The organism is Prochlorococcus sp. G5PB11 (assembly GCF_059772425.1).
The window spans coordinates 399,237-445,784 of record NZ_CM186287.1; the positions used below are offsets into that span (position 1 = coordinate 399,237).

General features: G+C 34.4%; 91 protein-coding genes. 51 read left to right on the forward strand and 40 right to left on the reverse strand.

The genetic code is table 11. The annotated features are described in order from the left end of the window. Nucleotides 1-25: 25 nt before the first annotated feature. The gene (locus AC6EI0_RS02135; RefSeq protein WP_498522861.1) at nt 26-265 is read right to left on the reverse strand and encodes a hypothetical protein; all 240 of its coding nucleotides are present in this window, start codon (nt 263-265) and stop codon (nt 26-28) included. 230 nt (nt 266-495) lie between these two features. Between AC6EI0_RS02135 and AC6EI0_RS02140 the strand changes: the two genes are divergently transcribed. Together AC6EI0_RS02140 and AC6EI0_RS02145 are read left to right on the forward strand one after the other, a co-directional pair. Beyond that, nucleotides 496-663, forward strand: a complete 168-nt coding sequence (locus AC6EI0_RS02140; RefSeq protein WP_498522862.1) for a hypothetical protein — start codon at nt 496-498, stop codon at nt 661-663. 299 nt (nt 664-962) lie between these two features. Continuing rightward, on the forward strand, nt 963-1,364 hold the full coding sequence (locus AC6EI0_RS02145; protein ID WP_498522863.1) for a DCC1-like thiol-disulfide oxidoreductase family protein: 402 nt from the start codon (nt 963-965) through the stop codon (nt 1,362-1,364). 519 nt (nt 1,365-1,883) lie between these two features. Here AC6EI0_RS02145 and AC6EI0_RS02150 read toward each other — a convergent pair. Both AC6EI0_RS02150 and AC6EI0_RS02155 read right to left on the reverse strand, forming a co-directional pair. Next, entirely contained in the window at nt 1,884-2,099 is a 216-nt protein-coding gene (locus tag AC6EI0_RS02150) for a hypothetical protein (RefSeq protein WP_498522864.1), read from the reverse strand. A gap of 538 nt (nt 2,100-2,637) precedes the next feature. Beyond that, nucleotides 2,638-2,994: an AbrB family transcriptional regulator gene (locus tag AC6EI0_RS02155; RefSeq protein WP_011293945.1), complete on the reverse strand. Its 357-nt coding sequence runs from the start codon at nt 2,992-2,994 to the stop codon at nt 2,638-2,640. Between the two features lie 101 nt (nt 2,995-3,095). On the opposite strand from AC6EI0_RS02155, the gene AC6EI0_RS02160 reads away from it, so the two are divergent. Then, nucleotides 3,096-3,269 (forward strand): hypothetical protein, encoded by a 174-nt coding sequence (locus AC6EI0_RS02160; protein ID WP_498522865.1) that lies wholly within the window; start codon nt 3,096-3,098, stop codon nt 3,267-3,269. Nucleotides 3,270-3,634: 365 nt separating this feature from the next. Here the strand turns inward: AC6EI0_RS02160 and AC6EI0_RS02165 are convergent, their stop codons facing one another. From AC6EI0_RS02165 to AC6EI0_RS02175, 3 genes are all read right to left on the reverse strand, one after another. Beyond that, nucleotides 3,635-3,835, reverse strand: coding sequence for a hypothetical protein (locus AC6EI0_RS02165; RefSeq protein WP_498522866.1), 201 nt, complete (start codon nt 3,833-3,835; stop codon nt 3,635-3,637). 219 nt (nt 3,836-4,054) lie between these two features. After that, nucleotides 4,055-4,288 carry a hypothetical protein gene (locus AC6EI0_RS02170; protein WP_498522867.1) on the reverse strand — a complete coding sequence of 78 codons (234 nt, stop codon included), beginning with the start codon at nt 4,286-4,288 and terminating at the stop codon, nt 4,055-4,057. An 83-nt stretch (nt 4,289-4,371) separates the two neighbouring features. Next, nucleotides 4,372-4,974, reverse strand: coding sequence for an NAD-dependent DNA ligase (locus AC6EI0_RS02175; RefSeq protein WP_498522868.1), 603 nt, complete (start codon nt 4,972-4,974; stop codon nt 4,372-4,374). Between the two features lie 716 nt (nt 4,975-5,690). On the opposite strand from AC6EI0_RS02175, the gene AC6EI0_RS02180 reads away from it, so the two are divergent. Both AC6EI0_RS02180 and AC6EI0_RS02185 read left to right on the forward strand, forming a co-directional pair. Beyond that, the gene (locus AC6EI0_RS02180) at nt 5,691-5,945 is read left to right on the forward strand and encodes a hypothetical protein (RefSeq protein WP_498462793.1); all 255 of its coding nucleotides are present in this window, start codon (nt 5,691-5,693) and stop codon (nt 5,943-5,945) included. Nucleotides 5,946-5,983: 38 nt separating this feature from the next. Next, entirely contained in the window at nt 5,984-6,184 is a 201-nt protein-coding gene (locus AC6EI0_RS02185) for a hypothetical protein (RefSeq protein ID WP_498522869.1), read from the forward strand. 408 nt (nt 6,185-6,592) lie between these two features. Here the strand turns inward: AC6EI0_RS02185 and AC6EI0_RS02190 are convergent, their stop codons facing one another. The 8 genes from AC6EI0_RS02190 to AC6EI0_RS02225 form a co-directional block, all read right to left on the reverse strand. Beyond that, nucleotides 6,593-6,718, reverse strand: a complete 126-nt coding sequence (locus tag AC6EI0_RS02190; RefSeq protein WP_498522870.1) for a high light inducible protein — start codon at nt 6,716-6,718, stop codon at nt 6,593-6,595. Then, the gene (locus AC6EI0_RS02195; RefSeq protein ID WP_498522871.1) at nt 6,718-6,867 is read right to left on the reverse strand and encodes a high light inducible protein; all 150 of its coding nucleotides are present in this window, start codon (nt 6,865-6,867) and stop codon (nt 6,718-6,720) included. The genes AC6EI0_RS02190 and AC6EI0_RS02195 overlap by 1 nt, the downstream gene beginning before the upstream one ends. Continuing rightward, the gene (locus AC6EI0_RS02200; RefSeq protein WP_269615540.1) at nt 6,867-7,013 is read right to left on the reverse strand and encodes a high light inducible protein; all 147 of its coding nucleotides are present in this window, start codon (nt 7,011-7,013) and stop codon (nt 6,867-6,869) included. The genes AC6EI0_RS02195 and AC6EI0_RS02200 overlap by 1 nt, the downstream gene beginning before the upstream one ends. Further along, complete coding sequence (locus AC6EI0_RS02205; RefSeq protein WP_269611256.1) at nt 7,013-7,132, reverse strand: high light inducible protein; 120 nt, start codon at nt 7,130-7,132, stop codon at nt 7,013-7,015. Before AC6EI0_RS02205 ends, AC6EI0_RS02200 begins: the two co-directional genes overlap by 1 nt. Nucleotides 7,133-7,152: 20 nt before the next feature. Next, the gene (locus tag AC6EI0_RS02210; RefSeq protein WP_011125327.1) at nt 7,153-7,260 is read right to left on the reverse strand and encodes a high light inducible protein; all 108 of its coding nucleotides are present in this window, start codon (nt 7,258-7,260) and stop codon (nt 7,153-7,155) included. Between the two features lie 252 nt (nt 7,261-7,512). Beyond that, complete coding sequence (locus AC6EI0_RS02215; RefSeq protein ID WP_498462797.1) at nt 7,513-7,785, reverse strand: small RNA NsiR4-regulated ssr1528 family protein; 273 nt, start codon at nt 7,783-7,785, stop codon at nt 7,513-7,515. Nucleotides 7,786-7,872: 87 nt separating this feature from the next. Beyond that, nucleotides 7,873-8,505, reverse strand: a complete 633-nt coding sequence (locus AC6EI0_RS02220; protein WP_498522872.1) for a DUF938 domain-containing protein — start codon at nt 8,503-8,505, stop codon at nt 7,873-7,875. Then, entirely contained in the window at nt 8,493-8,768 is a 276-nt protein-coding gene (locus tag AC6EI0_RS02225) for a hypothetical protein (RefSeq protein WP_498522873.1), read from the reverse strand. Before AC6EI0_RS02225 ends, AC6EI0_RS02220 begins: the two co-directional genes overlap by 13 nt. A gap of 90 nt (nt 8,769-8,858) precedes the next feature. On the opposite strand from AC6EI0_RS02225, the gene AC6EI0_RS02230 reads away from it, so the two are divergent. The 3 genes from AC6EI0_RS02230 to AC6EI0_RS02240 all read left to right on the forward strand — a co-directional run bounded on the left by AC6EI0_RS02230 (nt 8,859) and on the right by AC6EI0_RS02240 (nt 10,241). Beyond that, nucleotides 8,859-9,545: a hypothetical protein gene (locus AC6EI0_RS02230; protein WP_498522874.1), complete on the forward strand. Its 687-nt coding sequence runs from the start codon at nt 8,859-8,861 to the stop codon at nt 9,543-9,545. Next, on the forward strand, nt 9,545-9,691 hold the full coding sequence (locus AC6EI0_RS02235; RefSeq protein ID WP_498522875.1) for a hypothetical protein: 147 nt from the start codon (nt 9,545-9,547) through the stop codon (nt 9,689-9,691). Before AC6EI0_RS02230 ends, AC6EI0_RS02235 begins: the two co-directional genes overlap by 1 nt. Nucleotides 9,692-9,908: 217 nt before the next feature. After that, nucleotides 9,909-10,241 (forward strand): hypothetical protein, encoded by a 333-nt coding sequence (locus AC6EI0_RS02240; RefSeq protein ID WP_498522876.1) that lies wholly within the window; start codon nt 9,909-9,911, stop codon nt 10,239-10,241. Nucleotides 10,242-10,291: 50 nt separating this feature from the next. On the opposite strand, the gene AC6EI0_RS02245 is transcribed toward AC6EI0_RS02240, so the two are convergent. Further along, entirely contained in the window at nt 10,292-10,432 is a 141-nt protein-coding gene (locus AC6EI0_RS02245; protein WP_498522877.1) for a hypothetical protein, read from the reverse strand. A 323-nt stretch (nt 10,433-10,755) separates the two neighbouring features. Here AC6EI0_RS02245 and AC6EI0_RS02250 point away from each other — a divergent pair, with 323 nt between their 5' ends. Together AC6EI0_RS02250 and AC6EI0_RS02255 are read left to right on the forward strand one after the other, a co-directional pair. Beyond that, the gene (locus AC6EI0_RS02250; RefSeq protein WP_498522878.1) at nt 10,756-11,049 is read left to right on the forward strand and encodes an MTH1187 family thiamine-binding protein; all 294 of its coding nucleotides are present in this window, start codon (nt 10,756-10,758) and stop codon (nt 11,047-11,049) included. Nucleotides 11,050-11,274: 225 nt separating this feature from the next. Next, the gene (locus AC6EI0_RS02255) at nt 11,275-11,421 is read left to right on the forward strand and encodes a hypothetical protein (protein WP_498522879.1); all 147 of its coding nucleotides are present in this window, start codon (nt 11,275-11,277) and stop codon (nt 11,419-11,421) included. 29 nt (nt 11,422-11,450) lie between these two features. On the opposite strand, the gene AC6EI0_RS02260 is transcribed toward AC6EI0_RS02255, so the two are convergent. The 3 genes from AC6EI0_RS02260 to AC6EI0_RS02270 all read right to left on the reverse strand — a co-directional run bounded on the left by AC6EI0_RS02260 (nt 11,451) and on the right by AC6EI0_RS02270 (nt 12,026). Then, a complete protein-coding gene (locus tag AC6EI0_RS02260; protein ID WP_011294973.1) occupies nt 11,451-11,621 on the reverse strand; it encodes a hypothetical protein in 171 nt (56 codons plus the stop codon). Between the two features lie 33 nt (nt 11,622-11,654). Then, nucleotides 11,655-11,807, reverse strand: coding sequence for a hypothetical protein (locus AC6EI0_RS02265; RefSeq protein ID WP_498522880.1), 153 nt, complete (start codon nt 11,805-11,807; stop codon nt 11,655-11,657). A gap of 78 nt (nt 11,808-11,885) precedes the next feature. Beyond that, a complete protein-coding gene (locus tag AC6EI0_RS02270; protein ID WP_181414027.1) occupies nt 11,886-12,026 on the reverse strand; it encodes a hypothetical protein in 141 nt (46 codons plus the stop codon). Between the two features lie 876 nt (nt 12,027-12,902). Between AC6EI0_RS02270 and AC6EI0_RS02275 the strand changes: the two genes are divergently transcribed. The 3 genes from AC6EI0_RS02275 to AC6EI0_RS02285 all read left to right on the forward strand — a co-directional run bounded on the left by AC6EI0_RS02275 (nt 12,903) and on the right by AC6EI0_RS02285 (nt 14,047). After that, nucleotides 12,903-13,106, forward strand: coding sequence for a hypothetical protein (locus AC6EI0_RS02275; RefSeq protein ID WP_498522881.1), 204 nt, complete (start codon nt 12,903-12,905; stop codon nt 13,104-13,106). Nucleotides 13,107-13,444: 338 nt separating this feature from the next. Further along, complete coding sequence (locus tag AC6EI0_RS02280) at nt 13,445-13,681, forward strand: DUF3764 family protein (RefSeq protein WP_498522882.1); 237 nt, start codon at nt 13,445-13,447, stop codon at nt 13,679-13,681. A gap of 96 nt (nt 13,682-13,777) precedes the next feature. After that, nucleotides 13,778-14,047: a hypothetical protein gene (locus tag AC6EI0_RS02285; protein WP_498522883.1), complete on the forward strand. Its 270-nt coding sequence runs from the start codon at nt 13,778-13,780 to the stop codon at nt 14,045-14,047. Nucleotides 14,048-14,101: 54 nt separating this feature from the next. Here the strand turns inward: AC6EI0_RS02285 and AC6EI0_RS02290 are convergent, their stop codons facing one another. Continuing rightward, on the reverse strand, nt 14,102-14,605 hold the full coding sequence (locus AC6EI0_RS02290; RefSeq protein WP_498522884.1) for an alternative oxidase: 504 nt from the start codon (nt 14,603-14,605) through the stop codon (nt 14,102-14,104). A gap of 117 nt (nt 14,606-14,722) precedes the next feature. Continuing rightward, nucleotides 14,723-14,899, reverse strand: coding sequence for a hypothetical protein (locus AC6EI0_RS02295; RefSeq protein ID WP_269605792.1), 177 nt, complete (start codon nt 14,897-14,899; stop codon nt 14,723-14,725). Nucleotides 14,900-15,412: 513 nt separating this feature from the next. Here AC6EI0_RS02295 and AC6EI0_RS02300 point away from each other — a divergent pair. Then, nucleotides 15,413-15,625: a hypothetical protein gene (locus tag AC6EI0_RS02300; protein WP_498522885.1), complete on the forward strand. Its 213-nt coding sequence runs from the start codon at nt 15,413-15,415 to the stop codon at nt 15,623-15,625. 290 nt (nt 15,626-15,915) lie between these two features. After that, complete coding sequence (locus AC6EI0_RS02305) at nt 15,916-16,176, forward strand: hypothetical protein (protein ID WP_498522886.1); 261 nt, start codon at nt 15,916-15,918, stop codon at nt 16,174-16,176. Between the two features lie 399 nt (nt 16,177-16,575). On the opposite strand, the gene AC6EI0_RS02310 is transcribed toward AC6EI0_RS02305, so the two are convergent. After that, a complete protein-coding gene (locus tag AC6EI0_RS02310) occupies nt 16,576-16,731 on the reverse strand; it encodes a high light inducible protein (protein WP_187146463.1) in 156 nt (51 codons plus the stop codon). A gap of 149 nt (nt 16,732-16,880) precedes the next feature. Beyond that, nucleotides 16,881-16,988 carry a high light inducible protein gene (locus AC6EI0_RS02315; RefSeq protein ID WP_011294533.1) on the reverse strand — a complete coding sequence of 36 codons (108 nt, stop codon included), beginning with the start codon at nt 16,986-16,988 and terminating at the stop codon, nt 16,881-16,883. A 165-nt stretch (nt 16,989-17,153) separates the two neighbouring features. On the opposite strand from AC6EI0_RS02315, the gene AC6EI0_RS02320 reads away from it, so the two are divergent. From AC6EI0_RS02320 to AC6EI0_RS02330, 3 genes are all read left to right on the forward strand, one after another. Then, nucleotides 17,154-17,330 carry a hypothetical protein gene (locus AC6EI0_RS02320; protein ID WP_011295188.1) on the forward strand — a complete coding sequence of 59 codons (177 nt, stop codon included), beginning with the start codon at nt 17,154-17,156 and terminating at the stop codon, nt 17,328-17,330. 2 nt (nt 17,331-17,332) lie between these two features. Further along, the gene (locus AC6EI0_RS02325) at nt 17,333-17,509 is read left to right on the forward strand and encodes a hypothetical protein (protein WP_011294980.1); all 177 of its coding nucleotides are present in this window, start codon (nt 17,333-17,335) and stop codon (nt 17,507-17,509) included. Between the two features lie 107 nt (nt 17,510-17,616). Next, the gene (locus AC6EI0_RS02330) at nt 17,617-17,754 is read left to right on the forward strand and encodes a hypothetical protein (protein ID WP_498522887.1); all 138 of its coding nucleotides are present in this window, start codon (nt 17,617-17,619) and stop codon (nt 17,752-17,754) included. 225 nt (nt 17,755-17,979) lie between these two features. Here the strand turns inward: AC6EI0_RS02330 and AC6EI0_RS02335 are convergent, their stop codons facing one another. Then, a complete protein-coding gene (locus AC6EI0_RS02335; protein WP_498522888.1) occupies nt 17,980-18,138 on the reverse strand; it encodes a hypothetical protein in 159 nt (52 codons plus the stop codon). Between the two features lie 150 nt (nt 18,139-18,288). Beyond that, the gene (locus AC6EI0_RS02340) at nt 18,289-18,618 is read right to left on the reverse strand and encodes an ArsR/SmtB family transcription factor (protein WP_498522889.1); all 330 of its coding nucleotides are present in this window, start codon (nt 18,616-18,618) and stop codon (nt 18,289-18,291) included. A gap of 138 nt (nt 18,619-18,756) precedes the next feature. On the opposite strand from AC6EI0_RS02340, the gene AC6EI0_RS02345 reads away from it, so the two are divergent. Together AC6EI0_RS02345 and arsJ are read left to right on the forward strand one after the other, a co-directional pair. Then, on the forward strand, nt 18,757-19,788 hold the full coding sequence (locus AC6EI0_RS02345) for an ArsJ-associated glyceraldehyde-3-phosphate dehydrogenase (protein ID WP_498522890.1): 1,032 nt from the start codon (nt 18,757-18,759) through the stop codon (nt 19,786-19,788). A 4-nt stretch (nt 19,789-19,792) separates the two neighbouring features. After that, nucleotides 19,793-21,055, forward strand: coding sequence for an organoarsenical effux MFS transporter ArsJ (arsJ, locus tag AC6EI0_RS02350; protein ID WP_498522891.1), 1,263 nt, complete (start codon nt 19,793-19,795; stop codon nt 21,053-21,055). Between the two features lie 47 nt (nt 21,056-21,102). On the opposite strand, the gene AC6EI0_RS02355 is transcribed toward arsJ, so the two are convergent. Both AC6EI0_RS02355 and pstS read right to left on the reverse strand, forming a co-directional pair. Further along, nucleotides 21,103-21,282: a hypothetical protein gene (locus AC6EI0_RS02355; RefSeq protein WP_498522892.1), complete on the reverse strand. Its 180-nt coding sequence runs from the start codon at nt 21,280-21,282 to the stop codon at nt 21,103-21,105. A 120-nt stretch (nt 21,283-21,402) separates the two neighbouring features. Continuing rightward, a complete protein-coding gene (gene pstS / locus AC6EI0_RS02360) occupies nt 21,403-22,374 on the reverse strand; it encodes a phosphate ABC transporter substrate-binding protein PstS (protein ID WP_498523487.1) in 972 nt (323 codons plus the stop codon). 469 nt (nt 22,375-22,843) lie between these two features. On the opposite strand from pstS, the gene AC6EI0_RS02365 reads away from it, so the two are divergent. The 9 genes from AC6EI0_RS02365 (at nt 22,844) to AC6EI0_RS02405 (ending at nt 26,846) form a co-directional block, all read left to right on the forward strand. Further along, nucleotides 22,844-23,074 carry a TIGR02450 family Trp-rich protein gene (locus AC6EI0_RS02365; RefSeq protein WP_011823827.1) on the forward strand — a complete coding sequence of 77 codons (231 nt, stop codon included), beginning with the start codon at nt 22,844-22,846 and terminating at the stop codon, nt 23,072-23,074. Nucleotides 23,075-23,786: 712 nt separating this feature from the next. Further along, nucleotides 23,787-23,981: a Signal peptidase I gene (locus AC6EI0_RS02370; RefSeq protein ID WP_498522893.1), complete on the forward strand. Its 195-nt coding sequence runs from the start codon at nt 23,787-23,789 to the stop codon at nt 23,979-23,981. Then, complete coding sequence (locus AC6EI0_RS02375; protein ID WP_498522894.1) at nt 23,982-24,158, forward strand: hypothetical protein; 177 nt, start codon at nt 23,982-23,984, stop codon at nt 24,156-24,158. 33 nt (nt 24,159-24,191) lie between these two features. Continuing rightward, a complete protein-coding gene (locus tag AC6EI0_RS02380; protein ID WP_011294994.1) occupies nt 24,192-24,326 on the forward strand; it encodes a hypothetical protein in 135 nt (44 codons plus the stop codon). Between the two features lie 127 nt (nt 24,327-24,453). Further along, on the forward strand, nt 24,454-24,699 hold the full coding sequence (locus tag AC6EI0_RS02385; RefSeq protein ID WP_498522895.1) for a hypothetical protein: 246 nt from the start codon (nt 24,454-24,456) through the stop codon (nt 24,697-24,699). Nucleotides 24,700-24,769: 70 nt separating this feature from the next. Beyond that, nucleotides 24,770-25,180, forward strand: a complete 411-nt coding sequence (locus AC6EI0_RS02390; protein WP_498522896.1) for a DUP family protein — start codon at nt 24,770-24,772, stop codon at nt 25,178-25,180. An 87-nt stretch (nt 25,181-25,267) separates the two neighbouring features. Next, nucleotides 25,268-25,609 (forward strand): DUF1330 domain-containing protein, encoded by a 342-nt coding sequence (locus AC6EI0_RS02395; RefSeq protein ID WP_498522897.1) that lies wholly within the window; start codon nt 25,268-25,270, stop codon nt 25,607-25,609. Nucleotides 25,610-25,700: 91 nt separating this feature from the next. After that, nucleotides 25,701-26,549 carry an LOG family protein gene (locus AC6EI0_RS02400; RefSeq protein ID WP_498522898.1) on the forward strand — a complete coding sequence of 283 codons (849 nt, stop codon included), beginning with the start codon at nt 25,701-25,703 and terminating at the stop codon, nt 26,547-26,549. 15 nt (nt 26,550-26,564) lie between these two features. Continuing rightward, nucleotides 26,565-26,846, forward strand: a complete 282-nt coding sequence (locus AC6EI0_RS02405) for a hypothetical protein (protein WP_498522899.1) — start codon at nt 26,565-26,567, stop codon at nt 26,844-26,846. On the opposite strand, the gene AC6EI0_RS02410 is transcribed toward AC6EI0_RS02405, so the two are convergent. After that, the gene (locus AC6EI0_RS02410; RefSeq protein WP_498522900.1) at nt 26,823-27,233 is read right to left on the reverse strand and encodes an MAPEG family protein; all 411 of its coding nucleotides are present in this window, start codon (nt 27,231-27,233) and stop codon (nt 26,823-26,825) included. The two genes, AC6EI0_RS02405 and AC6EI0_RS02410, sit on opposite strands and share 24 nt — an antisense overlap. A gap of 208 nt (nt 27,234-27,441) precedes the next feature. Here AC6EI0_RS02410 and AC6EI0_RS02415 point away from each other — a divergent pair, with 208 nt between their 5' ends. After that, nucleotides 27,442-27,606 (forward strand): hypothetical protein, encoded by a 165-nt coding sequence (locus AC6EI0_RS02415; RefSeq protein ID WP_269605828.1) that lies wholly within the window; start codon nt 27,442-27,444, stop codon nt 27,604-27,606. An 8-nt stretch (nt 27,607-27,614) separates the two neighbouring features. Beyond that, nucleotides 27,615-27,812, forward strand: a complete 198-nt coding sequence (locus AC6EI0_RS02420; RefSeq protein WP_498522901.1) for a hypothetical protein — start codon at nt 27,615-27,617, stop codon at nt 27,810-27,812. Nucleotides 27,813-27,824: 12 nt separating this feature from the next. Here AC6EI0_RS02420 and AC6EI0_RS02425 read toward each other — a convergent pair whose 3' ends face one another. Together AC6EI0_RS02425 and AC6EI0_RS02430 are read right to left on the reverse strand one after the other, a co-directional pair. Further along, nucleotides 27,825-27,989, reverse strand: a complete 165-nt coding sequence (locus AC6EI0_RS02425; RefSeq protein ID WP_498492141.1) for a hypothetical protein — start codon at nt 27,987-27,989, stop codon at nt 27,825-27,827. 158 nt (nt 27,990-28,147) lie between these two features. Continuing rightward, the gene (locus tag AC6EI0_RS02430) at nt 28,148-28,309 is read right to left on the reverse strand and encodes a hypothetical protein (protein ID WP_498522902.1); all 162 of its coding nucleotides are present in this window, start codon (nt 28,307-28,309) and stop codon (nt 28,148-28,150) included. A 193-nt stretch (nt 28,310-28,502) separates the two neighbouring features. Here AC6EI0_RS02430 and AC6EI0_RS02435 point away from each other — a divergent pair, with 193 nt between their 5' ends. Further along, nucleotides 28,503-28,637, forward strand: a complete 135-nt coding sequence (locus AC6EI0_RS02435; RefSeq protein ID WP_498522903.1) for a hypothetical protein — start codon at nt 28,503-28,505, stop codon at nt 28,635-28,637. 123 nt (nt 28,638-28,760) lie between these two features. Here AC6EI0_RS02435 and AC6EI0_RS02440 read toward each other — a convergent pair whose 3' ends face one another. Next, complete coding sequence (locus tag AC6EI0_RS02440) at nt 28,761-29,027, reverse strand: hypothetical protein (RefSeq protein WP_498522904.1); 267 nt, start codon at nt 29,025-29,027, stop codon at nt 28,761-28,763. 357 nt (nt 29,028-29,384) lie between these two features. Then, nucleotides 29,385-29,540, reverse strand: coding sequence for a hypothetical protein (locus AC6EI0_RS02445; protein ID WP_269605837.1), 156 nt, complete (start codon nt 29,538-29,540; stop codon nt 29,385-29,387). Nucleotides 29,541-29,667: 127 nt separating this feature from the next. Here AC6EI0_RS02445 and AC6EI0_RS02450 point away from each other — a divergent pair, with 127 nt between their 5' ends. Together AC6EI0_RS02450 and AC6EI0_RS02455 are read left to right on the forward strand one after the other, a co-directional pair. Continuing rightward, on the forward strand, nt 29,668-29,835 hold the full coding sequence (locus AC6EI0_RS02450) for a hypothetical protein (RefSeq protein WP_257473357.1): 168 nt from the start codon (nt 29,668-29,670) through the stop codon (nt 29,833-29,835). Nucleotides 29,836-29,905: 70 nt separating this feature from the next. Continuing rightward, nucleotides 29,906-30,202 (forward strand): hypothetical protein, encoded by a 297-nt coding sequence (locus tag AC6EI0_RS02455; RefSeq protein WP_498522905.1) that lies wholly within the window; start codon nt 29,906-29,908, stop codon nt 30,200-30,202. Nucleotides 30,203-30,315: 113 nt separating this feature from the next. Here AC6EI0_RS02455 and AC6EI0_RS02460 read toward each other — a convergent pair whose 3' ends face one another. Further along, nucleotides 30,316-30,834 carry a hypothetical protein gene (locus AC6EI0_RS02460; RefSeq protein WP_498462833.1) on the reverse strand — a complete coding sequence of 173 codons (519 nt, stop codon included), beginning with the start codon at nt 30,832-30,834 and terminating at the stop codon, nt 30,316-30,318. 440 nt (nt 30,835-31,274) lie between these two features. After that, nucleotides 31,275-31,475, reverse strand: coding sequence for a hypothetical protein (locus AC6EI0_RS02465; protein WP_498522906.1), 201 nt, complete (start codon nt 31,473-31,475; stop codon nt 31,275-31,277). A 711-nt stretch (nt 31,476-32,186) separates the two neighbouring features. Between AC6EI0_RS02465 and AC6EI0_RS02470 the strand changes: the two genes are divergently transcribed. Together AC6EI0_RS02470 and AC6EI0_RS02475 are read left to right on the forward strand one after the other, a co-directional pair. Next, a complete protein-coding gene (locus AC6EI0_RS02470) occupies nt 32,187-33,047 on the forward strand; it encodes a PD-(D/E)XK nuclease family protein (RefSeq protein WP_498522907.1) in 861 nt (286 codons plus the stop codon). A 57-nt stretch (nt 33,048-33,104) separates the two neighbouring features. Further along, on the forward strand, nt 33,105-33,743 hold the full coding sequence (locus AC6EI0_RS02475; RefSeq protein WP_498522908.1) for an SOS response-associated peptidase: 639 nt from the start codon (nt 33,105-33,107) through the stop codon (nt 33,741-33,743). A gap of 58 nt (nt 33,744-33,801) precedes the next feature. On the opposite strand, the gene AC6EI0_RS02480 is transcribed toward AC6EI0_RS02475, so the two are convergent. Then, on the reverse strand, nt 33,802-33,975 hold the full coding sequence (locus AC6EI0_RS02480) for a hypothetical protein (RefSeq protein ID WP_498522909.1): 174 nt from the start codon (nt 33,973-33,975) through the stop codon (nt 33,802-33,804). Nucleotides 33,976-34,357: 382 nt separating this feature from the next. On the opposite strand from AC6EI0_RS02480, the gene AC6EI0_RS02485 reads away from it, so the two are divergent. Then, a complete protein-coding gene (locus tag AC6EI0_RS02485; RefSeq protein ID WP_498522910.1) occupies nt 34,358-34,861 on the forward strand; it encodes a hypothetical protein in 504 nt (167 codons plus the stop codon). 121 nt (nt 34,862-34,982) lie between these two features. Here AC6EI0_RS02485 and AC6EI0_RS02490 read toward each other — a convergent pair whose 3' ends face one another. Further along, nucleotides 34,983-35,180 carry a DUF8647 family protein gene (locus AC6EI0_RS02490; RefSeq protein ID WP_498522911.1) on the reverse strand — a complete coding sequence of 66 codons (198 nt, stop codon included), beginning with the start codon at nt 35,178-35,180 and terminating at the stop codon, nt 34,983-34,985. A 744-nt stretch (nt 35,181-35,924) separates the two neighbouring features. Next, nucleotides 35,925-36,236: a DUF3764 family protein gene (locus AC6EI0_RS02495; protein WP_498522912.1), complete on the reverse strand. Its 312-nt coding sequence runs from the start codon at nt 36,234-36,236 to the stop codon at nt 35,925-35,927. 104 nt (nt 36,237-36,340) lie between these two features. Here AC6EI0_RS02495 and AC6EI0_RS02500 point away from each other — a divergent pair, with 104 nt between their 5' ends. From AC6EI0_RS02500 to AC6EI0_RS02540, 9 genes are all read left to right on the forward strand, one after another. Continuing rightward, nucleotides 36,341-36,562: a hypothetical protein gene (locus AC6EI0_RS02500; protein ID WP_269605856.1), complete on the forward strand. Its 222-nt coding sequence runs from the start codon at nt 36,341-36,343 to the stop codon at nt 36,560-36,562. 156 nt (nt 36,563-36,718) lie between these two features. Then, on the forward strand, nt 36,719-37,636 hold the full coding sequence (locus tag AC6EI0_RS02505) for an AEC family transporter (protein ID WP_498522913.1): 918 nt from the start codon (nt 36,719-36,721) through the stop codon (nt 37,634-37,636). A 63-nt stretch (nt 37,637-37,699) separates the two neighbouring features. Next, the gene (locus AC6EI0_RS02510; RefSeq protein ID WP_413677957.1) at nt 37,700-37,900 is read left to right on the forward strand and encodes a hypothetical protein; all 201 of its coding nucleotides are present in this window, start codon (nt 37,700-37,702) and stop codon (nt 37,898-37,900) included. A 266-nt stretch (nt 37,901-38,166) separates the two neighbouring features. Further along, entirely contained in the window at nt 38,167-38,358 is a 192-nt protein-coding gene (locus AC6EI0_RS02515) for a hypothetical protein (protein ID WP_498522914.1), read from the forward strand. Between the two features lie 181 nt (nt 38,359-38,539). Then, on the forward strand, nt 38,540-38,731 hold the full coding sequence (locus tag AC6EI0_RS02520) for a DUF8681 family protein (protein WP_498522915.1): 192 nt from the start codon (nt 38,540-38,542) through the stop codon (nt 38,729-38,731). A gap of 29 nt (nt 38,732-38,760) precedes the next feature. Further along, nucleotides 38,761-39,063 carry a hypothetical protein gene (locus tag AC6EI0_RS02525; RefSeq protein ID WP_498522916.1) on the forward strand — a complete coding sequence of 101 codons (303 nt, stop codon included), beginning with the start codon at nt 38,761-38,763 and terminating at the stop codon, nt 39,061-39,063. Between the two features lie 59 nt (nt 39,064-39,122). After that, nucleotides 39,123-39,335: a hypothetical protein gene (locus tag AC6EI0_RS02530; RefSeq protein ID WP_413390691.1), complete on the forward strand. Its 213-nt coding sequence runs from the start codon at nt 39,123-39,125 to the stop codon at nt 39,333-39,335. Nucleotides 39,336-39,386: 51 nt separating this feature from the next. Then, entirely contained in the window at nt 39,387-39,590 is a 204-nt protein-coding gene (locus AC6EI0_RS02535) for a hypothetical protein (protein WP_269605866.1), read from the forward strand. 137 nt (nt 39,591-39,727) lie between these two features. Next, on the forward strand, nt 39,728-39,988 hold the full coding sequence (locus tag AC6EI0_RS02540) for a hypothetical protein (protein WP_269613056.1): 261 nt from the start codon (nt 39,728-39,730) through the stop codon (nt 39,986-39,988). 90 nt (nt 39,989-40,078) lie between these two features. On the opposite strand, the gene AC6EI0_RS02545 is transcribed toward AC6EI0_RS02540, so the two are convergent. After that, nucleotides 40,079-40,666, reverse strand: coding sequence for a rhomboid family intramembrane serine protease (locus AC6EI0_RS02545; protein WP_498522917.1), 588 nt, complete (start codon nt 40,664-40,666; stop codon nt 40,079-40,081). 173 nt (nt 40,667-40,839) lie between these two features. Here AC6EI0_RS02545 and AC6EI0_RS02550 point away from each other — a divergent pair, with 173 nt between their 5' ends. Next, the gene (locus AC6EI0_RS02550; protein WP_498522918.1) at nt 40,840-41,166 is read left to right on the forward strand and encodes a hypothetical protein; all 327 of its coding nucleotides are present in this window, start codon (nt 40,840-40,842) and stop codon (nt 41,164-41,166) included. Nucleotides 41,167-41,239: 73 nt separating this feature from the next. Here the strand turns inward: AC6EI0_RS02550 and AC6EI0_RS02555 are convergent, their stop codons facing one another. Beyond that, nucleotides 41,240-41,857, reverse strand: coding sequence for a hypothetical protein (locus AC6EI0_RS02555; RefSeq protein WP_498522919.1), 618 nt, complete (start codon nt 41,855-41,857; stop codon nt 41,240-41,242). A gap of 582 nt (nt 41,858-42,439) precedes the next feature. Here AC6EI0_RS02555 and AC6EI0_RS02560 point away from each other — a divergent pair. Continuing rightward, nucleotides 42,440-43,201 (forward strand): PAP/fibrillin family protein, encoded by a 762-nt coding sequence (locus AC6EI0_RS02560; protein WP_498522920.1) that lies wholly within the window; start codon nt 42,440-42,442, stop codon nt 43,199-43,201. 97 nt (nt 43,202-43,298) lie between these two features. Continuing rightward, nucleotides 43,299-44,828, forward strand: coding sequence for a phytoene desaturase family protein (locus AC6EI0_RS02565; RefSeq protein WP_498522921.1), 1,530 nt, complete (start codon nt 43,299-43,301; stop codon nt 44,826-44,828). 22 nt (nt 44,829-44,850) lie between these two features. On the opposite strand, the gene AC6EI0_RS02570 is transcribed toward AC6EI0_RS02565, so the two are convergent. Both AC6EI0_RS02570 and AC6EI0_RS02575 read right to left on the reverse strand, forming a co-directional pair. Beyond that, on the reverse strand, nt 44,851-45,081 hold the full coding sequence (locus AC6EI0_RS02570) for a hypothetical protein (protein ID WP_498522922.1): 231 nt from the start codon (nt 45,079-45,081) through the stop codon (nt 44,851-44,853). Then, nucleotides 45,065-45,289, reverse strand: a complete 225-nt coding sequence (locus tag AC6EI0_RS02575) for a hypothetical protein (protein ID WP_498522923.1) — start codon at nt 45,287-45,289, stop codon at nt 45,065-45,067. Before AC6EI0_RS02575 ends, AC6EI0_RS02570 begins: the two co-directional genes overlap by 17 nt. 217 nt (nt 45,290-45,506) lie before the next feature. On the opposite strand from AC6EI0_RS02575, the gene AC6EI0_RS02580 reads away from it, so the two are divergent. Further along, entirely contained in the window at nt 45,507-45,824 is a 318-nt protein-coding gene (locus AC6EI0_RS02580) for a hypothetical protein (RefSeq protein ID WP_498522924.1), read from the forward strand. A 373-nt stretch (nt 45,825-46,197) separates the two neighbouring features. Next, nucleotides 46,198-46,461, forward strand: coding sequence for a hypothetical protein (locus tag AC6EI0_RS02585; protein ID WP_498522925.1), 264 nt, complete (start codon nt 46,198-46,200; stop codon nt 46,459-46,461). Nucleotides 46,462-46,548: the final 87 nt, after the last annotated feature.

Here is a 46,548-nt window from a genome sequence, read left to right on the forward strand (position 1 = left end):
ATATTAAGTATACAAAAGAAGTCTTTCATTTTTCTTCTTTTGATATTGGGTAAATTCTTGATAAATCACCTTTGTTTGAATTTATAGCAGAATTTTTCCATTTGTACCATTTCTTGTTTCTAGAGTAGTCTTCCTCCTCCCAAATCTGATTTTGAAATATCAATATCCCACAAATTATAAAGAATATAAGAGCACCTAGAAAGATATTCCAATCAAGCATTATTGAAGCATTGGAATAACGCACATAGGCAACTATTTTCAACATTTTCTACGTGTGAACAATTGAGTTCCTATGAATAACATTTAGATATTAATGAATTTTTTATACAAGTGAGGTTTTGAGAAAAGCTTATTCAAAAGGATAATTTCGCATGAATGAATATATACTCATGTATTATGAGAAATAAATTATTGTGTTACAGCAATAATTTTTACTACATAATATTTATACCTATACAAACTAAAATAAAATTAACTATGTATTGTATTAAAAAAATGTCATTACTAAACTTTGCACTTGCCCATTCTGAGTTAGGTATAAGCCACTTCACAACAGATTTGATTCTTGTTCTATCTTTTGCAATAGTAACAGCACTTCCTATGTCTTTATTAAGACCTCAGATCCAAGAAAAGAATGTAAAAAGCAGTGTTTTCAAAAACTGATACTTTAGAATCCTACCAATAATAAACTAGAAAATTTATCAATTAAAATTATATCTTAGTAGATTTCAATATATTTTAAGATTGATCTTATACCAATCTTAGAATTTATTTACATAATCGATTATAGTTTGAACTCTTTTAAATCTAATAAGCATATAAATAAAATTATTATTAGCACAAGAAAAGTCGTGTAACAAGATCAGATTTTTGTAAATTTTTAAATTTTACTACCTTTTTTTGATAAATTTAACACGTTTTCAAACTAAGTGTATGTACAATGTATTTAATAATTGATAGTTATGTCAGAAAAAACCATATTTATATATGATGGTGAATGTCCATTCTGTAATCACTTTGCACAATTACTTGAATTAAAGAGCAATCTTCAAGAAGTCGAAATATTAGATGGAAGAAAAAATCTCCCGCTCCTATCTCAACTCTATAATCAAGGCTACGATTTAAATAATGGAGCAATTCTTATAAATAATGAAAATATCATGCATGGTGCTGAAGCGATAAATTGGATTTGCTCTCAAATTAAAGAGCCAAGCGATTCTCTTCTAGAAATACTTCGGATTATTTTCACATCAAACAAGAGGACAAATTTTTTATTCCCATTTCTTTTATGGGGTAGAAGATTGTCACTGACAGTAAAAGGGAAGGTTTGGAAGCCAGTAAATGAAAATGTCCAATTTTATTGAATCTTTTCATTAGACCAGGGCTAATGTTTTTTACTGTATATAAAAATTATAAATTTTATATTTACGCAAAATCAATTAAGCTAATTAATTACTGTAGAATAACTTAAAGACATACATTAATTAATATGGGGATATTAAGTCTCAAATATTCATCACCTGCATTAACTATATGTAATTCACTAATGATTTGGCATGACATATTGTTAAAGGTTGAGAGTATATTTTTTACAAGAATATCATCTTGATATTCCTGTTTGTAACATCATTAGATAAGAGGACATAGCCTATACCTTCGATGAGTTTAAATATGTAAAAATAAGACTTTATACATCTAAGGTTAATATGCTTATAGAAATCCTTGGGAATAGCAATTCATTACTAGTTGTTCTTTTAATTGGTTTGTCAATATATTTCGGAATTCAAGCAAAAGCTAAAAATATAAAATGACTTTTAGCTATTTACATAATAACGCTGATGCCTAATGAACAAGTAAGGTTAAAAAAAAAAAAAAAAGTGATCTTATTCAAGGATATCTTTTTTAACTTGCTCAAGACTAGGACCCCTTTCACGCTCAATACTTGAAATAGGTATCCAACTCCAATCCACAAACAGAGTAAGCATTACTCCAACAAAAATAGACAAAGGTAGAACAAGCTCAAAAAAAACGTGCTTAACCATATAAAAAATTAATTCTGCTGTATTAGTAACAATTTCTTCATAGAGCGGATCAAACAAGAATCTACATTCGGTACAACCTATTAAGGATAACGAACTAAGATATAAATATGTGAATATAAATAATTACAGAGAAGAGAAAAAAAGAGTATACACCTTATCAAATAAAAGCGTAATGACTATAAAAAAGAATGCTAGACAAGCATCTATCTCAAATATAGAGGATGATCAAGAATTAAAAACATAGATTTTAACAAGACGAAAATCAACAAAATGTAAATCGATTATACTTAAAAAAGAAATGCGGGAAAATCAACAAAAACTTAGAATTCGAAAAATAGATAAGGTATAGGTAATAGTTTTTTCAGGAAAAAATACGAATTTGAACAAAAAAAAAAAACGGTCTTGAAAAAACGAAGAATTCAGTTGAGGAAAAACAGAAAACGGTATGAATAAGAGACTAAAGATCTTGGTAGGTAAATTAAATATAGATTAATAATCAGACAAATTTATCAACGATAATTTAGCAATTAAAAAAGCCGAGTTGCAGATATGCATCTCGGCTAAATCTAAATGAATTAATTCAGTTTTTCAGGAATTAACCTTCTCCTTCTGGCACCAAACGGAAACCTTTTCGTCCCATCTTAATCTCAAAATTATCACCTGGCTTGAGATCTAAAAGAGCTGTATAGGCCTTTCCTATCAATAGGTTTCCATTTCCTTGGACGGTAGCCACATAACTAAGCTTTCTTCCACCTTTACCAATACCACCAGCACTTTCAGCTGCTAGGTTTACACCTTTAGCTTCTAGAAGTGCTTCATAAAAGGCAGTGTAGTTAAGACGCTCTCCGCCTCCTTTCTTGGTGGAAACATATCCACAAGCTTTAACAAGATCAGATTTTGAGACATCTCCCAAGTCTTTGACCTTGGCTAATAAATCCTTACCAGTGAGCATGATAAATAAATGGTTGTACTTATAATACTAACTTATAATTAACAAACTTACAATATTTACATTAGTCCTAGACATTAAAGCTAAAAGTTATGGGAAGAGAAGTGTCTAGATTAAACTCAGGAATCCAAGGTTATATTGAAAATTGTTCATGCTTAATGGGATTGATTTATAGGAAACGACCAGTTTGGAAAGCTGAAAAATACATGATTCGAAGGATCATTTATCTATTAGAAAACCCTCAATCACTAGCAATAGCAAGATTATTTTATAAATAACGGAAAATCTATAATTTCATAAAGACAGGTACGAGCAAATTAAAATTTTCCAAAAATTAGTTCGTTTGGTATATAAAGCTTTATATTTGAATATTTGCGAAGAGATGAATCAGAATATAATTACTTATTACAACAAAAAATGAATCTCTCTAAAATCCTTGCGATTTGTATCGTATCTGTATTCATCCTTTCAGCATTTGCGGGATTAATTGGAACTCTATTAAATTCCTAGTATGACAAGAAATTATTATATCTAGCTTTCCATGAGAACAATTATTCTTTCCGTTTAATCAAAATAAGACATGTAGAAGCTGATATTTTAAACCTCTATGAAAATTAAATGTATTGGGAATAATTCCAACGCTTTATTTGATTATCGTCTTAACTTTTGGTTCAAAAACAGCACCATTACATATCATCACTGATAAAACTTCCTTGTTTTCATCATTCATCTTCTGTACAGCTTTTTTCTGTCCCAATGTCGCAGATGTTTTCTTGATGCACCTATTCCAGCTTGAAGCTTGCCTGGATAGAGGAATTAACAGAATAGCAATTGTAGAAAACAAAAAGGTAAAAGTCCTAGATATATTATCTGGATAAAATATTTCCTTAGAAATTCAAGAGAAGTAATCAATAAGATCCATTCAAGCAGTTAAAGGTAAAAAGACATCAAGTCACATTTACAAAGACAAAACATGAATCATCTCATGCTGCAAAGAATAATAGATGAACATTAAAAATGTAGAACACGTCAAATAATGCCAAAACATATAAATTTAGAAGTTTCAATCTGAATTGTCCCACTTACCAATTGCAAACTCAAGAAAACGATCAATGTCATCATCTGGGCAGCCAGTCTTCATTTGTAATTCCTTACATGCGTCAGAAATCTTATTAAAACAATTTTTCACATCGATATTTCCCTTTATTGCATCAAGCAGTTGCTTATCGGTAAAGGTCATAATTGGTATTGCAGGGTGTAAAAAACAAGGATATTTTTCATTCAGCTTATCTAGCAATCATGATAAGAACAAATGGATATAAGCTATAAATCAAACTCAATAACATCCTCAATTAAATTCTCAGATAAACAATCAAAGAATTATCGTGTTAAGGCTAAAGCCCAATTAGGCGAGTATTTGCCAACTCCTAAAATATTTTTGGTTAAAGAAGAATTGCATTTGGCGACTATTCCATTAGTGGGAAAATTAGAAAACAATTCATTTCTTAACCATTGAGAATGCCATGTTTTGACTTGCCTTGGATCATGCGTTCTTAAAGTTATGGGTACTTCAAAACCCCAATTTTGTAGTTGTGTCAAATCTGACAATTCATCCCTGTTAGATCTAAAGATTTGAAATGCCAAAAAAGACAATGAGGAATTACTAGCATTTTCAAGAGTTGAGGTCGACAACAGTTTCTCAAATGAAAATTTAGAATTAGAAAAATGAGAATATAAAACTCCCTCCAGCTCAACTTCAACCTTTAAAGAGTCATCAATATTCAAAGGAATAGCATTGATAGTTCTGATATTCTCAATAATTTCACCATCCTCTCGAGAAAAAGCATCTACTAATTGACCGTATTTGTATCTAAGACCTATTGCGAAACCATCAATTTTAGGTTGGACCACCATAGTTGAACCCTCTGGTAATTTTGCCCACCAGCTTGAGAAACAATTTTTATCCAGTCCAAGTAACCTCATACACATATCAATAGGAGAATGTCATGTCAAGTCGCTTCTTTAACCTCTTTTCTTAAGGAATCAAAAAAATGTACTAGTTTTAAAATATTTAAATATGGAGAATAAAAAATAAAAAAAATGAATAAAATAAAATTCAAAATATCTAGCTTTTATATATTCTTATATAGAAATCAATTATTAAACATAAAACAAATACGCTATGGATGGATTTTATTCATTGGCTATTACAGATGGAATTACTTGAGTATTAAACACATTTGGTGAAATCAAGATTCTATAAATATGTTTTTACAAATATATAAAAAATATAAGAGAAGGATATTTGAAGCAAAGTCCGTATTTATTCTCATGTTGCCATAGCTTTTATCACATATTTTTATAGAGAATATTCTATGGATATGACAATATTGGAAAAATACCCTGAAGATATCCCCTGGGATTTAAATATCGAGCAAAGCAACTTCAGATCAATCGAATGGATACTATCTAAAGCGGAAATAGTTTATACGTTTACGAGGAGTCGTATAAACGATAAATATATCTACATCCAGAAGAATGACGGTATCAGAAAGGCAGTCAATAAATATGAAGCCAAGTTTACATACCAAAGGTTATTTGACGAGGGATATTCATTGACTGCCTTTTCATGATTAATAAATAATTCTTGACGTTGAAGATCATAAGTGTAGGCTTAAAGAAATAGAAACTTTTAGTCAATGCCAAGGGTAAAAAGAGAGAAGTATCCAGAAAAGGCTCCTTGGGATTTAGGACCATTATCTGAACATAAGGCTCTAGAAAATTGGAGATTAGTAAGAGGATCAGAAATAGTGATTTTTGCAAGAAAAGGTGATGACAATCACTATTTCATTATGCAAAGAGACGATAAGGAACCTATTGAAATTCTCGCGTTCCAAGCGAGGCTCACATATCAACAACTTTTAGATAAAGGTTTCAAACTTGAAGTCTCATAAATTTATGGAGAAGAGGACTCATTATTTAAAAAAATATTATGACTGAATTAGAAGAACTTGAAGACATTTTTGGAAGCTTAGAAAATATAGAACCTTTCGGAATTGAACCTGATTTTAGCTCGCTTGGACTCGAACCAGCTGAAGTGTTAGGTTTCCAGACAGAAGAAGATCTAGAAAAGGCAGTTCACCTTCTCACAATGGAGGTTGACCAGAAACAGATTATTTTAATTGACGTTTGATTAATAAATTAGATTCACATAAAAAGGGAAAGAAGCAATACTTTGTATTTTTAAGTATTTTTTGATAAATACTAGCTTAATATTTATTTTTTAGTTAATTAAGGCAATTAATTTGTCAGGGTAATGAGTAAAAAATCAAGTTTAATTTCCTTGATTTAATTTTTTAAAACATTGTTTACAAAGGATTAAACCTTTTCTTCTATAAACAGAATCGGACAAAACGACATCACAAAGTTGGCAATGAATTAATGTACTTTGCATTGTCAAAACAAGTTGTTATCTAGGCCCAATCAGTATCTTCCAAAAGGCTGGAATAATCTGAACTATCGAAGAAAGTATCTTCGTTTAAGAGATCGTCGACTTCAGCGCGAAGCCAATAACTTAGAGACATTGTAATAAGAGGTGGAACTAAATAATGCCTGGAACTATCCAGCCAGTGAAACCGTAATTAATAACAGCTGCAAGAAGACCCATCATTGCAAGTCGACCATTCATTATTTCAGCTGTTTTCCAGTAGTTAGTTGTTTTATCCATCACACAAAACCTGGAATAATTTGTCCAGTTGTTGCATAGGCACCTACAAGAGCAATGCATCCAAATAATGCTGCATAGCCGTTAAGTCTTTCAGCAGTTACCTTTTCAGGATCAATCTTCCTACTGTTGTTGTCGTTTTGAGTAATCATTACACGACACCTGGGATGATTTGGCCAGTTGTAAGATATGCACCGATGAGTGCCCAGCATCCAACAAATGCTGCGTAGCCGTTGAGTCTTTCGGCAATTACTTTGCCTTCTTCGACTCTTGGGGTTTCAACAGTTGAATTTTTCACTAAACGACACCTGGGATAAGTTGGCCTGTTGTTAGGTAGATACCTGTTAGAAAAACGAATGCCATCATGGCTGGTCTGCCGATGCTTCTTTCTAGGATTGTTTTGTTAGATGGTTGCATTGTTGTGAATAGTTATTGGGTTAGAAAATACCAGGAATAATTTGACCTGTTGTTGCATATGCACCGAATGCTGCTACGAAGCCAAGCATTGCTGCCCAACCGTTGAACTTTTCTGCTTCTGGAGTCATGATGAATACCGAGATGTGTATGTGAATAAATGTAAACTAATTGTAAACATACGTAAAGCTTTCAAAGTACGGCTTGCCTCCTAAGAATGAGATTCAGTCAAAAAGGCTACAAAAAAGGAGTAACTACAGCAGCTTTGAATACACTAATTTTGAAATTTCAAAGAAATATTATTTTTTAAATAAACCAAAAAGCTCCGAAAATAGTGTGACACCTGTGTGTATAAATTAAATTTAAATTATTTTTTTTGGATCTCAGTTATAAAAAAAGTCAATTTCTTTAGCTTTTAATCCATCCCAACCAGCATTGATTAATCGTGTATTTAGAGTGTCTTGGTCAAAATGTTTGGATCCAGTTTTGACAATACGGTTTCGCATTGATTTCTTAACTCCACTTCTTTTACGTGCATTTTCTTTATCCATGACATCCCTGTAGAGGGTCAGCATTTCTGATGGAATAGGACTGCCATCTAGATCTAAGCCAGCTTGGATAGCGTTATCAATTGCATCTGGGCCAGAGAACTCCACAAGAAAAAAGCGTAATGGATTTATTCTCCTATCGCATCTGCCGAATTTCTGGAATTCTTAGTAGAAAGAAAAAAAATTGTGTAAATTTTACTTTATGCGATAAATAACTGAAAGATTATTGGCTGGCATATCGATGATGTTATCAAGATTAAATCCATTGTCAGAAGCAATATTGTTAACGTCTTCTAAGTTGCGAAGGCCCCAGAGCGGGTTTTGTATTTTTAAGGATTGATCAAAATTCAAATTACTTTCTGAAGTTTGAATCTCTTTTCTTAAGAAAGGTCCATAGAGCATCAAAAAATTACTTTGATCTAGATATTTCTTTGATTCTTCAAACAAAGATCTTGTACAACTCCATGGTGAGATATGAATCATATTTATACACACAATTCCCTTAATTAAAGCCCAAAGTCGATTGGTAATTGACCAAGGACGAATATCTACATCAAGATTAAGAGGTTCCGGCATTTTTGAATAAAGCCCCTCATGCCTAATCCATGAATTAATACTTTGTCTATGTTGAAATTCGGGATCACTAGTTTGCCAAGTAATTGATGGGAATTTTTTTTGAAAGAAGACTCCGTGTTGTCCACTACCACTAGCTATTTCTAAAAGCCAGCAATTAGGAGAAATATAATTGCTTAAAACTGCGGCGATGGAATCACGATTCCTTGTCGTAGCCGGAAAATCTAGGCGATAGTCGGGATTTATATTAACCATGATTTATCAATAGTTAATAGGACTAAAGAATCAGAATTGTTTGGAAGTTTTTCCTTAGAAAAATCTTTAATAATAAAAATAATCATTATTAGTAAAGGAGCTAGAAATGCGGATGCGGCAACTGCTCCAATAATCCGTCTTGAATTTAATAAGGGCTTTTTAACTAATGGGTCACCGCAGAGACCACAAATCAAAACACCCTCACTACTAGTTTTATGAAATTGATAACGAGAAGAGCAGAAAGGGCAATAATATCGGCTCATTCCTGATCTTACAAAAACAAAATTTATCTATATTAAATATGCCTAGCATTATAAAAAGCAAACTAATTTGATTAAATGTAGGACTTAAAAATGAGAGAAGAGATTGAGGTATCAAATCACCTTGTAAGGAATCTTGAGAGAATATCTCCTGAAAATTCTATCTTTAATTACAAATCTGGAAGAAATGCCTTCTTATCATTAGGACAAGGAAATATTCGTGAATGGTTGGAGATATTTCTTCCGAATACAAGAATAATTTTAGAACCAAAAATCATTGGATCAATCATTGGCATTCAATATATCAATGGGGAATTAAACAAGGTCATAAATAAAAATAGTCAAGACATTACAGAAAGTGTAAGGTCTCTTAAAACTATTCCTAAAAGCCTAGCAATTAAAAACAGACTAGAAATACAAGGAGTTCTTTACGACAATAAAATTTTATCAACTAGAAAAGATGAAACTGAATTTATAGATATTCAAAATTTTATATCACAGTCTAAAAGACTTAAATTCTGCGCTTTTCAAATATGTCAATGTAATATTAATCATTTTCAATCACTTCAGGAATTAAAACATCTAAATTTTGAAATTCCTCAAACTCAATTTACAAACTTCATTTCTGATGTCGAAATCTATCTTCAATGTTGGAGAGAGGGTAAGTTATTTACAAGCTATCCAACAGATGGACTAGTATTGAAAATCAATTCAAGAAAATTGCAAAAGTATCTTGGAGAAAATAACCTATCAATACCTTGGGCATACGCCATAAATTAATGATTATTGCTACAACTCAAAAAGCATCACAAGTAATTGGAGGAGTAGAGATCTTTTCCCCAATGGGATTATCCATCCTAACCATAGGAATACTTTTTACAATAGGTATACCACTAACAATGATTTTAAGAGGAAAGAAAGATTAAGTTATTTTCACTGACGATTTTATGGAGAATAAAATTGTGAGTAACTAAACAAACAACTACAAAAAAGGATTTAGATTAAACTCGTAAAGAGTAAATTCAAGACAAGAAAGATATGAGTAAAGATATTAAAATTCTAAATCATATTATCAACTACTTATTTAAGTATATACATCCTAAGAAATTTCATTTCAATTTGTTTTTGCTATCTGGATTACTCTTGGTACCATTCCAACAAAATAGATCTGAAGAACTTTTTCTAAAATGTGTAGGCAAATATGAAATAAATAGAGGTGCTCTAATCAAACCAGATTGGGAAACAAGCTATCTAACAATTAATCTAGATGGATTAATATCTACAATTGTCGATAAAGGAATAAAAAAAGAAGGAAGGACTTTGATTAGACGTAATTCATACACAATAACGCAAAGAGATAATAGAAACAGCGTTAAGAATATCTACAAAATCGATGGAAAGTATGGTATCTACTCAGTTGAATCCCCACAGAGGTATAGAACTTTGATAGGTACTTGTCAAAAAGGAAGAGGTTAAGAAGATTCATTTACCAAATAAAATATTACTTAAATTATTTTCTAAATCAATTAATTGCCACTTCCTTTACTTTGATCAAGACCTTGAGCTCTGCGGTTTTTGGCGATACCTCCAACCCCAAGCACCAAGAAAATCATATAGAAAAATAAAGTAGAAACAATCGTAATAATTGCAATCGTGGCAAAATTCATTAAAAAATATTGATTTAATTTGTTCTCTAAATCTAACAGGAAGTATCAATAAAACCATTTAAGTAAAGATAACAGTAACGCCACTGATAAGTATCGCAAATGTAATAATGAAAAAAGGCAGAACCTGAATTTTGTAGTTATTCATAATACTCTTTTTCCAAACTATAATAAAATCACAATGAGGACGAGACGAAAAAATACGCAAAAATATTAGTAATAACCGGCCTACAATAATTTTTTTTTGTAAAAAGCTATTATTTAAGAAGACATTAAGTATAAACTTTCTAGCTAGAATTTAATAATGCTTTCAATCTTAAGTTGATATGTGGGTAAGCATAGATCTTTGCTTAGTACCAATAGGGGTAGGTGTCTCATTATCTCCATACATAAAGGCGTGCTTATCAATTATTGATGAACATAAGCTTGAGTATGAACTGGGTCCAAATGGAACTGCAATTGAAGGAGAGTGGGATCAAGTTTTTGAATGCGTAAAGAAATGCCATGAGGCAGTTCATAGCAAAGGTGCTCCACGTGTTTACACAACATTAAAAGTAAATACACGTACAGATAAGAAGCAATTATTTAAAGAAAAAGTAGAAAGTGTAAGAGGCTCATAGCAAAAGAATTTAAAAGCATTAAAAAAAAGTTTAAAACCCTAAAACAAAAGAAAGATCCCAACATTTACCCATGCATACTCATAGAAGTACTGATATAAAAGAAATAGCAGCACGGTAATTAATGACTATCTTTGCTCGTCTAAGCAGATCAGAAGTTATTCACGGAAGAGTGGCTATGTTTATCGTTGCTATCTGGTTATTCACAAACTATCTAATTCGTTAAGAATGGCTAACCCTATAAAAACTTGGTTTTTTGAATTAATCGAAGATGCGATAGGCAGTAAAGCCATGAAGCAATTTAAGGAAGAAGAAGAAGAAGAAAAAAAAAGAATTCCGATTCAAATGATGAGACCAAACAAAATTAGGTTTTAAAGACTCCTAGTTGTATCGCTAACCAAGAATCAATCCCATTCAGCCGCAACAGCTCTTAAGCCACTAGCGATGATTTCGTTGGGGCAATTAGTATCCTCCTTTAAGGCCTTAGCTGCAAGATGAACGTTCTCCCAAAATACTGACACTGCTCCAGTTTTTTGATCATCAGAGAATTTAAAATCCTCAAAAGCTTTTGGCATTTTCCTCTTTTTGTTTAAGTTCTAGCAAAAAATTCATTCATCAACTTTAATCTTCACTGCTTGAATGTAATTATCTTTTTTATTATCTAAAAATAGTTTCCTTGTGATTAAAACTGCCATGGCCGCTAAAAATATAAAGCCAACACTTTGAACAAAATCTATATAGGCTGCCAAAAAATGAGTCATTGGAAACTTGATTTTTTCAAATGTAGAGGAAAAAAATCAAATGACAAATTCAACAACACAAAAGCAATGAACAGTAACTTAATGATCTGTTGAAGCCAAATAGCTATCACCCAACAAGGTACCTGTACCTAAATCAAAAACATTATCCAAATTGGATAACAACTCTTTTAGTTCTTCTCCACTGATTCTTTTAATTTCTTGATAAGTTTCTTTAGACATCGAAAAAATAAATCAAATGCAAATTTAGCCACTCCCAATCAGTCTCAGAGACCGTAAAGACCGATAGGGGTAATTCCCTTTCGGCATACTTCAATAAAAAGAAATTATGACAATAATTAGTTTGCTTGTATTAAAATTTCTAATCAATACCACAAGGAAAATAACGATACCTATGAGTAATAGATGTTAAGTAATTATTCCTAAACGGCTGGCGGCGGTTTGTTCTTATATTTTTAGAACTTCTCAGGACAACCTTCTTTTTATACTGAGCTTTAGAAGGTTGTTTCTTTGAATAAGAAACGTCAGTGCTCCCCCCCAGAAGCCAATCAATTATCGCCCTTGGTAATTGACTGTCTGACGTACATTAATCCTAAAATCTCCTTTTCTTCGATGGTTCTGTAGGACCGTACGTCTTAGGTAGGGAAACCGTAGCAAGAATAAAACTCTTTTAATTAGACATTTAAAAAGGGCCCTAGGGGGCCCTTTTCTTTACCGATTCTTTGGAAGCTTCTGGATATTGGTGGCCTGGGGCCAAGTGTCTAGTAGAAAGGCTTTTGTACTCCGTTAGGGCACCTAAACGATGCAGAGGAGTTTCGACTGAATTGACGCACCTATATCATTGATCCTTGTCGCATCAGACGAATAGCCTACTTATTCATTGAGAATGTTGGAGCAGGAACCAGAATTCAGTTCGCTTCTCTTAAATACTCAGGTGGAGTGTCGACCATAAATGGTGCCTCTGAGCTCAACAAATGTATCTTTGCTCTATTCGCACCTCAACGCAATCAGCCTTAATGCCCATTGCATTTCCACTTAACCTGATCAAAAATAGAAAGTTTGGGGTATAAGAATTTTATCTCAATTCAAAACATCAATATGACGAGAGAAAAAACAAACAAACAAGATCAAATAAGCATTTTCGGTGAAATAGCTAAGGGATTTAGAACTGATTATCAAAAAATTGAATTTTTCGATTCATCTAAGGAAGCATTTTTCACAGATTCAATTGAAGCAACAAGCTCGGTTAATGAAGATATCCCTAAAGACTTAGACGAGGTTTTTACGTATACGCAAATATGAAAAAACTTTGCGAAACGGAGCTTGAAGAGTTGAAAAGTCTTCCATGGAAAGAATACCCGGAAAACTTTAAGATATTTTTATTCGATTTTTGCATCTTAAATGGTGATGCATATTCAAAATGCTTCCCAAATTCAAAGTAGTTTTGCAATTTTCTAATACGATCCGCTTAATGAATGAACGCGATAATTTGCTTGCGTGGCATACGAAAAATTCCTCAAGCAAAGAATATTTAAAGACATCCGATAAAATATTTATTAAATTCAGGCCACAAATATGATGCGTTATTACAAGCAAGGTAGGAGCTTTTAAATTGAAGAAATAACTCTATTTTTCACCTAATGCTCGAAACAACTGTATGTACATTTGATGTAAAAATACCTTACGATGAGTGGGTGAAAAAATTTGACAACGATGAGGCTCCAGCTAGATCAGCCAAAGGTATAAAGGTCATTTTCAGAGGTGTGAGCAAAGATAAACCTGAAAAAGCGATCGTTGTAGTTCAAGCTTTAGAGGGTGTCTTAGGGAAACACGTAAAAAGAACATTGAAATATTTGAAAAAAATGGTGAAGTCATGAGTACGGCAGAACCTAGTCTCTGGTCTTGAGGATCCAAATTGCTTAGGTATAAATAAAGAATCAAATCAAAAGATTAGTCACAATTAAATTTGAACAATGATTAGAAATCTGTTTTTCTTAATTCTCGGAGCATTTAGCGGTTTTTGGTTTATATGGCCTCAAATCATTACGACCAAAGGTTGGGAATGCACAAAAGATGTTATTGCATCTTCTAATGAAGATTTAACAGATATTGAATCATTAGTTGAATCCTTGCCAAACAGAATCAAATTAGGCTTGGCTGTTTCCCCAAAAACATTGCTAAAGAGAGAGAACCTTACTCGTATCGAGAAGCTCAGAATTATTGGAGATGCTTGCTTTAGATAATTTAAAACCACAAACGAAAATTATCATTATGAATATCAACAAAAAGTTGGCGTATTAACTAATCAAAGCAATTGCTTCTTTTAATTCATTCGCGTGATTGATCTCATCTTGAGCAATTTCACGTATCCTCTGATCATTTGGATTAACGGTTAAATACTTTGCGTAAGTTTCATACGCATGCTCTTCAATTTTTATATTGATATCGTATGCATTTGATGGCGATAGTAAGTAATAAAAAACCATTACCCAGTAATAGAAGAGCACTAAATGCCTGGCAAGAAATCGATCAACCCAATATCTATTGCCGCTTCGTGATTGCATCTCCTCTAAATGCTCCGTTTCATTGATTGCTTGGTAAAAATGAGCCTTCATAAGCTTGTTACTTAAAGGAGTCTTTAGACCAAGCGACTCTTGTAAATGCAAAACAGATAAGAATGCAAAATAAGGGGCTCTAGCAATAACCTCAAGAACCCAAAAACGTTGAATCGGCCTACCTTCGTAAACTAGATCAAGAATACTTACACTGAGATCTAAAATAAATGAATTAAAACTTTTCATAATTCATTGGCTAACTATTTAAGTATAAATACTCAGAAAAGGATATGAGTTTTAACTTATTTATTTAACTATCGATAGCTACTGAAGCTGAATATGGAAATAGTCCGATGATTGAATCTATCTTGCTCGAACAGGTTGGTAAGCAGGAATCATCTTTCCTCCACCGAAATCGTCATCATCATCTGGAAGCGCTCTTGAGATTAGTTCTACCAGAACTAGAGCAGCCATTGGATAGAAACACCACAAAACAGCTTTCCAGATAGGAAATGAGTCAACCAGCTGAAGCTCAGACATGTATCAGAAAAATGTTTGCATAAACCTAACTGATCTAAAAATATTTAGTGTTACGGTTAGCACGAAGTAAAAGTTTATCTAATCGAAGCTTGTGTAAAAAAATTACTTCAAGTTGTCTAAGTTTTCCACAGCCTCAGAGTCACTAAATAACTCCAAGATCTAAAAAAAAGCAATTCCAATAAAAAAGACCCTAGGTATGGTGTCCTATGGGCCTGGGTGATGGGGACTTTATTTTTAACTGTTTTTCAACCAAATTGCAACCCCTACCATATCTGGTGTTAGAAAGATTAAAAAAACAGAAAAAAAGACCCATATCTGGAATTATTAGCTTGCGTAATATGTATACAGCGAGTAATATTTTCAAATTACTGGGTGATGGGGATCTCTCAGTATCTTCTCCCTCAAATTTGAGGGTTTTTTTATGCAATGAATTTTTTGCACATAATTTCTAATATGGATTAAGGCAAAATTAGTGAAAAACTGCTCTGATCATTATTTTTTTAAATCGAGAAGATGGAACAAGTAACTGATGCAATTGGTAATCCCACAGCACTCTTAGTAGAGAGAATTTTTTGGTTGGGGTTAGGTGCATTTTTAGGACTGGCAATAATTACTTCTTTACTAAGAGGATTAGAAGAAGGAAAAAACAAAACGACACAAGTTTCACCTGATCAATTAGAAAATCTTGCAAAAAAAGCGATCCAACAAAACAGTGATAGCAATTGATATTGGTTATCAGATATTTTTATAGCCACAAACAAATTTACTTATGGTCGTTGGGGCGAGAACCGTACAATCAGCTACCACTGATTAGATGATGAGCATATATGCTTAATATATATTCACAAAAACAATGAAATTAGTTCCTTACATATTCATGGCTGTTGCTATCTTCTCAGAAGTTTCAACAATCGCTACGACTCCTATTATCTAATTAATTCTTATTAATTGAGTATTCAGACCTAACACGTTCATGTGAATACTGACGTTAGATTGTATATAACTGATTTGTATTCATGCTCAAAGAGATATTTAGGGCTGCTAGTTTTTTAGCTTTGTCTGTTTTTTTAGCTTCAACAACTTTCTTTTCAGGAATCAACCCTGTAGTGGCCGCGCAAATGGGTTCTGATATGAATGAAGACAACTCTATGGGTATTGTGATCGAAGAGTCGAGTGATGCCTTGGATGGTTCTAAAACTAGTTCTGCCCCAGACCTTGGAGATGATCAAGCATTTCCTTTTATTCCAGGTTTCGGTAAAAATTCCGGTAAAGACTGATTATCTATTTTTTGAAAGTATTGATGGATAATAAATTACTAATTTTTTCGAAAGCTATAAAAAAATCCACAGACATAAGTGGTAATTAGCTAGACCATTTTCATGGAAAAATGGGAATCAAAAATAATCATTTTTATTATGTTTGCAGTACTTGCAATAGGCTCAATTGCGCCATTGATAAGGATGATCAGTGATCGTATTTCCTAAGAATTAATTTGCTTGGACAAGCTGAGATTATTGGCGGAACTATTCCTTACATGAATGCTTTTGGCATTTTTTGCTTATTTAAATTTTTATTTTGCAAAAACTGGAAAAAATGTATTAAATACTCGAATGGATCAAAAAAAATCTAAAGAAAAATCTCTAGATTTATATGAAGATTGATTTATCCAAAGCTATTTAAAATATGCCAGGAATAATCTGACCAGTAGTGATATAAGCGCCAAGTAAAGCAATCATTCCAATCATTGCCCAACGGCCATTGGTCTTTTCTGCCTCCTCCGGGTAGTTGGAATAGTTTTCAACTAATTGAGTTTGTACTTGGGTAGCAAACATGTTTTGCTTGCCATATTCAGTAATGATCTGGTTAGAAGCAGAACTGTAAGCAGGTATTCCTGTTGGATCAACAGATTTACCTTCTGATTGATTATCAGTTGGATCAATTGATTGATCAGAAACTGGATTACTAGAAGTCATATGAGAATCTAAAAAATACCTGGAATGATTTGACCTGTTGTTGCGTAAGCACCGAAAGCAGCAATAAAGCCGATCATTGCCATCCAACCATTAAACTTTTCTGCTTCTGGAGTCACGAGATTAAACTCAAATAATGGCCATGAATGTAAAGGAAAAGTAAAGGAATGTAAAGGGGACACCCGTACATAGCAAAAGTTATCAGGGGTATTAGCTGAAGCAATATTTTTTATCCACGGTCTAAATACCAATTCCACTAACTTTGTTGAACTTAATTCAACTAGATGGATTTAATACCAGGTGTAGTTCTTTTCTTTGGAGCCATTGGAACTGTGGCTCTACTTGGTTGGGATACTTTCCAAAATCGCAAGCCAATTACTAAAGCTGAGATGCAGCAGTCTCGTGGAACTAGAGCAGCTAAGCCACAACAAAAGAGAAGAGGGTTGTTTAACAGAGGATAATTATGGGTGAAATTCAAACATACGCTTCAAACTCAGGAGATTTTAATTTCCTTTTCGTTCTAATCATTGTTGGGACTTATCTTCTTTATGAGGTTGGAAAAGCAATAATGGACAACAACGATGATGATGACATGGATGGAGGAATGACGATGCGTGTTGCAGATGGAGCACAGGCTTGAATTGACTACCAAAATAATATGTATTAATTGACAACAAAAATTATTCGTCTTTAAACAGGTTTAGGGTGCATTGAATCTATAATTGGTTATCTATTAACTTAAAAATTTTGAGCGAAGAAAATATCAAAAGAAAAATAGATGCTTTATTAAAAGAACTTCAGGAGAAAACACGAGTTTCGGATGAGGAGATGGACGAATTTAAAAAAATTATGGAACTAGCAGATTTTTCACAAGACCAAGAATAATTTAGCTATAAGTTGGGATGAATGAAGGTTTAGCGAGATGCGAGTTTTGACCAAATAAGCAGTACCAACACGTTAAGCAATGCATATCCAACAGCGATTTGAAGTTGGTAAAAATAACCAACAATCGAAGAGGATCCCAAAATGATCAAACTAGTAATAAAACTATCTCTTGAAAAATTCACCTAAAAATATCAAGCACTATAAATATTCAGAATGAAAATAAAATCATGAAAGTCTTATTTGATTTTCAATCGAAAAAGCATTGCTTGCGCAGGCCTTATTGCCTGTAACTTGAGAAACAGCAATAACGAGAAGGCTTAGAGAACCAACTGCTAAAGAAATTGTTCTAATAGCACTTGCTTTTTTAGAGATTTTCTTGCTCATATCAAAAAATCTTGATGTAATAAGAATACGATTACTATCCAAGCATAAAGAGTATCCAATGATACCTAGTAGAAATAATTGCCTAAAAATTAATAGAAGAAACTATGAAGAGAGCTAAATCAATTGAAAACAAGATTTCAATTGATTGCTTTATTTACAAGCTTGAGAAAGTTGTTGCGAGCTTTCTTTTAACAGTTCAATCCAATCTTGCAAAGAATTTAATGAGTCAATATTTAATTGGTAATAAACCCATCTACCAGTTTGCCTATCGGTAATCAAACCTGCGTCTTTTAAAACTTTTAAATGAAAAGATATTTTCGATTGCGCCAATCCAATTTCATTAATCAAATCACAAACACATCGCTCTCCTCCTGAAAGAGACTCAATGATTTGCAATCGCAATGGATCAGATAAGGCTTTTAGCAATTTCCTGGCCATTGCATTTTCAAGAACTACTTCGCTCTTTATCGCTGTGGCCATCAAAGAAGGAAAAATATAATCACATGATAAAACAAACTTCAGAAAAGGCTTGCATCGACAAACCTCAATACATCAATATAAATTGATATGAGGAATGTAATCCTTTATTGATTCACTCAATCAACTCAATTACACGTTATGCGAATCGGTATTAATGGTTTCGGTCGAATAGGTCGACTTGTTCTTAGAGCGCTCTGGGGTAGAGAAAATATCGAGATTACACATATCAACGATCCATTGGGTGATCCAAAGGTAGCTTCGCATTTACTTGAATTTGATTCAGTACATGGTCGTTGGAACAAAGCCATAAGCAACGATCAAAACAACGTGAGTATTGAAGGTCACCCAATATCTTTTTCTCAAGAAAGTGATTTCACAAAAGTGCCGTGGAATGAAAAAGGTACAGAGCTAATTCTCGAATGTTCAGGAAAATTCAAAACCCCTCAAACATTAAATCCTTATTTCGATACTCTTGAAATGAAAAGAGTTGTCGTTGCATGTCCTGTTAAAGGTGAAATACAGGGAGAGGATGCTCTAAATATTGTCTACGGTATTAATCATGATTTATACGAACCCAATAAACATCGGTTAGTAACCGCTGCATCCTGCACAACTAATTGCTTAGCTCCAGTCGTGAAGGTCGTTAACCAAGCCTTTTGTATTAAACATGGATGCATTACAACACTCCATGACCTAACAAATACACAGGTAATCGTTGATTCATTTAAGCCGGATTTACGAAGAGCCAGAAGCGGATCACAAAGTTTAATACCAACAACGACAGGTTCGGCAAAAGCGATAGGGATGATTTTCCCAGAATTACAAGGTAAATTAAATGGCCATGCAGTTCGCGTTCCTCTCCTCAATGGATCTTTAACTGATGCTGTATTTGAATTAGAGAAAGAGGTAACGCAAGAAGAAGTCAATCATGTATTCAAAGAAGCTTCAGAAGGAGAGCTAAAAGGAATACTCGGTTACGAAGAAAAACCACTTGTATCAATCGATTATGTCAATGACTCAAGAAGTTCAATTATTGATGCTCCATCAACCATGGTGGTCAACAAAACTCAACTTAAAGTCTATATTTGGTATGACAATGAATGGGGGTATAGCTGTCGAATGGCAGATCTCGTTTGCCATGTCATAAATCTCGAAAAAAGCAAAAAATAAGAACATGCGATTAACGGGATTGCAACAATATGGAATAGTAACGACCAACTATTGGGCATTCACACTGACAGATGGTGCTCTAAGAATGCTAGTGATTTTTCACTTTCATAGCCTTGGATATACAACATTAGAAATTGCATTCTTATTCCTTTTTTATGAGTTCTTTGGCGTAATCACTAATCTCTATGGAGGTTGGATAGGAGCAAGATATGGATTACGTCTAACACTTTGGGTAGGAACACTTTTACAAATCGGTGCCTTATTGATGTTGACACCCGTTTCAAGTGGTTGGTCGAAACTTTTGAGTGTCATTTATGTCATGGTTGCTCAAGCGATTAGTGGCATAGCAAAAGATCTCAATAAGATGAGCGCTAAAAGTGCCATCAAAACTGTCGTTCCAGACTCCTCAGAAGAAGATGGTGGAAATAATCAATTATTTAAATGGGTAGCCATCTTGACTGGTTCAAAAAATTCACTAAAAGGAGTTGGCTTCTTTCTTGGTGGACTTTTGCTTACCAGTATTGGTTTTAATAAAGCAGTTGAATTAATGGCAATCGGATTAAGTGTTTCGTTTTTATTGACATTGATTATGCCTGGAGATATTGGAAAGATGAAAAACAAACCCATCTTTAAAGACTTATTCTCTAAATCTCAAGGGATCAACGTCCTATCATTTGCACGTTTTTTTCTCTTTGGAGCAAGAGATGTATGGTTTGTCGTAGCACTTCCTGTTTTTCTTGAAACGAATCTAAATTGGAATTTTTCTGAGATTGGAGCGTTCCTAGGCTTATGGGTTATTGGTTATGGTTTTATTCAAGCGTTTGCGCCGTCTTTAAGAAATTTATGGGGAAATAAAACAAGCCCAGGAGTTTCTTCTGTTCAATTCTGGAGTGCTGTCTTAACTGCAATACCAGCGCTAATAGCAATAGCACTATGGCGACAAAGCAATCCAGAAATAGCAATTACAACTGGATTGATATTATTTGGGTTCATTTTTGCAATTAACTCATCAATACATTCATATATGGTTCTTGCTTATACGGACAAGGAAAACCTGAGTCTAAACGTAGGCTTTTATTACATGGCAAATGCTGCAGGGAGACTGATTGGTACTCTCCTATCAGGAGTTTTATTCATGCTTGGAGCTAATGCCTCTATAGGAATGCAACTATGTTTATGGTGTTCAAGTCTATTTGTATTTATCTCATTGTTGACTAGTTTACGACTACCACCAGTTTCAAGTGCTATAGCTATTGAAAAAGCCTAAGATCCCATATCAATTAAAAATAAATTAAATATCACGCTAAAGAAATACTACTGAACCTCTGATTCTCGGTCATATTCAAGTCCAACTTCATTCATCCAAGCTGCTTTCGTTTTACAGTTTTTACCATGCTCGGCTAGATGTAATCCCTCAATCGAAATAAATAAAAATAGTAGTGAAACTGGAACCCACCAAATGGGTGATCCAACTATTTTCTTCCAATTATTCATTGATTCTTTTTTTTCGTATTAAAGAGCTTATTTTTTAGCTTAAGTTAGGAAGTGACTGGCTAGCAAAAAAGACATTAAAAAGGAGGCTAATGCCTCCTTTTTAAGAGCATGAGGTTTAATTTATTTACCAATACGCTTTACAGCAGCGCGAGACTTGGAAAGAATATCACCTTTTAGAGGAACAAATCCAAGAGAAGGAGCCTTAGCCTGGGCTTTATCACTTAGTAGGTAGTTAAGTGAATCTTTAATGGCATCAGTGTTTTTACCATTACCAGTTTCGTAAGCAAGAATCCATGTAAGGGTTGCGATTGGGTATGCACCCTTGGCCTTAGGGTTGGGATTTTTTCCGGCTAGATTTTTATCTAGTTGTATTCCATTAAGAGCAATCGCACCAGCCTCAGTAGTTGGCTGTAAGAACTCTCCTGATAAATTCTGGAGAGCGGCTGCTTTGATTTCACCTCTTATATATGACTGGTTTACATAGCCAATTGCACCAGGAGTGTTTCGAATAACGCCAGCGACACCAGCATTACCTTTACCACCAACACCAGCAGGCCAGGCGACAGATTTACCTGTACCTAAAGTCCAGGTCTTTGAGAAAGCTTGCATGGAATTTGTAAAAGCCTTCGTAGTACCCGAGCCATCAGAACGATGCGCCCAAGTTAGTTTTCCTTCAGGGCAACCAACCTCTTTCCAGTTTGTAATTTTACCCATAGCAACACGAACTGCTTGCTCTTGAGTAAGTTTAAGATCGCAATCGTAGTTATAACCAAAGGCAATAGTGCCACCAACCATTGGGATTTGAACTAATCCACGCGTCACTTTTGCAATATCTGTTGCTTTCATCGGATCATCAGACGCACCAAAATTAACGGTTTCATCAATGAAAGCTTTGCGGCCAGAACCTGAACCAACAGCCTGATAGTTAACACGAGGTCCACCCTCTTTAGCTAAGTCAGAAAACCATCGAGTGTAGATTTTAGCGGGAAAAGAGGCTCCAGCTCCGCTTAGTCGAGCACCCGCAAGGGCACTTCCTCCTGAGCCAAGAATAATTAAAGAGGAAAGAATAATACTCTTCTTAGCAAAGCTAATCAAAGGTCTGCGACGTAAAAGCAATGGAAGCATAGAACGCGAAGGTACTGTCATTAATCAATATTTATTGATATAATCAATATAGCTTGATATAGAGCTTGTGGCAAAAACTAGTTCAAAATAAAAATATATTTTTATGGAGCGAAGCGGTAGATTCACAAGCCATAATAGGATTGATGTTTGGTTGGAAACCAACCAATAGAACAATCAAGCATTTAATAAGGAGTTGAAAAACAAAGTAAAATATCTTCTAATAATCCTAGTCTTAATAATCGGCACATCTATATCTATTAGGCAATACAAAAACACATATCCAGATCCTAGTGAGAGAAAAGATTTATCTGTTAAAGGAATCTTTCTAGATTAAAATGTAATGTTTACAAAAATATAAAACATAAATAAGGTTTAAGGGTATAAATTTAGACTAAAATAGATAAAGAGTGAAGGCTTGAAGAAAAGAGGAAACTAAATGAGATGGCCACCGAATGCAGCTTGGACCTCAGCCGTAAAAAGAGAAGGTTATCGACATTTTGAAGTTAAAAGCTATGGAGGCAAAAAAGATGAACGGTGGGTAGAACTATTTCCAGTTAATAACAACGAAATTCTTATAAGAGTTCCATGGTCGGAATTAAAAACATACTCAAAATGGACGAGTGGATGGCTTCAGTTGCCAAAAGATGAAGACTGCGATGGAAACTAATCTTAAAGAAAATAAAAACCAGAATTTTTGAGTAATTATTCCTAAACGGCTGGCGGCGGTTTGTTCTTATATTTTTAGAACTTCTCAGGACAACCTTCTTTTTATACTGAGCTTTAGAAGGTTGTTTCTTTGAATAAGAAACGTCAGTGCTCCCCCCCAGAAGCCAATCAATTATCGCCCTTGGTAATTGACTGTCTGACGTACATTAATCCTAAAATCTCCTTTTCTTCGATGGTTCTGTAGGACCGTACGTCTTAGGTAGGGAAACCGTAGCAAGAATAAAACTCTTTTAATTAGACATTTAAAAAGGGCCCTAGGGGGCCCTTTTCTTTACCGATTCTTTGGAAGCTTCTGGATATTGGTGGCCTGGGGCCAAGTGTCTAGTAGAAAGGCTTTTGTACTCCGTTAGGGCACCTAAACGATGCAGAGGAGTTTCGACTGAATTGACGCACCTATATCATTGATCCTTGTCGCATCAGACGAATAGCCTACTTATTCATTGAGAATGTTGGAGCAGGAACCAGAATTCAGTTCGCTTCTCTTAAATACTCAGGTGGAGTGTCGACCATAAATGGTGCCTCTGAGCTCAACAAATGTATCTTTGCTCTATTCGCACCTCAACGCAATCAGCCTTAATGCCCATTGCATTTCCACTTAACCTGATCAAAAATAGTAAGTTTGGGGTCAAAGTAGGGTCTAATTAATAAAAAACATGAATCAGTCTCCAGAGAAAGAGAAGGGAATGAGCTTTATTAAAAAAGCTGGTAAATGGGCTCCTTTAGTTGGAGGAGCATGGATTGTTCTGAATATTGTTGTTCCATTAGCTCTTCTTCGTATTCCTGCAGTCCAAAAATACTTAATAGTACTGGAAGACAAACTCCCTTTTGACATTCCAGGTATTGGTTAGATGGCAACAGAGATTATTTGTTTTTTCTTGCTTGGTATTGCAGCACTGCTTCTAAATGCTGGACTCGACGCTCAAGTTCTTCAACTCTTTTGGCTAATTCTTCCATTAGTAATCAAATTAAGTTTCGACAATATAACCAGAAAGAAAGCACTCCTCTTCAACAAAAAAACGAAATAAGGGCTAAGGTCGTGAAAAATTAGCCGAAAAGCTTTGAACGAGTTACAAGCATTGACGCTATCAGGGGCATTAGCTGTATTTGCTATTACCTGGCTATTTTTTGGTTTTGGGGATGACGATGATGATGGAGGCGGAATGATGAGACCTGTCAGACAAAATGCAGATTAAAATCAGTTGCTAATTAGAAAGGGAAAAGCCTCGATTTGAAGAAGACATTCCAAGAGTATTTTTACAAGTCATAAAGCTAATCAAGCTTCTGATCAAGGATTAGCCTAAGTAATGAGAGCATGGATATATGAAAAATTTTCTGATCAAATTAGCTGTATTCGTATTCATTGTTTTCTCTGGATTTAATAGTGCTGAGGCTGTAATACAAGGCTGGGTTCCACCAGAGGATTATGGAGAAGGTGACTCATATGAAATGGGAATGGAATCCGAAGAAGAAGCTGTAGGAATGGATTCACAAAGTGAAGAGTTGAGTGTGGCAGATATTTTTGGGGATGAACAAGTTTTTCCTTTTCCACCTGGTCTAGGCAATTAATCAAAAGGCAAACATTCGCTTTAGTAAGGTAGATGCAGATAACTATCTAACTTTTAAGTTTGTTGAACTAATGGCAGCAATAAAAAAAGACTCAGAGCCTCTAGATAACTTATCCAGTCAAGAGATAGAGGATATTGTTAGATCAAACGAAATCTTGGATCAAGAAAATGAAAGACTAATCAAAGAAGAAGAAATAGAGGCACAAAGATTTTCAAAGACAAAATCTACAAAAAGATTGCTTAGACGATTAAGAAGATCTCCACTTGAAGTGATAAATCGATCACTATTTTTTGTATTCATTGGTAGTTTTATCTTTTCCTTTGTCTCTGTTTACTCAATCAATAAAATGTGGTTTATCTTTTATGTCATCAGTGCCTTCTCATGTGTGTTATATACTCCCAATAGACAAGCCCTCAAGGAACTAATTGCAGCATGGCCTAACATCGAAGATCTTTTAAAAAAAAGAAGTCTATGGAAATAAATTATTGAGACTTATAGGGCATAGATTTTAAAATTATTTTTTGAGCTAAGTCTGATCTATCCTAAATTCATAATTGATTAAAAGGTAATGGATAAGAAAGGAGCCAAAGGGTACTGGATCTCAACTGCAAAGGTTATTAATCAAGAATTATTTAATGAATATGTCGAAAAAGTTGGACCATGGCTAAAAGAAAATGGTGGAGAGGTATTTGCGAAAGATACAGACCCAATAGGAAAAGAAAAAACTGAAGATTCAAACCTAGCCGTCATTTGTGAATTCCCATCAATGCGAATAGCAGTAGAAGCTTATGAATCCAGTGAATATACAGAGCTATCAAAGCTACGTACAGCCGCGACAGTTAATTCTACTTTCACAATCATGGAGGGAATGGACGAGGCTACAAAACTTAGAAGAGCAATGGGAATGTAGATAATGGCATCAGCCACTTCACCATTCATTTCATGGATGAATGCATTGAACTAATTCCTTACCGCATTAAAACTCAAGGAGGCATATTTTGATGAGTACTCAAAATAGAAGTGACGATCCAGAACTAGTCAGGAAAAACCTTGAATTAATTATTAGTTCGAACAATTACCAATTAGCCCATGAAGATAGAGAGTTACTCAATAGTGATGAAATGAGAGGAGTGCGAATGCTTCTTGAAATTAATAAACCAGAAAAAATCCTAGAACAACAAAATATTCTATCAACAATCATCGTCTTTGGAGGAGCGAGCCTTACCGATAAAAGCTCTATAAATAACAGACTTGAACTAGCGAAGAACTCTCTCACCAAAGATCCGAGCTCATCTGATTTACAGAGAGAAATAACACGTCTAAAGAATTTACAATCGATATCTCATTACTACGATTCGGCCAGAGAATTCGCAAAGATTGTCTCCAGACAAAACCAAAAAGAACACTGCAATTCACATGTAATTGTCACTGGTGGCGGCCCAGGGATTATGGAGGCTGCCAACAGAGGTGCTTTTGATGCCGACTGTAAATCCATAGGTTTAAATATAAGTCTTCCAAACGAACAACATCCCAATGCTTATATCACTCCTGGGCTTTGCTTCAAATTTAATTATTTCGCCTTGCGAAAATTTCATTTTGTGATGCGATCAGTTGCAGCTGTCTTTTTCCCTGGGGGATTTGGAACATTTGATGAACTCTTTGAATTACTAACTCTTCGTCAAACAGGAATGAAAACACAAATCCCAATTATTCTATTTGGTCGAGATTATTGGTCGAAAGTGATCAACTTTCAATTTCTTTCAGACCATGGACTTATCTCAGATGAGCACATGAATCTCTTTCAATACGCCGATAGTGCTTCAGAAGCATGGGACATTATCAAACAATAAACGTATCATCTGATAATGGATTGGAAAACATCACTAGATTGGTATTGTTCAGGCAACATTCTCGAGGAAGAGGATATTGAGCTTTTAGAAAAACATTATCAACAGGTAATCAAAGAAATCGATACGAATCTCTCCCTTGAACTAGCTCCAAAACATATTTGTAATCAAACCAATATTCCAGAGGGAAGTTCTTGGTTTACAGCAGTAGCAGTTGTACTTGATCGATTAAATCCTGTTAAGACTGGCAAGCCAAGAAGTTTAATCGTTGATCAATTAAGAAGAAAGCAAAGCAGTTAACCCCTCTTTATACAAAAGAATTGAACATAAAAGGCCCGATGCCCAACAAAGTCCTCTAGCAGGAGGAATATCGCCTACATAAGCACCGATATAGATAAACCTAACAATTGGGTGAACCCACGCAGCTATTACGGCCACAGGAGAGACAACACCAGCAATCAGACATAGCAAACATGCAGGAGCGTGAAGAGTTATGCTCTCCCAGCAATTTTGATGACACCAAACAGCTCTTTTGCCAAAATCGGTGAGCTCATTAAATAAAGCTCTTGGAGCACTCATATTCTCGGCCGAATATCCAGCTTTGACTCGGCCATAAGTTAGTGGCCCAATTGACAGCAAAACAACGAAGGCAGACAGGCAAAGGCTCCAAGCAAAAGCTGTTTCCATGGAATAAAAAATGATATTTCGAGCTTAAGTGAGGCAGAGTCAAAATGAGGATCAAAGGTAGGTTTAAATTGATATGCCAAAGGTTAATACAAATAAAATTTTCAAAGAGAAGATAAAAACACAATATTTAGCTCATAAACTTGTTATCCTCTGGGAGTCATAAAGAGTTCTGCTCGACTAAATCACCAATTATTAAAGCAATCCAACCATGGACTGGGATTCTGCAAAACAACATTGCAACGAACGAAACTGGCAATGGTCATTGGAATTAATCAATCAGGCTCAAAAGGAGATGGAAGAGTTAGAAACGAAACTAAAAAAATGTGAGGATCAACAGAAAGCTAATCGTTTATATAACGCCTGTAATTACTAATGGAAGAAATGAGCGCAACAATAGTTCCATTGGGTTCACTTGCCCTTATATTTGCTGTGATTTCAATCCTTGTCTTCCTTAGGAAAGCAAGTATCGCAAGACAAGCTGATGAGTCTATAAAAAATAGAATGGAAGCAAAAAGGAATGAAAAGACCGAATCTCTTGAAGAGCAAAAAAAACGCTTAGAAATTTTGCTTAGAAAATAAAAAGATACATACTTACAAATTATCGTCGCTTATTTTCCCAATCCTTTTAATCGGATTTGACCCATCTCTGTGATTAGCTGGATCAAATGGAAAATTTGTATCTGGTCCTAAAAGATCATCAATACTTTTTGTATCCATTGAGCCTTGATCATTTTCAATATCAACATCCGTTGTCATTAACACCGGCTGTGCTTCAACTGACTGGAAGCAAATACTAATTACTAAAAAAAGGGAAAATAATAATCCAAACCAAGTTTTTATAACACTGTTCATTGAGAAGTAAAAGATTAACTAATTGCTCAAGGAAAGTATATTTCCTTATTTATTTTCAACTACTAGTCGTCAAAAATAAGACATGCAGGAGAAGAAGGATTTAAAGCACACTCTCTCTCCCAGTATGAAGCTATTGCTGTCATTCCTCTTTTGACTGCCTCGTGCTTTCTACCTATATCACCCATATTCTCTCTGGGGACGCTAAATGAAGTTTGAAGTTTCATAGTTTCCTCTTCAATTAATTTTGGTATAAACCATCAAGAAGGCCTATGGCAAGTGAATTTATCCTCATCTTTCTTTTAAATTATTTTAGAGTCATCAATTAAAATATTTTTAATCTGGGAAACTCAAATTTTGACATCTGATGAATTGCTTAAAAAAAGCGAAATCAACCCAAGCAATTAAGGGTAATAACAAGTGACTTCAACAATAATTTCAATAATGACATTAGGCATCACTATTATAGGAATTTCAGCTTGGTGGGTCACAACCACCCTCAAGGAAGGTAACAAGGCACTTGAAGAAAGCCAAAAAGAGAATCTAGACAATTAACACTTTCTTAGATTTAGATACAAAGCAATGCGTTGAGAAAAACAATTTGAAAATCTAGTAAAAAAAGCACCTCCACTTAAATAGTGGAGGTGCTAAAAACACATTCTATAGACCAACTAACAGTTACTTCTTATTAAGAGAAGCCTTAACCTTTGTTGGAGACAAAGCTTTAAGTTCCTTTTTTATCACATTTTGACGTTCATCAAGAACTTTAACACGAGCTTTAAAGCTCTCTTCTAGTCTTTTTCTGGTGTCCTCGATGTCGTCGAGTTCCTCTTGACGTTGATTACGCTTAATCTCTTCAAGCTGACTATCAGAAACCACATAAACAGTTCTGGTAGGTGCAATTAAAGAATCAGAGAAAAAAGTATCGAAGAGTGAAGTGTACATAACTTTTCTTTCGGAGTACACAACTACTCTGCCCTAAAGTAATTCAGTTAGGGATGAGGCATACCGTAGAAATTGATTCGGTAAATACAACTCACTTCGGTTGCTACTACTCAAAAAATAGGTATACCGACCTCTAAAATTTTTCACAAAGCGTCTCTTGAAAGAGATTACAAAATAATGGCTACATATTCACTCTTACTTGGAATCCTAGTGATAATAATTTCATGGAAATTCTTCAATGACTGGGCTTCTGGCCTGGCAGGATTTATTTATGGTGGCATCTTATTTTGGAGTATCAAATTATTTGTTCAACTCATTAAAACTTTATTTGGATAAAAAATGATGTCTACATTGAAATCAAATGAAACTACTAAAGCCATGTTTTAAGCCCCAAAAGATAGTCACCAAAATTGCTGACAAAGGTAGTGCGATGGCAAGTGTTATATTGATTGTTCTAAAAATCTTCCCAACTCCATTACTCGTATCTTTAGAAGGATCAACGATAAGTGGCATAGCGAATACGTAATTTTTTTATTTATAGGCGCAATTTCTATTCTATTGGTTAGATTGTCGTAATTATCGAGACACTCTCATGTATTTATTAGGTCTTGGACTATTAGTTTTAAGCACTTGGTATCTGATGAAGCTATACACAAATTTCAATAACGATCCGATAGCAAAGAAAGAAATCGACAATGCATGGCAAGAAGCAAAGAAAGAAGCAAAAGGTAAAAATCCTTTTGCACCAGGAAGAATTAAAGAGGCTCTCAATGCATATAAAGCCGATATGAATAAAAAAGACAACTAAAAGATAGAAAATCCAAATAGATAAAAATATTTCTAAAAAGTAGTTAAATTGGTTTTTTGTAGATTTAGTAGTGACGCCCTCATTAGTTCTAATGGATTATGTAGACAGAAAGACACTGAATGACGAACAACTAGAATATCTCGAGCAAGTTTTAAAAGCATCAATTCAGAAATTAAAATTCACTGGTATGGAACCTGTAATTGCTAATAATGAAATATGTGATGCAGCACTCATTTCCCAGGGTTCGTATGAAATAAGTTGTATTGCGTCCATACTTGATATGCTTCAGCCAACAGAAAAAAGAATGGAGCGCAAAAAAAAGGTATTCAACGCTCTATGTAATGCAGGTTTAATAGTTACTTATTAAAGAAAAAGGCCTACCTGAGCAAACAAATCCAAATAAATACAAGCAAGATATCCACCAAAAATACCAGTGAGAGGCATTGAACCTCTCATGCCGCCTGCCGGTCTGGGTAAGCTTTATTTAGCAGCTTCAGGTGCTTTTCTGGCTTTGCGTGCACGTCTAGCAGGTCTACCAGCACTTGGCTTAACAACTGCAGAAACCTCAGCTTTAGCTTTGGCTGCAGCCTTTTTAGCTACTGGCTTTTTAGCTACTGCTTTCTTTGCTGTTGCCTTTTTAGCGACAGGCTTTTTAGCTACTGCTTTTTTAGCTGTGGTTTTTTTTGCTGCAGCAGCTTTGGGAGCAGAGCCTTTACGTGTGCGATGAGAAAGAATTAAAGCCCATTCATCAGCGCTAATATTTGCTGGCTTATTTCCATGAACCTCAGAAACTTTAGCTGCTTTTTCGATATCTTTAATTAGGTTTTTCCAAGAAGCTGCGTAACGTTTATCAGACTGAGATTTAGCACCGCTTTCAACAAGAGTTTCAACGACTTGAGAAGCAGTAACCTTCTTACGACGTCTGTTAAAGATCTCCTTTTGCAAGGTAGCAATCAAGGCATCACCTTTAGCACTAACTTTGATGGATAACTGAGACATAACTCAATAATTACTTTCTTAATACATCTATCACATATAGGGTATTAAATTCAATAGTCAATGGTTAATCGACTACTAAATTTTCATATATCTATCAATATAGATTAAAGTGACACCTTCAAATAAATGGATCTTGACTATAAAGCCATATCAAGTGGGCGAGACAAAAGCAAAAAACGAATATTAAAACAATGAAGTCAATAAAGCTAATAGACCTCATATGCTGATCAAAGATCGAATGGGAACACTAATAAGCGAATTGATCTATTCAAAGTGTCAGGCCACCTCTGGACACCAACCAATCTCTCTCACTTGTTGCCGCATATAAAGAAGATAACGTGAAATCAAATGGTCTCCATGAGGAATAAGACGACGATGAAAATGACACGAAAGAATTGTTCTGAAATTCTTTTCCCTGGAATAATTGAGATGCTGACATGTCACGCAAACGCAAGCTGAACATGTATTTTTGAGAATCGCTTTCTAAATGAATTACCACTCTTCTTCTTGACCGAAGATCTGATCGGAGAAAGTTTTTTTGGGGTGAGTCGTAGACATTGACCAATTCCAATAGGTTGGGCTACGGAAGATATCCATTCTTCAGCCTTAAAGACAGCATACGGGGAAGCAGATGGAGTCATTCACCTCTAGCAGTACACTTGTACCATAATGAACCACCAGGTAATGTCAAGACATGTATTTCAAAACATCTAAAATATGTCGCCAGTAGTACCAACATCGAACAAACAAGATGCTCAAGCACGGTGAATGATTCAAGGATATAAAGGCTAAATAAAAATAATTAAACGGATAGGTCCACCAAAAACAAAAGAGACATAAAAAAGCCCTCATCTGATGAGGGCAAAATAAACTGCTGAAGGATCCCCATCACCCAGCTTTTCAAAAATAATAATCAAATCAATCAGATTAGGCAACATTAAAGCACCATATGTTTTATCTCAGACTTAAATGCACACCATCTGTAGGGGGGGGGTTGATTTATATGGGAAATAGGGTTAGAAATAGTATCCCCATCACCCAGACCCGTAGGACACCATACCTAGGGTCTTTTTTATTGGAAAACCTTTTATAGAGGGATATCGTCAATATTAAGCACATATGATCTGTGGAAAACTTTTGTTATTTGAATGAATTTGCGAGCTATAAAAATATGTACTTACCTAAATCTTCGAAAAGTAGCTTATAAAAGTTTAAAAACGATTAATTGAAAAATCCTTCTCAATTAAGTAAAAAGGTTCTAAATTTTTTAATTGATAGGAAAAAAACAATTGGGATAAAGAAATTAAATCTATCGAATAAATCCAATTGAAATCTTTATGTGATTACACAAAATGATTGATCTCAAAAGAAATAGCAAAAAAGAACCAATTGAAGCCACAGGCCTACGAAGTCGTAAGTCTTCTCTATATAAGCCAAATCAAAAAGAAGATTTCAAAATTAGTAGAGGTCGTTTCTCAAATTTTCTAACGTGTCAAAGGTGCTTTTATCTCGATAGGGTAAGAGGTCTTGATCCTCCTGGGACTCCAGGTTGGACTCTTAATGAAACCACTGACCTATTACTAAAAAAAGAATTTGACGATTGCAGGCAAAAGCAGGTTCCACACAGAATATTTGCATCTAATGGACTATCTCATGTTGTTCCATTTGATCATCCTGAAATGGATAACTGGCGAAACTCTCTTCATCGGGGACTAATGCATCGTTACAAGGATACCGGAATAATTTTGACTGGAGGTGTAGACGATATTTGGCAAGACACTATTACAAGACAACTAATAATTGTGGATTACAAATCACAAGCAAAAAACGGACGAGTTGATAAGAAAGATTATTTAGAGGATCCTTTTCATGAGGCCTATAAAATTCAAATGGACTTTTATGCTTACTTACTCTCGGGGATGGGTTTTAGTGTTCATCCAATATCTTATTTTCTAGTTTGCAATGCAAAAAGGGATGAAGATGAATTTAATAAGACCATGCGTTTTGATGAATATCTTGTTCCCTACAAATGGAGCAATGATTGGATAGAAAGTCGACTAGATGAAATGATCACACTAATGAATCAATCAGAGATTCCGGAATCAAATCCTTCATGCAAGAACTGCGCCTATGCAGATCAATATTCGAAAATACTATTTTCAGGAAATTCAAGTAAAAAAGAAATTACACAAGGAACTTTGCCATTATTTTAAGAACGCTAATAGTTTTAAAAATGATTCTGATCAAAAAGCCTCTGAAGGATTAATGGGATGTGCGGAAGATATCAGCTATTAACAAAATTTATAAATTTACCAGATCTTTTAAAAAAAGATGTTCCAAGGGGATTGAGGCAAAATTATGAACCACAAATATTAATCAAACCAGGTTCTCCAATTCTTGTTCTTAAGAATGAAGGCAAGACACAAACATCCATAATGCTATGGGGGTTTATATCTGAGTGGAGTAAAGACCCTTTTGACAAGACAAGGCCAAAGCCATTTAACGCGAGATCAGAAAGTGTTGAAGAGAAGAAACTTTTCCGTGCAAGCTGGAGGCATAAGAGATGTTTGATACCAGCCAGTGGTTTTCTAGAAAAAGGTCACCTAATAGGTAGAAAGGATTCTCAAACTTTCTGGTTAGGAGGACTCTGGAATCGATGGATGTCTAAAGAAGGATGTGAACTAGAGAGCTGTTGTGTGCTAACGACCGAACCAAATGATTTAGTCAAACAATTTCATAACCGTATGCCCGTTGTTATTCCAAATGGGCTAGAAGAAGAATGGATCTCTTCAGTTAAAAATGCTCAAGACCTTAAAGTTTTAAAACCGCTAATGACTAAATGGGATCCAGAAGAATGGGCAGCCGAGCCAATAAACAAACCTAATGCCGACCAATTATCCTTCCTATAAAATCAAGACAAAAAAGGGCTTATACAAGCCCTTATATACATTTTATAAGATCAGGACTTTAATGATCGTGATGCAGTTCTGCCGAGCTAGGCATTTCATGGGCAGAAGACAATTTCTTCAATGATTGAGATCCACAAATAGCAGACAGAGCGATCACAACCAAGGATGCAGTGCTTAACAACTGAAGCACTATCGGGAGATGTGAATTAATTTTTTCTCTAAAGGTAGTCATTTGGGAAGTTAATTAACACTCCATTCAAACAAAAAGCGTAAGCACCGTCCATAGCTTAAATATTATGAACTAAATAGCTAAAAGCAAAAAAATAAGCATAAATAAATTTAGTCCTACTGTTAAGAGTGATGTACTTGGTTTAAATTCATTATCCAAAACTAGGGACTCACTCTCCTATTGATTTCTAATTATGACCTAAATATTTAAAAGTCTCATAAGATACATAATTAAAATTAGATATTGAAAGAAAGCTCATGAATAAATAAATGTACAATTAAAGTAATAATTAACTCAAAACTACTCATGGCTAAAAAATTAATAAAGCCTAAAACCACTAGACGTCAGATATCTGATTAAGATTAGTCATACAAAATCAATTGTGATGGACGAAAATAAAATGGATCTTCCTTCTCTAGACAAACTTAAAGAATTAGAAAAAAGCGCAAGAGTAGATGGGAGTGGCATTGAATTTGACTCTCTATTAGGACTATGGAAATTTAATTCAGTATGGAAACAGGGATCAGATACAGAAGATACGATTTCAAGCACTTTGCTACAGGTTCTTTCAGCCAGTCTAGAGTTGAAGAAAGATACACAGAATCCAGAAGAAGAGAAATTTACTATCGCCAACGCAATTAAATTTGGATTACTAACTCTGAGATTCAGTGGCTACGCAAATTTACAAAGGAAGCAACCATTACTACCCTTTTCCTTTGATTGGATTCAAATAAAAATAGCTTCATTAACTATTTTTAAGAGTTCCCTACCGGAACCGGATCAGAAGAAAAGACCATTTTTTGCACTAATAGCTATTGACCCAAATGGTAAATGGTTGTCAGCAAGGGGAAAGGGTGGAGGACTTGCTTTATGGGTAAAAGATAAATAAGTTATCAGCAATGAAATATCCTCAGATAATTTGTTCTGCAAATTATTTTAAGATTATTTTTTTAAAAACCAATATCTCTGTACACATATTAATTTTCAAATGTTACACAGACGTAATGACATCAGGCGATAACTTTATTTCTTAGAGAAATCCTATCTATAGAATTTGGATGCTCTCGAACAAATTGATTGAACTCAATAGCTAACTGCCTAGCTTCAAAAGCATCAATAGCATAAAACCCTAACTCATGTCTTTTGTTAGCTAAATCACGGTAGCTAACAGCGTATCTTTTGCAGGATGTAATTGGTCTTGAAGACAATTTTTTAAATATCAACTATTCACATCCTAAAAACAACGAAATAGTTCTGAAAGAAATCTACCGAACAATTTGGGATAGGAAACCGAATATAAAAAGACATAATGCTTTTGAACAATTAGATGTCAAATAATATCAGAACTAAATTCTTGATGACTATTGTCACAACCAAATTTTTACTAAATTCCATTTTTTCAAATTGTATAAATTGTAAAAGACTTGAAAATAACAAAGCACCTAAACATTCAATTATTAGAAAATCTAATTACATTAATAAATTATACTTTATAGATTTGGTATTTCTCCCTACATACAGACATTAAGTAAAAAGGTAACTTTAAAAAAATTATTCAATTAATTAAAGTTATGACTTTAGATATTTACAAAGCGATTGTTAAAGCCACCGACCAAGGGAATTTATGGGGACTCAAACGAACTGATTACTAACTATGTTTAAATTCACCAAATTTAAGTTTATTCAACTCATTATATTATGGAATCTACCAATCCTAATTTTATTCATAGGAATAATCTCAATACCCATGGAATTATCTGATTCAATTTCAATCTTTTAACAACTCAGATCTCTACACAAAAACATTTCTTTTTGGTAGAGACATAATTAATCAATAAGTGTAACCATTAAAGTCTAGATATGCACTACTTTAAACAGCTTAAATGGCTAGAAATAGTAAAAATCTGGTATTTGATCTATGGCGATTCGATAAGTACACGGCCCGTGTTTGATTAAGCAGCTTTAAACTGAACACTACTGTTGTCGGTCCATGTCCAAGAAGACTTCTCCATTGTAGATAGATCGACTCTGTGGCTCGCCATCCAGTCTCCATTGGCTTCTATAAATTTCTCAATATTCCCCTCTGGGTGCTGATGTATAACAATTATTTTTTGAGGGTCATCATCACTACACCCTCTGTACAAAGGCTGAATATTAAATTCTCTATGCCTTCTGGTTGCTTCTTTGCTGTCAAAGATTGCAGCCCACTCATCAAAGGTGCTTTCAACCTTAAAAGTAAAAACTGAGGTGACAATAGAAGACATCTAAAATCTTAAATATGGGCAAACGATACCCAAACAAAACAAAACTGACTAACAGTTGTTGTAAAAACTAGATAAATAAGAAAACTTTCTGCTAGAAATAGCTGATGCAGATACCAAGAAAAACCCTCAAACGAATCATCAACTTAATTGTTGTTCTAATCGTTGCCATTGTTGGATTCATCAAAGTAAAGCACCCATTTAGTTATTTAATTGGAGTCCCTGTTACCAGTTGGGTCGTTTATCTTTTATGTAATGCCATGTGCACAGATATTCTTTTTGGAGAAACATTAGGTTGTTCAGAAAAAAGTATTTACAAGGAGAAATAAGCTAACGACGAATTAAAATTTTCTCAATCAGTGAAGAGCACCAGATATCCATAACCTGAAAAGTACTTGCAAAGATAAACTCAAGTTAAGATAACGAATTAATCATAAAATACTCTTGATCACTCAACATAACAAAATGATATTCGCTTTACTCAGTTGCAAATAATATTTCTTTTAGCTGAATTAATACCATGTCTTTTAATAGGCTATTTACTAGGACGATTTAAAAAAGATTTATCCCTAACGATATCTCGTCCTTTAATGAGCTATGGAATTCCAATCAGCTTGATGGGGATATTACTTAAGTCTGGCCTTGAATTCCCTTTGATACAATCTGCCGCTTTGGCACTGGTAGCTATTGGCTTTTTAATGACTCTATTAAATTGCCTTCCTGGTATAAACAACTTAATAGCAAACAGATCTCTTCAATTAGGTAGTGCATTCGGAAATACTGGGTATTTCGGAATACCAGTTTCACTAGCACTGCTTCCAAATCATGCTTTGATTTACAGCATAGGTTTTGACCTTGGTGCGACATTGGTAATTTGGAGTATCGGTCCAATACTGCTAACAGACCCTTCAAAAGGTTTAAGTTCTAATAGATATTGGCAGAATTTCATAAAAGCAATCTTTAAAAGCCCAGCTGTAAAAGGGCTGATTGGCGCATTAATTGTTCATTCATCACCATGGAATATACAAATAACAGCCTTACTATGGATACCTTCAAGGGTTGTAATTGTTTTAGCACTTGTAATAGTTGGAATGCGTCTAAGTTGGCTGAGAAAAGCAAATCTCTCAAGAATAAAAATCCAAATAACATCCATAAAAAATGCTTTAATCATGAAACTGGTTGGATTGCCAGTCATTATGTTGATCATTTCCTCAGCGATCAGATTACCCAACGTCATGCGAGAGGCTTTAGTACTTCAATCAGCTGCGCCAACAGCAATATCTGTCTTACTAATATCCCAAGCAGCGTCAAGAGATGAAGAGGAAGCCACATCGCTTGTTGTCTTAAGTACGATCATCGCGCTCATCTCAATTCCTGCTTGGTTGATGATTTTAAGATTGTAAAAAGTTAACAACTATCGCCTTTTAACTCAGTTTGTCTAAGTTATAAGAAATACAATCTTTTTAATGACCTCAGCTACAGCCACAAAAGCGACAGCAAAGAAAACAGCGGCAGTAAAATCATCAGCAGTAAAATCACAATCAATTTATTCATCAACCCAATCAAGATTTGCCAGTTCAAAGCTAATTCAAAACCTAGGATCATCTAATGATGGGGTTCAATTCGATTTTTCAAGTTCGTTAAGAACTGCATTTGGAAGGGATTAAAAGGATATGGACCTTTTAAAAACACTTTTTACAGTTTTTATATGTCTAGGTATTGGATGGGCAATCTCAAAAGGGATCATGTTTGGTTTGACTCATATTTAATAAGCCTAAAGAATGGCATCATACAAATGAAGAAGTTGAAGTGATAGACAGTGCATGGATGCAAGTCAAGGTCGCACTCGAAAAAATAAAAGAACAAACAACTGCAACAAAAAATATATTTCAAATATGCTTAACGAAATAGCAGATCATTATCAAGAAAATTAATGACTAAAGAATGGGAACCAAAAGAAGAACATCAAGCAGTTATTGCAAGGAGTATAGAGTTTATTTCTGATGAATTAGCTGAGTTACAAGAGGCTTTACGGTGCCCAAATTCATTTATTGTTGAAATAGCTAATAGGGTAGTATCTGAATATAAAACAAACCAAATCATCATTAGAAGAGATGAAGAATAAATGGAATTTCTGCAATCACATGATTTAAACCAATTGGGGCTTTGGACCCCTCTTATTGGAGGTATTCTCCTTTACGTTGGCTTAAATCTAAAAATCACTGAAGTTGATCCTAATGAGTAATCAATACATGAGAAAAGAGTATAACGATAAGAAAAGGTTCGATTTATTAGAATAGTTTGGGATGAAACAAGGAACTCTTGAACTAATTTTTTTTGCTCTGGTTTTCTTGAGTCTTCAATTTTGGTGGATAAGGATGACAATTAAAAATGGTCGAACTGGAGAAGTAGATAAATGGGGGCAAAAAACAAACCAAAAAAAACTAAATGAATTGGAGAAAGCGAAGCAAGATTTAGAAAAACTATTTCGATCTTAATTTTCAATAGTACGAAAACTCATTAAATAATGAACTATCAAATCTTGCTTGAAAGCTACGCTGCTGGTGAAGGTATTAATAATGAAGAACTATCATTACTAGAATTAGAACTTGATTCTCAACTAGAATCTATTAAATTTTCTCGCACTCAAGGTTGTACAGAAAAAGCACCAAAGCACATTTGCGAGGCAGCTCAAGTATGCGAAGGCAGTAGTTGGATCACCTGCTTTGCTTCAATACTTGATAAGGCTAATCCCCTTTCTCTTGGGAATAAATCCAGAGGAGCAAAAGTCATTGATGCACTTCTAGATAACAATTATTTAATGAATTAATCTAGTAAAAACAATTATCAATTCATTATTAATAAACAAATTATTATTAAACAAATCCAATGAGCAATAGTGAAAGTCGTGAAGAAAGGAAAAAACGTTTTAAAAATCTTTCAAGTGCAGAAAGAAAAATGTTGATTAGAAAGAAACTAGAACTACAAGGTTTAACAGAGGGAAGCGGTGTGAGGGGAAAGGATCAATCTTCTTACGACAAAGAAGAAATGATAGATTTAATTCTATTAACAAGATGTTTTCAAAAGAATAAATTTCAATAACTCATCCAACCAAAATTTGTTTTACGAAGTTAGTCCCTGCAAAATGGGCATATGAATAAACCTATTAAAAAAAAGAAAATTACCTTTGCAAGGTTTGCTGTTCGTACTCTTGCTATTTCTGCAAGCACCCTCGCTCTATTTGATTTTCTAAAAGGAGACTATCAAGCTGGAGGGCTTCTAGCACTTGGATGGTTAACCATCGTGATCGGGGAGAAAAGGATGTTTAATGGGGAAAAGACAAATGAAGAAACCTAAGAAAATTTCCAACTGTTAACTATCAATAAATAGATCTATAAAATTCATTCAGCTTTTATTCTCTATGCCACCATAAAAGAGGTAACAGTATAAAAGACTTTAAATATTGAGGCAGTTTATTCCACCACATTAGTTCTATGAGTGAGACAAAGAAAAATAAGAACTTCAATCTGACAGAAATGAAGTTCAAGTTTAATGATCTATTTACTGGAATTGCATTGCTATTGTGTGCATTTTTATGTGCGTTTAGCCTTGCACTAATTGCAATAAGGCTAGGGCCAATAGCTAAATGGGCTAATTATCAGACTATTTGCGTTGAACAAGAAAGTTTAAAATCTCCAATCGAATGGGCGGTGCGTAAATGCAATGGAAGATCAAAAGTTTATCAAGTAAAGTGAAGGCTACTCAATTAAAATTGTGTTTATAATTTTCACCATTGAGATGATCACGTGTTTCTTAAGAAGCAAAACATCGAATCAATTGTTTGCTTAGAGCCAAAACAATAGAAATCCCGCTAAAAGTCCAGACATATGACCTAACATGCTAATCCCTGGTAAGAATGACCAAATAATTCCAATACCTGTGAGTACTGAAATAGATTTAAGTAATCTTGGATCTTTCTTTAGCTCACATCCAATGTAAACAAATTTTTTCTTTCCATAAATTGTAGTCATTAGAATAAACGCGTCGATACCAAATAAAACCCCACTAAAACCAATAGCTAGAGACATAGGATTTCTATAAACCAAAATATCAACGCACCAACAAATGAACGCTTGGAGAGGCATTATCAATACAATAAAAGCCAAAAAGAAATAGTCACTTTGGAGGCTTAAAGATTTAAGAAAATATCTAGCAACGATGATCCCAGAGATATTTGCCAATAAATGATTAAAGTCACCATGAAAAAAATGGGATGTAATAATCCTGTATGGCTCATAAAACAAACGTCCAGACCAATAAGCAATAGAAGTCTTATCAATTATTCCTAAGAAATCTGTTGCGAAGAAGCAAATAGTGCAAGCCAAAAAGGGGACAAAATATTGCCAATCATCTTTTGAAATTTTCTCAAGCATTCGTAAATACATTTGCCAATAATCCAATCGTAACTGGTGAATATGATCAATTGAAAAGCGAATAGGGTTAATTCATTAACTAAGTGAACAAGCTAAAATATTTACCTATCAAGAACTTCATCAATAAAGGAAAGGACTAAAGCCTAAGGTGAACAAATCTATTATTGATATAAATGAACATTGATTTACAAAAGAGACTAAATCTCAATAGTTATGAATGGTGGAGAAACCACCGAAGGTTTGTAACCCTTGGGTTATTTCTGGCATTTTTTGCTGGCTATGTCAGAGGTCCTTCAGCGAAAGACTTCAAAGTGAATGATATTTGCGGACGACTAAGCGCTGATTTAATTACAGGGGAAAAGGCTGCAAGAGAATTGAAATTAGGAAAGAAAAGAATCGATGGACTAGACGGAGAGAAAGCTGATATTACTAATCACTACTACCATGCCAAGTACTACTGCCAAGGCTACACAAAAGGCAATATAGGCTTGGGATACTAGTGACATATCTACTAAAATAGCCAGAGAAAAGCATTGCACTTTTAAAGCCGCTTTAACGGATCTGGCTTTTTGACTAAGCTTTTACAGCTTTAAGACTAACTTTTCTTGCACGCTTCGCAGGTCTTCCTGCTAAAGCCTTAGATGCTCTCTTTGAAACTGAGTTAGCGCTTGAGGTTGCTTTTTTGGCTTGAGCAGAAGCTACTTTTTTAACTGCTGTTTTAACTTTAGAAGTCTTAACTTTTGCTTTTGCAGCGCTCTTGGCTGTCGAAGCTTTAATTAAAGCCTTCTTTGCGATTGCTTTCTTAGCTGAGACTGTCTTGACAGCAGTCTTTTTTGCTACGGTTTTTTTGACAGTTGTCTTTTTAGCGACGGGTTTTGCTGATACCTTCTTAGCATTCTTAGTCTTACGAGTACGGTGAGAGAGAATCAAAGCCCACTCATCAGCACTTATATTTGCAGGCTTGTTACCATGGATCTCAGAAACTTTAGCAGCTTTCTCTATATCCTTTATTAAGTTTTTCCAAGAGGCAGCATAACGCTTATCAGATTGTGACTTAGCACCGCTCTCTACAAGAGTTTCAACAACTTGTGATGCTGTTACTTTTTTTCTTCTTCGATTAAAAATTTCCTTTTGAAGTGTAGCGATCATGGCTTCACCTTTAGCGCTAACTTTGATACTTAATTGAGACATTAATTTAAGAATTACCTATATACAACATCTAGCACATTGTGGGTATCCAAACCGAACAATCTATTTACATGTAGATGTAAATAGCATTTACATAGGATGGACTTACATGAAAAAAATATTCTAAAAAAAGCAGAAGCGGTATAAAAAGCTTGTCATAGTGTGAATAAATAGAGTGATCAATAAAGTCTTACTAACGATTAAAATGACTATCAAAAAGTTATTAATGTTTATCCTTTCTCTAAAAAATACGCAACTAAAGGCATAAAACACAAAACAAAGAGATAAGACCCATCAAACTAGCTATCTATTGCGAATGTTTTTTCTAATTTTGCTTTTATCTGCTTTAAAGACGGTTCTGAGACAATGAGTATTTTTTTATAGAAGCCAAAAAATTTAAGACACGCCAATGGAACAAATATTGTCAGAAGTATGGTTTTAGTTGTAATCATGTGAATGTTATAAGCCAAATCAAGTAGAAATGCTCAAATATTTCTTGTTAAACATATATATAAACTCAAGGTCTTTAAAAAAGATTTTTAGTTAAGGTCAAGGGAATAAAAACGACTTAACCAATTTAATAAAATGAACAACAGGAACGATCTCAAGGCACTTATTTACCAGGTAGCAGCAGCTACAGATAGAGGTCAAAGGATGAACGCGATGATAGCTCCTATGTACAAAAATAAATTAATAGAGATTAATAAATTAGTTGAAGATCTACTGCCCCTATCAGATGAAATAACTCAGAGTTCTATTGAAGGTGAATGGGAGCTTATTTTCTCATCAGTTGAATTATTTAGAAGCTCACCATTTTTTTTAGCCATTGAAAAGGCTTTAAACGACAAAACAAAAAGCGATTTATTTTTCAAGCTTCATCTTTTACAAGTTGGATCATTTGGTTTATCAACAGTAGGAAGAGTCGGTCAATATCTAAACTTTAATAAAGGGGAAATGATCTCCACATTTGATACCACAATATTTGGACTCACAACGATCCCAATCCTTGGATGGTTCAAGCTTTTGCCTACTTTTGGTGGTCGAGTCATAACTCTGGCTAAGGGGCTTAAACTAACAGACAACATTCTTTCAATGGAGTTAGAGAAAACTAAAGTATCAGAGGTGGATGGACTAGGGAAAATACCTTTTTTAGATACTATTCTTATGGAAAAGTGGTATCCAGTAAAGACAGTATGGAACCTTTTGCCATGGAACAAAGAAAATCCAAGTTGTGAGATTAGAGTGATCTATATTGACGAGGATTTAAGAATCATTAGAGATATGCATGGAGCATTATTTGTTTACATCCGGCCATCAATCCCTCTTTTAGACCAAACAAAAATTTAAGTAAATTTCTTTTTTGAATATTGAGTTTATCGAAGCAGTTCTGAAGAATTTGTTGTAGAAACACTAAAGAAGAAAAATCCCTCTAATACAAAAATAAATGAAAAATCCAGAGGTAATAGTTATTGGGAGTGGTATAGGAGGATTATGTTGTGGAGGATTACTAGCAAAAGCTGGCAAAAAAGTCCTAATTCTTGAGGCTCATTCAAAGCCAGGAGGAGCCGCACATGGCTTTGAGAAAAATGGTTATAAATTTGAATCTGGTCCCTCTCTTTGGAGTGGAATAGGATCTTGGCCTACTACAAATCCATTAGGACAAGTCCTCAAAGCTCTTAATCAAAAAGTTGAATTAATCAAATATCAGGATTGGAATGTTCAAATTCCTGAAGGCGAATACACGATTGGAGTTGGAGATAGACGATTCCTTGATCAGATCAATTCAATTAGCGGAAAGGATGCCATTAAAGAATGGGAACATTTTCTTGAAGTGATTAAGCCAATTGGTGCAGCAGCTAATGCAATTCCCCTAATAGCACTAAATCAAAACAAAGAAACCGTTTTTCAGCTGTTAAAACGCAGTAAATCACTCCTCACCCACTTGAAATCCTTTAAATACCTAGGAGGTGCTTTTGGGAATTTGGTTGATAAACATCTTGAAGATCCTTTCCTACGAAATTGGGTTGAATTACTTTGTTTTCTAATAAGCGGTTTATCCAAAGACGAAACGAATGCAGCAGCGATGTCAACACTTTTTGATGATTGGTTTAAACCAGATGCCTACTTGGAATATCCGAAGGGAGGAAGTGAATCAATAGTTAAGGCTCTAGTAAATGGAATTTATTCATTTGGAGGGAATCTTAGACTTAATTCAAAAGTAAGTCAGATAATTATAAAAAGGAACAAAGCAATCGGAGTTGAGTTAAAAAATGGCGAGAAAATATTTGCAGGTCATATTGTTAGCAATGCAGATATTTGGAACACCATTGATTTAATACCAAAAGAAGTATCTCAAAAATGGAGAGAGGAAAGGTCTATGACTCCAAAATGTAAGTCATTTCTTCATCTACATCTTGGGTTTAATGCAGAAGGTCTAGAAAATATTCCACTCCATTCAATATGGGTTGATGATTGGTCGAAAGGTATTACTGCCGAAAGAAATGTAGTAGTTCTCTCTATTCCATCGGCTTTGGATCCAACAATGTCTCCTCCAAACAAACATATTCTTCACGGATATACGCCTGCTAATGAGCCTTGGGAGAAATGGGAAAATCTCGAAATAGGCACCAAAGAATATGAAAAGACAAAAGAGGAGCGCTGCTCAGTCTTCTGGCAACCGATAAAAAAACTAATACCTGATATTCAGGAAAGAATCGAAATAAAAATGCTAGGGACACCACTTACTCATCAAAGATTTTTAAATACAAAAAACGGAAGTTATGGACCAGCCCTCTCAGCAGCAGAAGGGCTTTTCCCAGGGAATAAAACTCCTATAAAAAATCTATTATTATGCGGATCAAGTACATTTCCAGGAATCGGAATACCACCTGTAGCCGCTAGTGGTGCTATGGCAGCCAATACAATTCTTGGCTCAAAATTCCAAAGAAATCTCATTGAGGAGCTAAGAATATAAAAACGCCTATAATTATTGAAAATTATTTTAGATCAATAGTCCAACGTCTTTTCCCCATTCGATCTGATTCTGAATAACAATGTGCAATCAAATCTCCATTTCTTCTCCTAACTGAACATTCTAAGCCGTCCTCCGTTTTGAAGAAAGCAGAAGTAGCCGGTGAGACCTCGTTTGAGAGAGGAGCGCCCAGATTTTTTAAAATCAAAGACCAAATCAAATCTTCATCAGCATCTTTGCTAGCTGTGAATTGCATTTTCTGTCGACTCCTTTGTATTGGAGACTGAGTCTGAGTTTAAAATATCAGAACCAGGAATACTCTTAGCAACGGAACCGATAAGGGTTGTATGAGATTCAGGATCTTTCTTTAAAGCAGTTACGCCAAGATCATTTTTTGATATCAATATAAAAATAATTATCCCAACAAATGTCAAAATAATTGCTAATGCCAAGGAAGAATCCATATGGGATATTTATTCAGCTAAATTAAAAAATAATACATATTTCAAAATCAATTTAACTCTGAGAAATAATTCTTATCCCTATCATTAATATATAATCATCAATGAGTAAAAAACATTACACAACAATGTGATTATTAAAAATAAATTAAATTTTAGTAAATTTCAAAGGAACTTAGAACAAAAATTATTAGATAATAATAGAAGTTTAATCGAGTAAATGAGCGAAAATAATTTTAATACAAGTAATCCTGAAACAGCTAACCATCATTGGTTCCCATTTCTAAGATATAAAAAAGAATGTGAAGCAGCTGGGAAAGAAGCAAGTGTTAATGAATGGATGAGAGCAACTGGTCAACTCGATGCAAAAATAGCTCATGAAGAATCAGTAGCATTAGCAGCAAAAATAGCCGCAGAAAAAGAAGCTGACGCAAAAAAAGCAATAGAGAAAGAAGCTGAGGAAAAAAAAGCCGCCTTAAAAAAGAACATGCAAAAGTCAACAAATTCTATAAGCGACAATAAATCATCAAAAAATTGAGTCAAATTTTAACTCAACTCCGATCTGAAATTATATGAGTAAAGCGAAAATAATTCTTACAAGCTTTTAAGAGTTTGAGCTTTTTAGAAAATATGCCTTAAAAAATAACTAATTCGACTTCAATTTAATGACTTTTGCTTTGGCCTCATCAGAACTAGGTGTTAGTTCATTCACTATAAATCTTATACTAATTACCTCTGTAGGCGTTTTGCTAGGATTACCAACATTTTTCCTCATAAAATCTGGTCAAGGCAAGTCTGCACTATAAATAAAAAAGTCAGTAGATAAAATTCTTTAAAGCTGAAGTCGTGCCCTTATAAAGCGCAGATTTTTACTTCAGACGGCATACTAGACAATATAACAATCATACCTAATGACTAACTCACTCAACAAAGCTTTTACAGGAGCAATTGCTCTAGCTTTAATAGTCATAGCTGTAGCACGTATCCCATTTTCCAGAGAGAAAGAGTTATCAAATTTATGCAGGGAATACTACACAATGTACCTTAATCAGAATGACTACTCACTAAAAGAAAAAAAGGCAAAGATCAGTTTGATTGCAAAGAAAACAGGTCTTAAAGCTGAGAAAAATAATGTTGGTAATTTTTGTAATTCGTTCTACTTCAACCAAAGGTAGATTTAAATAAAAATATAGAAAAGTTCTTCTGATTCATTTCATCATATATTAATAGGAATAAATACATTCGCAATTTTATCGTTAATT

Excerpts from the sequence above, each read along its gene's own strand:
- AC6EI0_RS02525 (WP_498522916.1), top strand. The coding sequence starts at position 38,761 with ATGAACTATCAAATCTTGCTTGAAAGCTACGCTGCTGGTGAAGGTATT.
- AC6EI0_RS02570 (WP_498522922.1), bottom strand. The coding sequence starts at position 45,081 with ATGCAATTCACAGCTAGCAAAGATGCTGATGAAGATTTGATTTGGTCT.
- AC6EI0_RS02265 (WP_498522880.1), bottom strand. The coding sequence starts at position 11,807 with ATGACTCATTTTTTGGCAGCCTATATAGATTTTGTTCAAAGTGTTGGC.
- AC6EI0_RS02395 (WP_498522897.1), top strand. The coding sequence starts at position 25,268 with ATGGATAAGAAAGGAGCCAAAGGGTACTGGATCTCAACTGCAAAGGTT.
- AC6EI0_RS02390 (WP_498522896.1), top strand. The coding sequence starts at position 24,770 with ATGGCAGCAATAAAAAAAGACTCAGAGCCTCTAGATAACTTATCCAGT.
- AC6EI0_RS02575 (WP_498522923.1), bottom strand. The coding sequence starts at position 45,289 with ATGGATTCTTCCTTGGCATTAGCAATTATTTTGACATTTGTTGGGATA.
- AC6EI0_RS02175 (WP_498522868.1), bottom strand. The coding sequence starts at position 4,974 with ATGAGGTTACTTGGACTGGATAAAAATTGTTTCTCAAGCTGGTGGGCA.
- AC6EI0_RS02520 (WP_498522915.1), top strand. The coding sequence starts at position 38,540 with ATGAAACAAGGAACTCTTGAACTAATTTTTTTTGCTCTGGTTTTCTTG.
- AC6EI0_RS02250 (WP_498522878.1), top strand. The coding sequence starts at position 10,756 with ATGTGGGTAAGCATAGATCTTTGCTTAGTACCAATAGGGGTAGGTGTC.
- AC6EI0_RS02545 (WP_498522917.1), bottom strand. The coding sequence starts at position 40,666 with ATGCTTGAGAAAATTTCAAAAGATGATTGGCAATATTTTGTCCCCTTT.
- AC6EI0_RS02155 (WP_011293945.1), bottom strand. The coding sequence starts at position 2,994 with ATGCTCACTGGTAAGGATTTATTAGCCAAGGTCAAAGACTTGGGAGAT.
- AC6EI0_RS02445 (WP_269605837.1), bottom strand. The coding sequence starts at position 29,540 with ATGCCACTTATCGTTGATCCTTCTAAAGATACGAGTAATGGAGTTGGG.
- AC6EI0_RS02555 (WP_498522919.1), bottom strand. The coding sequence starts at position 41,857 with ATGTCTCAATTAAGTATCAAAGTTAGCGCTAAAGGTGAAGCCATGATC.
- AC6EI0_RS02225 (WP_498522873.1), bottom strand. The coding sequence starts at position 8,768 with ATGAGCCGATATTATTGCCCTTTCTGCTCTTCTCGTTATCAATTTCAT.
- AC6EI0_RS02340 (WP_498522889.1), bottom strand. The coding sequence starts at position 18,618 with ATGGCCACAGCGATAAAGAGCGAAGTAGTTCTTGAAAATGCAATGGCC.
- AC6EI0_RS02410 (WP_498522900.1), bottom strand. The coding sequence starts at position 27,233 with ATGGAAACAGCTTTTGCTTGGAGCCTTTGCCTGTCTGCCTTCGTTGTT.
- AC6EI0_RS02440 (WP_498522904.1), bottom strand. The coding sequence starts at position 29,027 with ATGTACACTTCACTCTTCGATACTTTTTTCTCTGATTCTTTAATTGCA.
- AC6EI0_RS02580 (WP_498522924.1), top strand. The coding sequence starts at position 45,507 with ATGAGCGAAAATAATTTTAATACAAGTAATCCTGAAACAGCTAACCAT.
- AC6EI0_RS02470 (WP_498522907.1), top strand. The coding sequence starts at position 32,187 with ATGATTGATCTCAAAAGAAATAGCAAAAAAGAACCAATTGAAGCCACA.
- AC6EI0_RS02320 (WP_011295188.1), top strand. The coding sequence starts at position 17,154 with ATGGATTTAATACCAGGTGTAGTTCTTTTCTTTGGAGCCATTGGAACT.
- AC6EI0_RS02450 (WP_257473357.1), top strand. The coding sequence starts at position 29,668 with ATGAAGCTATACACAAATTTCAATAACGATCCGATAGCAAAGAAAGAA.
- AC6EI0_RS02295 (WP_269605792.1), bottom strand. The coding sequence starts at position 14,899 with ATGTCTGAGCTTCAGCTGGTTGACTCATTTCCTATCTGGAAAGCTGTT.
- AC6EI0_RS02460 (WP_498462833.1), bottom strand. The coding sequence starts at position 30,834 with ATGTCTCAGTTATCCATCAAAGTTAGTGCTAAAGGTGATGCCTTGATT.
- AC6EI0_RS02560 (WP_498522920.1), top strand. The coding sequence starts at position 42,440 with ATGAACAACAGGAACGATCTCAAGGCACTTATTTACCAGGTAGCAGCA.
- AC6EI0_RS02325 (WP_011294980.1), top strand. The coding sequence starts at position 17,333 with ATGGGTGAAATTCAAACATACGCTTCAAACTCAGGAGATTTTAATTTC.
- AC6EI0_RS02275 (WP_498522881.1), top strand. The coding sequence starts at position 12,903 with ATGACGAGAGAAAAAACAAACAAACAAGATCAAATAAGCATTTTCGGT.
- AC6EI0_RS02285 (WP_498522883.1), top strand. The coding sequence starts at position 13,778 with ATGATTAGAAATCTGTTTTTCTTAATTCTCGGAGCATTTAGCGGTTTT.
- AC6EI0_RS02220 (WP_498522872.1), bottom strand. The coding sequence starts at position 8,505 with ATGGTTAATATAAATCCCGACTATCGCCTAGATTTTCCGGCTACGACA.
- AC6EI0_RS02300 (WP_498522885.1), top strand. The coding sequence starts at position 15,413 with ATGGAACAAGTAACTGATGCAATTGGTAATCCCACAGCACTCTTAGTA.
- AC6EI0_RS02235 (WP_498522875.1), top strand. The coding sequence starts at position 9,545 with ATGATTATTGCTACAACTCAAAAAGCATCACAAGTAATTGGAGGAGTA.
- AC6EI0_RS02335 (WP_498522888.1), bottom strand. The coding sequence starts at position 18,138 with ATGAGCAAGAAAATCTCTAAAAAAGCAAGTGCTATTAGAACAATTTCT.
- AC6EI0_RS02345 (WP_498522890.1), top strand. The coding sequence starts at position 18,757 with ATGCGAATCGGTATTAATGGTTTCGGTCGAATAGGTCGACTTGTTCTT.
- AC6EI0_RS02190 (WP_498522870.1), bottom strand. The coding sequence starts at position 6,718 with ATGGATAAAACAACTAACTACTGGAAAACAGCTGAAATAATGAATGGT.
- AC6EI0_RS02405 (WP_498522899.1), top strand. The coding sequence starts at position 26,565 with ATGGATTGGAAAACATCACTAGATTGGTATTGTTCAGGCAACATTCTC.
- AC6EI0_RS02310 (WP_187146463.1), bottom strand. The coding sequence starts at position 16,731 with ATGTTTGCTACCCAAGTACAAACTCAATTAGTTGAAAACTATTCCAAC.
- AC6EI0_RS02210 (WP_011125327.1), bottom strand. The coding sequence starts at position 7,260 with ATGACTCCAGAAGCAGAAAAGTTCAACGGTTGGGCAGCAATGCTTGGC.
- AC6EI0_RS02430 (WP_498522902.1), bottom strand. The coding sequence starts at position 28,309 with ATGAAACTTCAAACTTCATTTAGCGTCCCCAGAGAGAATATGGGTGAT.
- AC6EI0_RS02370 (WP_498522893.1), top strand. The coding sequence starts at position 23,787 with ATGAATCAGTCTCCAGAGAAAGAGAAGGGAATGAGCTTTATTAAAAAA.
- AC6EI0_RS02205 (WP_269611256.1), bottom strand. The coding sequence starts at position 7,132 with ATGCAACCATCTAACAAAACAATCCTAGAAAGAAGCATCGGCAGACCA.
- AC6EI0_RS02180 (WP_498462793.1), top strand. The coding sequence starts at position 5,691 with ATGCCAAGGGTAAAAAGAGAGAAGTATCCAGAAAAGGCTCCTTGGGAT.
- AC6EI0_RS02515 (WP_498522914.1), top strand. The coding sequence starts at position 38,167 with ATGACTAAAGAATGGGAACCAAAAGAAGAACATCAAGCAGTTATTGCA.
- AC6EI0_RS02540 (WP_269613056.1), top strand. The coding sequence starts at position 39,728 with ATGAGTGAGACAAAGAAAAATAAGAACTTCAATCTGACAGAAATGAAG.
- AC6EI0_RS02140 (WP_498522862.1), top strand. The coding sequence starts at position 496 with ATGTCATTACTAAACTTTGCACTTGCCCATTCTGAGTTAGGTATAAGC.
- AC6EI0_RS02355 (WP_498522892.1), bottom strand. The coding sequence starts at position 21,282 with ATGAATAATTGGAAGAAAATAGTTGGATCACCCATTTGGTGGGTTCCA.
- AC6EI0_RS02565 (WP_498522921.1), top strand. The coding sequence starts at position 43,299 with ATGAAAAATCCAGAGGTAATAGTTATTGGGAGTGGTATAGGAGGATTA.
- AC6EI0_RS02400 (WP_498522898.1), top strand. The coding sequence starts at position 25,701 with ATGAGTACTCAAAATAGAAGTGACGATCCAGAACTAGTCAGGAAAAAC.
- AC6EI0_RS02500 (WP_269605856.1), top strand. The coding sequence starts at position 36,341 with ATGCAGATACCAAGAAAAACCCTCAAACGAATCATCAACTTAATTGTT.
- AC6EI0_RS02530 (WP_413390691.1), top strand. The coding sequence starts at position 39,123 with ATGAGCAATAGTGAAAGTCGTGAAGAAAGGAAAAAACGTTTTAAAAAT.
- AC6EI0_RS02270 (WP_181414027.1), bottom strand. The coding sequence starts at position 12,026 with ATGTCTAAAGAAACTTATCAAGAAATTAAAAGAATCAGTGGAGAAGAA.
- AC6EI0_RS02465 (WP_498522906.1), bottom strand. The coding sequence starts at position 31,475 with ATGACTCCATCTGCTTCCCCGTATGCTGTCTTTAAGGCTGAAGAATGG.
- AC6EI0_RS02375 (WP_498522894.1), top strand. The coding sequence starts at position 23,982 with ATGGCAACAGAGATTATTTGTTTTTTCTTGCTTGGTATTGCAGCACTG.
- arsJ (WP_498522891.1), top strand. The coding sequence starts at position 19,793 with ATGCGATTAACGGGATTGCAACAATATGGAATAGTAACGACCAACTAT.
- AC6EI0_RS02550 (WP_498522918.1), top strand. The coding sequence starts at position 40,840 with ATGAACATTGATTTACAAAAGAGACTAAATCTCAATAGTTATGAATGG.
- AC6EI0_RS02485 (WP_498522910.1), top strand. The coding sequence starts at position 34,358 with ATGGACGAAAATAAAATGGATCTTCCTTCTCTAGACAAACTTAAAGAA.
- AC6EI0_RS02365 (WP_011823827.1), top strand. The coding sequence starts at position 22,844 with ATGAGATGGCCACCGAATGCAGCTTGGACCTCAGCCGTAAAAAGAGAA.
- AC6EI0_RS02385 (WP_498522895.1), top strand. The coding sequence starts at position 24,454 with ATGAAAAATTTTCTGATCAAATTAGCTGTATTCGTATTCATTGTTTTC.
- AC6EI0_RS02480 (WP_498522909.1), bottom strand. The coding sequence starts at position 33,975 with ATGACTACCTTTAGAGAAAAAATTAATTCACATCTCCCGATAGTGCTT.
- AC6EI0_RS02185 (WP_498522869.1), top strand. The coding sequence starts at position 5,984 with ATGACTGAATTAGAAGAACTTGAAGACATTTTTGGAAGCTTAGAAAAT.
- AC6EI0_RS02585 (WP_498522925.1), top strand. The coding sequence starts at position 46,198 with ATGACTAACTCACTCAACAAAGCTTTTACAGGAGCAATTGCTCTAGCT.
- AC6EI0_RS02510 (WP_413677957.1), top strand. The coding sequence starts at position 37,700 with ATGACCTCAGCTACAGCCACAAAAGCGACAGCAAAGAAAACAGCGGCA.
- AC6EI0_RS02535 (WP_269605866.1), top strand. The coding sequence starts at position 39,387 with ATGAATAAACCTATTAAAAAAAAGAAAATTACCTTTGCAAGGTTTGCT.
- AC6EI0_RS02195 (WP_498522871.1), bottom strand. The coding sequence starts at position 6,867 with ATGATTACTCAAAACGACAACAACAGTAGGAAGATTGATCCTGAAAAG.
- AC6EI0_RS02420 (WP_498522901.1), top strand. The coding sequence starts at position 27,615 with ATGAGCGCAACAATAGTTCCATTGGGTTCACTTGCCCTTATATTTGCT.
- AC6EI0_RS02415 (WP_269605828.1), top strand. The coding sequence starts at position 27,442 with ATGGACTGGGATTCTGCAAAACAACATTGCAACGAACGAAACTGGCAA.
- AC6EI0_RS02280 (WP_498522882.1), top strand. The coding sequence starts at position 13,445 with ATGCTCGAAACAACTGTATGTACATTTGATGTAAAAATACCTTACGAT.
- AC6EI0_RS02305 (WP_498522886.1), top strand. The coding sequence starts at position 15,916 with ATGCTCAAAGAGATATTTAGGGCTGCTAGTTTTTTAGCTTTGTCTGTT.
- AC6EI0_RS02475 (WP_498522908.1), top strand. The coding sequence starts at position 33,105 with ATGTGCGGAAGATATCAGCTATTAACAAAATTTATAAATTTACCAGAT.
- AC6EI0_RS02245 (WP_498522877.1), bottom strand. The coding sequence starts at position 10,432 with ATGAATTTTGCCACGATTGCAATTATTACGATTGTTTCTACTTTATTT.
- AC6EI0_RS02425 (WP_498492141.1), bottom strand. The coding sequence starts at position 27,989 with ATGACAACGGATGTTGATATTGAAAATGATCAAGGCTCAATGGATACA.
- AC6EI0_RS02230 (WP_498522874.1), top strand. The coding sequence starts at position 8,859 with ATGAGAGAAGAGATTGAGGTATCAAATCACCTTGTAAGGAATCTTGAG.
- AC6EI0_RS02145 (WP_498522863.1), top strand. The coding sequence starts at position 963 with ATGTCAGAAAAAACCATATTTATATATGATGGTGAATGTCCATTCTGT.
- AC6EI0_RS02290 (WP_498522884.1), bottom strand. The coding sequence starts at position 14,605 with ATGAAAAGTTTTAATTCATTTATTTTAGATCTCAGTGTAAGTATTCTT.
- AC6EI0_RS02135 (WP_498522861.1), bottom strand. The coding sequence starts at position 265 with ATGTTGAAAATAGTTGCCTATGTGCGTTATTCCAATGCTTCAATAATG.
- AC6EI0_RS02495 (WP_498522912.1), bottom strand. The coding sequence starts at position 36,236 with ATGTCTTCTATTGTCACCTCAGTTTTTACTTTTAAGGTTGAAAGCACC.
- AC6EI0_RS02260 (WP_011294973.1), bottom strand. The coding sequence starts at position 11,621 with ATGCCAAAAGCTTTTGAGGATTTTAAATTCTCTGATGATCAAAAAACT.
- AC6EI0_RS02255 (WP_498522879.1), top strand. The coding sequence starts at position 11,275 with ATGGCTAACCCTATAAAAACTTGGTTTTTTGAATTAATCGAAGATGCG.